Genomic DNA, 56,796 nt, shown 5'->3' with positions numbered 1-56,796 from the left:
GCGGTAGCGGGGCCCCCTCTCACCGTCACCATGCCGGAAGGGGGGGACCAGGTGACCGGCAACGACTTCCTCCTGAACCCGCGCCTGAGCGGCAGCTAAAGGCTCCCCCTCGGTCTCCCCCCTCGTGCAGTGATCCCTCCACTTTTTGTCGACGTGACCATTTTTCATTAAAGCATCTCCTTCCGCGGTCGAAGAGAAGACGACGGGGACCGCGCCGGGGTCCCGCGGAGCGCCGCTCCGGAAAGTAACCTCTTGTACCGGAGCGCCGCGCTGCTCTACACTGTACTGGAACCGGCGGAGAGGGAGATGAGCCACACGGATCCCGCAGCACTCTATGTCGAAACCCTGAAGGAGAGGGCGCGCGCCTTTGTCGGCGAACTGAGCATCTACGCCCGTGTCGCGCGCTCCTACCCCACGTCACACCCCTTTGTCCTCGCCGCGGCGGAAAAGGTCCTCGCCCGGCTCGAGCCTCTCACCTCCCACGAGGAAAACTTCCGCCTAGGGGTGAGCCGCTCCGGCTTCTCCGTCGCCGGAAGCCCCCTGGTCATCAAGCAGCAGGCGGTGGCGAACTACGCCGCCCAGCTCTCGGCAATCGGCATCGTCACCCTTACCTTCGCGCCCGACCTGCAGCCGGATGAACTGTACCGCTTTGCCATTCTCACCGCCCGCCCGCGCCAGGAGATCTGGGACGAGGGGGGGATCACCCAGTCTCTGATCGATGCGGGGATTGCCGGGATCGAGACGCGCGAGATAGACACCTCGGAGCTGCACCTCTCGGAGGTGGTCACCACCACCTCCGGCACCGACACCTCCGGGGTGTGGGAACGGCTCGCTGAGCGCCTTTCCGACCCGAAGTTCCCCGCCACCATAGACATCTTCACCCAGCTCCTTGCCGCCACCCCGGCGGAACTCGCCCAGAACATCAGCCAGGTCGCCGACGGACTGGAGGAGTGGACCCGGGAGGCCCTCCTGCAGGGGCTCACCAGCGCCATCTCCCCCCTCTTCCCCGCGGGGATCCTCACCGCCGCCGGCAGGGACCTCTTTCGCAAGATGATCACCTTCGTCAGGAACCTGAGCCCCGCGCTGCGCCAGGACTTCGTGAAGACCTTCCTGCGCACCTGGGGGGTGGAGGCGGAGTTCAAGGACGATCTCTTCGGTACCGTGGGGGCGGAAACGGTAAGCGGGGTGCTCGATGCGCTCCTGGCGCAGGGGGGGGAGGCGCCCTCCCTCTTCCTGCAGCTCATGCACCGGCTCGCCGACATAAGCAGCGAGAAGGTGGCGCCGGCCCAGGACCTCCAGTCGGCGCAGGACCGGGGGGATCTCCAGACCCTCTTTCGCAAGGCGGAGTTCGAGCGCTACCTCCCGAAGGCGTACCACGGAGCGCTTGCGGCGATAGTAGGGGAGCAGACCCTCCCGGAGGAGGTGAGCCGGGAACTGGCGGAGGAGTGCGTGGCGCTGCAGGAGGACCCGCTCGACGCGAAGATGGTGCAGGTCATCGACCAGATCGTGTCGATCCTGCCGAAAGTGGAGCTCGGCGGCGGAGTCCGGCAGCACCTCGCGGAGCTCGCCTTAAAGTTCATCCGCACAAACGAGTTCGCGGAGCTCCCGAAGCTCTACCCCCTCATCAAGGGTGCTTCGGAGAGCGCCGAGAGCGGGGGGGGAGAGGACCCCTTCGGGGCGCAGTTCGTCATGGAGGTCCTCGATGCCGCCGTCCTCTTCGGGCGGCAGCGCTACCCGCAGCTGCGCGAGCTCGTCGCCGCCGTCGGGCGCCCCTTCGTGGTCCCCCTCATCGAGCGGCTCGCGCTCGCTGAGCGGCGCACCCTGCGGCGCTTCTACTTCGATTGCCTCACCGATCTCGGGGGGCTCGTGCGTGAGCCGGCCCTGGAGCGGCTCACGGACCGGCGCTGGTTTCTGGTGAGAAACCTGATCATCCTCCTGCGCGCCTTCCCGGACCTGGAGGTGCAGCGCGCCGTGCGCAAACTGGTGGACCACCCCCACCCGAAGGTGCACACGGAGGCCTTAAAGAGCCTCGTCCGCTACAACTCCCCCGGCGCGGAGTCCCTCCTGGTGCAGGAGCTGGAAAGCAAGGATCCGGCGCGACTCCTCGCCGCCGTGCAACTGGCGGAACTGAGTCCCACCCCGCCGATCATGCAGAGGCTCCTCGCCTTTTTAAGCGACAGCGGGATAGGCGCCTACAACCTGACGCTGAAACGGGCGGTGGTGACGACGCTGGCGGCGATAGGGGATCTGCGGGTGCTGCCATACCTGGAGAAGCTCCTGCGCTCCCGAAACCTCCTGCACCCGGCAAAGCATCGCGACCTGAAGGCGGAGATCGTGCGCTCCCTTTCCCGCTACCCGGCCGCCGCGGCGCGGCTCCTCGCGGACGAGTTCGGGGGGCAGCGGCTCCCCAGTTCCAGCTCCACCGCCACCATGGACCAGGAGTGGGGAGGGCCGGCATGACCCGGGAACGGAAGGATCCTTTGAACCTTTTCGTGCAGGAGGTGGTGCAGGCGGCAAGCAGCGTCTCGCTCTACTCCGCACAGCACCGCCGGGTGCAGGGGCACCTCGCCCAGGCGGAGAAGCTTGTGGCGCAGGCGATTGCGGACGCAGGAGAGCTCTCCCTCATCGTCGTGCAGGACGAGCTCTTCTACGGCGGGAAGCCGCTGCCGAGGACCCCGCTTCTGGACCGTTTCGTGAAGGGGCTGCAGGGTCGCCAGATCGGTCATCTTACCATCAGGGGGGGGATCGGAACCTCGGAGCTCGAGCACCTCGTCATGGTGGTCGCCGGGAAGGCGGGAGCTCTCTCCTCCGGCGAGAAGCTCCGCTTCGGCTCCGTCGGCCTTCCGGTCGCGCAGAGCTGGGACGACGAGAACACCCCCGGGATCTACAGCTTTGCCGAGATGCCGGAGAACCTGAAGAAGGGGCTCGCCACGACCTACGAGGGTGCCCGCTCCAGGCAGAGACTGGACCTCAATTACATCCTGAGGGTGGTGAACGGCTTCCTCGTTGCACTGCGGCGGGGGGCGAACCCCTTCCTGGCGCTCGTGCCGCTGCGCCAGATGGACGAGTACACCTTCACCCACTCCATAGACGTGTGCATCCTGAACCTCGCCCAAGGGGTCGGGCTCGGCCTCTCGGGGCAGCTCCTGCGCGACGTGGGGGTCGCCGCGATGCTGCACGACATAGGGAAGATGTTCGTACCGCCGGAGGTGCTGAAAAAGCCCGGGAATCTCGATCCGGAGGAGTGGGAGGCGATGCGCCAGCACACGGTGAAGGGTGCGGAATACCTGCTGAACACCCCGGGAGTGCCGCGCCTGGCGGTCCTCAGCGCCTTCGAGCACCACCTGAAGTACGACGTGAGCGGCTACCCGAAGGTGCCGCAGGGGTACCAGATCAACTTCTGCAGCCAGATGACCATGATCTCCGACTGCTTCGACGCCATGAGGACGAGGCGGATCTACAAGGACGCCGTCGACTTCGCCCGCACCGCGGGGCGCATGCTGGAGATCGCGGGGCAGGCGCTGCACCCCGCCCTTACCCTCAACTTTCTGAAGATCCTCCACGAGAAGGGGGAAGGTGCAACTCGTACCTCTTGATCTTTCTCGTCGTCGTCTTCGGAAACTCGTCTTTGCGCACCATAATCTTCTTTACCCTCTTGTAGCTCGCCAGCCCCTGGCACGCTGCGGTCACCTCCCCCTGCAGGAGCGTCTCCAGCTCCTCCGCGGAGAGGGGGGCCCGCTTCTCCCTCTCGCAGTACTCCCCGACCCCCTCCTCGTCCGGAAAGATCATGGCGTGGATCTCCTCCGTGTGGGGGTCGCTTCTGTGGCCGTACACCACGACCTCCGCCACGAGCGGGCTCTTCAGGATCTCGATCTCCACCTCCTCCGGGTAGACGTTTTTCCCGTTCGGGGTGACGATGACGTTCTTCACCCTGCCGCAGATCGTCAGATACCCCTGCGCGTCGACCCTTCCCAGGTCGCCGGTCCGATACCAGCCGTCCTTCAGCGCCTGCTCCGTGGCGGCGGGGTCCTTGTAGTACCCCTGCATGACGTTCGGGCCGCGCACGAGGATCTCCCCTACCATCTCCTCGTTCGGCTCGTCGATGCGGATCTCCACCTCCCCGAGCGGGCGCCCGACCGTTCCCGTCTTTCTCCCGGTGGCGCACTCCGCGGCGATGACCGGCGAGGTCTCGGTGATGCCGTATCCCTGGAAGATGACGAGCCCGAGGCGCTCGAACCCTTCGCTGACGGCGGTGTCGAGCGCGGCCCCCCCGCTTATGAAGGTGGTGGCGCCTCCGAGCCTCTTGCGCAGCCGGCTTTTCACGAGGGGGCGGGTGAGGGGGAAGGAGAAGAGCGCCCGGGAGACGGGGTTCGAACCGATCTGCTTCACGATCCGGTCGAGCATCTTCCGGTACAGCGCCGGGACCCCGAGGAAGAAGGTCGGCCTCACCTCCGCGAGGTTCTCCGCGAACTTCTTCACCGACTCGCAGAAGGAGACGGTGCCGCCGAGGGAAAGGGGGAGGAGGACGCCGCAGACCTGCTCGAAGACGTGGCTGATCGGCAGGAGGGAGAGGGTGTGGATCGTCTGGTCCAGCCCGAGGTGCCTGATCGCCCCGTCGATGTTGGAGACGATGTTCCCGTGGCTGAGCATCGCCCCCTTCGCGCGCCCGGTCGTGCCGGAGGTGTAAATGATGACCGCGGTGTCGGAGGGGGCCCGGGGGGGGAGGGGTGAAGGCTTCTGCACGAGGAGCGCCTCCAGGCTCTTCAGCCTCTCCAGGAGCTTCCCGCTTCTCCCCCGCCAGCGCGCCGGAGCCGCCTCGTCGGAAGGGGTTCTCCCCTCGTCCAGAAGGACGACCTGCTGCAGGCGCGGGAGCTCGTCGGCGATCTGCAGCACGGTGCGCAGGTATGTGCTGTCGGTGAAGAGGACGCGGGACTCCGAGTCCGCGAGCACATGCTTCAGCTCGCCGCTCTTCAGCTCCTTGTCCACCGGAACGACGATCCCCCCCGCCTTCAGGATGCCGAAGTAGGCGTAGAGCCAGCGTGGGGAGGAGGGGGCAAGAAGCGCCGCGTGATCCGCCGCTCCGAAGCCGTCCGCCATGAGACCCGCCGCGACCCCGTCGGAGATCTGTCCGAGGGTGCGGTAGGTGATCTCCTGCCACCCACCCCCTACCTTCTGCCGCAGCGCCGCCTTCTCCGGGTTTCTTTCGACGCTCTTTTCCAGCAACTCCACCACGGTCCCTGTCAACATCGTCCCCCGCCTGCAGTATTTGAAATTACCGCTTTCTCCTTAGCATATACTTGCCGGTGCTGCAACCCCGCCCCTGCGGGGGCGGCGCATTGCCAGCGGCCGCTCCCTTGGATACTATTTCTGGAGCGGGCTCTTTTCCCGGTTACACCAATCCGGCTCCTTTCCCCTCTCCAGGAGAACCGCATCATGCACAACGGCGAGATCCTCGAGGAACTTTTCCGCTCGCGCCGCATAAACCTCCACAAGGGAAAAATTTTTCGCACGTCGCCGCGCCCCCTGCCGACCTTTTTCGAATTCTCCCGCATCGAGGGGATGATGCTCGGCCTGGCAATCGGAGACGCACTCGGCAACACCAACGAGGGGCTCCTGCGCTCGGAGCGGCGCGAGCGCTTCGGGGAGATCCGCGACTTCCTCCCGAACCGGTACGCGCACGGGCGGCGCCTCGGGCTCCCCTCCGACGACACCCAGATTTCCTTCTGGACGATCGAGACCCTGCTGGAGGACCGCGTCTTCATCCCGAGCCACCTCGCGGCGCGCTTTTGCCGGGGGGAGATCTTCGGGATCGGCTCCACCGCGAAGGCGTTCATCTGGAACCTGAAGGCGGGAAAACCGTGGTACGAGTCGGGCCCGGTCTCCGCCGGAAACGGCGCCCTCCTGCAGATCCCCCCGATGCTCCTCCCCCACCTGCACGGGGGGTGCACCGATCTGTGGATCGATACCGCCCTCTCCGCCATGATAACCCACAACGACTCAGCCTCCAATGCCGCGTGCATGGCGTTCGTGGCGATCCTTTGGGACCTCCTCGGGATGGTGAGGCCTCCCCCCCCGCACTGGTGGCCGCAGCGCTACGCGGAGGTCGCCGCCGACCTGGAGGGGGAGAGCCGCTACTCGCCGCGCGGCGGGATGTTTCCCGACTACGTCGGTCCCTGCTGGCGCTACACGGTGGAGAGGGTGACCGAGGCGCTGCATCTGCAGCTCACGACGGGGGAGGCGTGCGACGGGTGGTTTTCCGGGGCTTTTCTCATGGAGACGATGCCGAGCGTACTGTACATCATGATGAGGCACGGCGACGACCCGGAGGAGGCGATCGTGAGGGCGGTGAACGACACGAAGGACAACGACACGATCGCCGCCATAGTCGGAGCGCTGGCGGGGGCCCTGCACGGGAGGGAGGGGCTGCCGAAGAGGTGGCTCGACCGCCTCCCCGGAAGGACCGGTGCCTCGGACGACGGGAAAGCCTACCTGCTCCTGAAGTGCGCCCGGCAGGTCTTCTGGGAGGACGTCCTTTCCGAGCGCGGCGCCATCACCCGCTAGCCTCCCCCCTTTGCAGCTGGACCACCGCGTCGCGCGTCCTGTCCACGATCTCACCGGGCTCCTCGAAGGTGAAGCGCAACGGAGGGGCGAAGCGCACCGTCACCGTCCCCCGTCGCGGCCACCCCGACCCCGGCGGGAGAAGCTCTCTCGTCCCCTCTATCGCCACCGGGACGACCGGTATCCCCACCTCTTTCACCATGATCCCGAGCCCCATCTGGAAGCGCCCGAGCGTCCCGTCCTTCGAGTGCTGCCCCTCCGGGAAGATGAGGATGTGGATGCCGGCGTCGGCGAGTCGCCCCATGAACTTCAGCGACCCGCTGAAGCCGCGGCTCTGGGGGAGGGGGAAGACGTTCAGAAGGAGAGTGGCGAGCTGGTAGGCGGTGAGCTTCCAGATCTTTTCGGCGAGGTTTCGGTACTTCGCGAAGAAGAACTCCTCGTAGGCGGCGGTGGCGCAGCGGTAGCGGATCGGGCGCGGCAGCGCGCACATGACCGAGGGCTGGTCCAGGTAGCTCAGGTGATTCGCCACGAAAAAGACGGGGCCGCTGATCCCCCGGAGGTGCTCCCCCCCCTCGACCTTCAACGTCACAAAGCTGCGCACCACCGGCCAGAGGAGGATCGCGTCCGATACGGCACGTAACCCCCTGATGAAGGAGGAGTTCGTCCAGAACCTGAAGTGCCCCCCCGGGTGCACCTTCTCCCGCTTCGCGATGAGCTCCCGCACGTCCTTCACCCGGGTCTCCGCCCCGATCTGGGAGTCCTCTATGTCGAGGCGAAACTCCTGCTCCAGGTAGTTCACGAGCTCGACCCGGTCGATGGAGGAAAGCCCGAGATCGGTGACGAGCCTTGAATCCTCCGTGATGGAGCCGGGGTCGGTCCCGGTGATGCGGGCAAGGAGCGCGATCAGCCGGTCCCCCGAGACCCCCCCTTTTCCCCCCTGGGCACCCTTTAGAATCTTCTCCTTCACGAGGAACTTCCGCACCTTCAGCGTCGTCGTCTTCGGAAACTCCGGCTCGTCCCACACGGAGAAGGAGGCGATCTGGTGCAGAGGGTCGAGCCGGGCGTTCGCCTCCCGCACGATTTCCTCCGCACTCCTGCCGCTGCCGTCGAGGATGAGGACTGCGTGCACCTCCTCCCCCCCCCCCTTGTCGATTCCCACCACGGTCGACTCGCGAACCCCGCGGCTCCGGTCGAGGATCCCTTCCAAGTCGTCGGGGTAGACGTTGATCCCGGAGCCGGTGACGATGAGCTCCTTTTGCCTCCCCTTGATGGTGAGCCACCCGTCCGGCGCGATTTCCCCGAGGTCGCCGGTTCTGAAGAAGCCGTCCTCGCTGAACGCCTCCTTCGTCGCCTTCTCGTTTTTGTAGTAGCCGGGAAAGACGTTCGCCCCTGCGGCGAGGACCTCCCCGTCGACGACCTTCAGCGTCACCCCGGGGAGAGCGCGTCCCACCGCCCCCGGGACCTGCCGCTCCATGCTGTTGGCGGCAAGTACCGGGGAGCACTCCGTGAGACCGTACCCCTCCATGACGGTAAAGCCGAGCGCCTGCCAGAAGAGGAAGGTGTCGGGGGGGAGTGGAGCCCCTCCGGAGACGAAGAGGACGAAGTTAGCCCCGAACTTCTTGTGCACGGGGTAGAAGAGGAGGCGCCTCCCTTTCCGCGACAGGCGCGGGGAGAGGGCCATCAGGCGGGAGAAGAGCGCCGTGAGCTTCTTCTGGGCGATCTCCTCCTCGATGGAGTGCTTCAGGAGCTGGAGGAGCCTCGGCACCGCGACCACCGCGTAGATGTCCTCCTGCGCGAGCGCCTCCAGTATGGCGGAGGGCTTCAGCGTGCGCAGGTAGACGATGGAGGCGCCGCGGTGCAGCGGTGTCAGGAATCCCCCCATCTGTTCGAACATGTGCGACAGGGGAAGGAGGGAGAGGAAGTGGTAGTCGGCGGAAATGATGGGGATGTGCTCCTGCACCTGGAGGAGATTGGCCACGAGGTTTGCGTGGGTGAGGATGACCCCCTTCGGGTTTCCGGTGGTGCCGGAGGTGTAGATGAGCTGCGCGGTGTCCTCCGGGGTGCGCGGCTCAGGCGCCGGGACGGGGGAAAGTTCGGGGAGGAGGTACTGGAGGTCCTCCAGAAAAACGGTCCCCGGCGCCACGATCCGTTCAGGTTTCATGCGGCTTTGCAGGAGTACCTTCGCCTCGGTGAGGGTGCTGATCGTCTCCGCCCGTTCCCTGTCGGACATGAAGTCGACCGGGACGGCGATCGCTCCGCGCGCCATGATCCCCCAGAAGGCGATACCCCACCAGGGGGAGTTCGGCCCCCAGAGGAGGACCCGGTCCCCCACCCCCACCCCCCGCTCCTGGAGGAGGGCTGCCATCTGCAGGGAGCGCTCGTGCAACTCCCGGTAGGTGAAGAGCTGGCGACGCACCCCGGTGCGGTTCACGAAGACGATCTTCTCCCCCCGGTCGCGGAAGGTTTCGAAAAGGTGGAGCAACGTTTCCATGGCTACTCCCGGTTGCTAGAAGAGGCCGGGGACGAGGGCTGGTCCCTTCCCCGAGGCCGGCGCCTTCCTGATGTCCAGCTCCCGCTTCTGATGGTAGAAGAAGCGTACCATGTAGTACTCGAAGGGGTAGCCGCTGCGGTAGTAGCGGAAGGGGACCTGGTGGCGCTGGTCTACCGCCTCCAGCGTCGTCACTCCGGCTGCGATGGCGGTGGGGCTCCCGGTGCTTCCGAAGGGGTCGAGGTAGCTGTACAGGCCGAAGCGCATGGCGCTGTCCGCCGCGAAGCCGCCGGTGTCGCGGGCAGTGGAAGGACCGAGGATCGGCATGACGAGGTACGGCCCGGAATCCACCCCCCAGTGCCCGAGGGTGAGGCCGAAGTCCTCGTCGCGCCGCAGCAGCCCGAAGCTGGTGGCGGGGTCGAAGAGCCCCCCGATACCGATCGTGCTGTTGGTGACGAAGCGGCCGAGGGTGGTAAGCGATTCCTTCCCCTTCAGCTGGAGGATGCTGTTGGTGAGGTTGCGCACCTCTTTCAGGTTACCGAAGAAGCTGGAGACGCGGTTCTGGAAAAAGACGGGGGTCACCGTCTCGTACCCCTTCACCACCGGTATGAAGAGGAAGCGGTCGAAATAGTAGTTGAACCGGTACATGGAGCGGTTGAAGTGCTCCCACGGATCGGGTACGTAGGCGAGCCTCTCGTCCTGGAACTCGCTGATGGTGTGCCGGGGGGGCTCCTCCGGGGGGAGGTGGGTCGTCTGCGACGCGCACCCGGCAAGGAAGAGCGAGATGAGGAGCACGAGGGGGACGCGCTTTGCCAGGGGCGGTCGGTACATGGAGCTCTCCTCCTTTCAAATTTGCGAAGGGGGGGCGCCTCGGGGAGGGCGGCCGCACCTTCAGTCCTTCGTGAAGAAATCAACCACCCGTGCCATGTTCTCCCGGTACTGCACATTTCCCAGGTGTCCCCCCCGGGGGTAGACGATCGCCCGCTCGCCGAAGAGCTCCTGCAGGTAGAGCAACTCGTCGGGGGCGAGGAGGAAGTCGTTGGCGTTCGTCATGATCCCGAACTTCCGGTTCCCCCTGAGGTACCGGTCCAGAGTTTTCAGGCTGAGAGAGGCGATGAACTCCTCCTTGCTGAGCTCCGGCCTCGTCTTTCGCAGGTGGGGGTAGAGGTATTCGTTGAAGTACTGGAGAAAACTCAGGTGGGTGCACACCAGAAAGTAGTCGGAGAGGGCGTCGTTACTGGAGAGGACCCGGTTCTTCGGCACGACATAGCCGCTGTTTGTCATGACGTCTGAGGTGAAGATCATCCCTGCGGAGTTGATGCGGAAGGAGATGGCGATGAGACCCCCTGCTTCCTCGCGGGAGAAGAGGCGCTCCTGGTACACCGCATAGAGGAAGTCGTCGTTGATCGCCACAAAATTGCCGTAGCTGTAGAAATCGGTGAACTTGTCCAGCATCCGGTTGAAGAAGGCTCCTTCCCGTCCGGGCCCTTCCGGGACCCCATTGAGAAGGGAATCGATTCTGACGACGGCGTTGTAGAGGCTGACCGGGGGGTTGATCATCAGCACCTTCCGGAAGTTGAAGATTCTCCGCTCCTCGTCCAGTCGCGCCACGAACGGGGCCTGCACCCCTCCGAGGCTCGTTCCGATGAGGTAGAAGGCGCTCGCCTCCACGTCCCCCTCCACCTCCTTCCAGGCACTCTCCATGACACGGTAAAGGTCGCTCGCGTCCGTGGCGAGGTCTCCCGGGACATGGCTTTGGGAGCCCGAGATGATGAAGTTCGGATGTGTCGTGGAGGGGATGGTGATGACGTGGCACCCTGCGTGATAGAGGGCCTTCAGCAGCGACATCGCCGTCGAGGACTGGTCACTGGCGCCGGTAGGTCCGATTACGAAGACGAGGGGGGCCTTCTTCTTCTGATAGGCGAAGGTGCAGCGCAAGCCGTTGTCGTAGAAGAAGACCGGCGGCTTCTCTTCGCTGTTCAGTTGCAAAAGAAGGGTTCGGGTGCGCACCTTCGGGGGGAGCTGTGACCTCAGTTCCGTAGGTGTCCCGAGAAGGGTTGCCTCGTAGGCACCGGCGATCGGGTAGCCGTAGGTCTCCTCCCCCCGGCAGGGGAGGGGGGAAAGGAGCAAGGCCGCCAGCAGGAGCGTCGGGATGCGCATGCGGTTCACCTCCAGGAAGGACTGCACAGCAAAAAAAAACCCGCCGGAGCGGGTTTGCATGGAAATGCACTCTCCAACAGTGTCAGCTATTTTACGATAAGGTCGTTTTGCACGTTCTTCACGCCCTCGACCTTCCCGGCCACGCTTGCCGCCTGCCTTGCCTGCTGCTGGTTGTCGACGAACCCGCTCAGCTGCACGGTGCCGTCATGGGTCTTCACATTGACCTGCATACCCTTGAGTGCCTCTTCATTGACTATCGCCGCCTTCACCTTGCTGGTAATGACGGAATCATCGATGTACTCACCTGCAGTCTGGCGTTTCTCCGGGGCCGAGCACCCCAGGAATGCTGTCACCAGTCCGAGGCATGCCAGCATTCTGAACAGTCTTCTCATGGGACCTTCTCCTTTTTCCGTGCGCAGGCACGGTCCTTGTTTCCAATACTGTTTCACGGTCTTTAACAGTCAACCTCGCAATATTAGTGTATAAGGGGGTGAGCCCCTGTCAAGGGAGGCCTCCGCGTAACTGCTGTAATTTCAGGGCTATGGAAGACTCTGTCTCCCTCGCGTGAGCCGCACGCGACTCTACATTCAGTACAGTGACAGTACGACTTACCTGCTGTTATAACTGTCAAAAGGGCTCTGCTCTTGATATGCTAGTGTCAGTGGAGCCGGAGGTGGAGGGTGCCTCCCTTCCCGGTTGCCCCAGAGAGGAGCATCGCATGAAAGTCATACTCTGCTCGTTCCTTTTGCTCGCACTGCACGCCGCCACCGGCTGTACCGCCTCGCGCAGTGCCAGAACGCCGGAGACGGCGAAGGAGAAGCCGGTCCTCGTGCTGCCGGCGGTACAGGTAGGGAAAGACTGGCAGGTGAAGGAAAAGGCACCGGACCTGACGGACGAGCGCGGCCGGGTCTCCTTCCAGTCTGAGCAGTCGGTGCAGCCTCCGGGGGCGGCCCCGACCACCCCGCCGGAACAGAGCATCGCCCCGCGTCAGTGACCCGCCGGAGGGGCTCCCCCCCTCCGCGCTGCACCACATCCTCCCCCCCCCTGCACAATCCTCCGGAGCAGCTCCCCTTCCTGCCGGCGGCCGCGTCAGAAAAGCACCTCCCGTCCCCCCCCCCCGCCGCAGGGCGCTAATCGGTTGCTTTTTCCCTGGCATTGCGTTAATAAGAACCCCTGTTCCCACTCACCCCTCGCGGGTTACGGCAAGAGGTCATCTGCATGAAAAAAAGGAATCTCCCCCTCGAGCTCGAGGGCGATCTCTGGTTTCACCGGGAGGATCGGAAGTATCTCGGTGGCGACAGGATCAGCCTGCTCGAAAGGATCGATGAGCTCGGATCGATCACGAAGGCTGCCAAGGCGGTCGGCATCAGCTACAAGACGGCGTGGGATCTCGTGAACATGATCAACAACATGGCGGAGAAGCCGCTGGTGGAGCGCCTTACCGGCGGGAAAGGGGGGGGCGGAACGACCCTTACCGCGGAGGGGAAGGAGGTCGTCCGGAAGTTCCGCGTGGTACAGGAGGAGCACCGCAGGTTCCTGGAAAATCTGGAGGCGCGGCTCGGCGATACCGACACCCTCTACAAGTTCCTGAGGAGGATCTCCATGAAGGTAAGCGCCCGCAACGTCTTCTCCGGGACTATCACGAAGGTCACCAGGGGGGCGGTGAACAGCGAAGTCTGCCTCACCCTGAAGGGAGGGACTCCCCTCATAGCAGTCATCACCAACGGCGCCGTCGACAACCTGGGGCTGAAGGAGGGGGTGGACGCCTACGCCATAATCAAGTCGAGTTCGGTCATCATCGGGGAGGGGCTGCACGAGGCGAAGCTCAGCGCCCGCAACCTCATGTGCGGCACCGTTACCAACATCATCACCGGAGCGGTGAACACGGAGATCGACCTCGAGGTAGGGGGGGGGAACGTCCTCAGCGCAATCATCACCAACGACAGCGGTGAGAGCCTGCAGCTAAAGGTCGGCGACCACGCCTGCGCCATCTTCAAGGCCTCCAGCGTCATCCTCGGGGTCAGCTGACCCGGCTCCACCGTTTCCTGCCGCCGCACCCGGTCTCCTCCTGAGGGCACCGGGTTTTTTTGCGCCTGCGCCACAGCCGCGCCGGCACTCCCGCATCAGCACCCCCTCCTCCCCGGGCGCGGCAGCGGCTCCCAATCTTGCTTCAAAACGGTATGGTGATACTATTGGATCGTTTTTAACCCGGCATATTTACGCCATTTTCCCCTTTCCCGCAGAGAAACCGCCTCTTGCTTTCCGGGCGCCACGGCATGAACGGCGAGTGTCCGGCAAAGGAGAAACCATGTCTGCCGCAACAGTCGACAGCGACGGCCCCTCCAAGATCCTCGCCGACTTCTCGTGCCTCATGGAGCCTTTCCCCGATGCCATCTTCGGGATGACGGTAGAGGGGATAATCGTCAGCTGGAACAGGGGGGCAGAGAGTATCTTCGGCTACAGCAGCCGCGAGATCTCCGGCTCCCACCTGATACGTCTCGCACCTCCCGAGCGCCACCACGAGGTCCCCATCCTTCTCGAGGGACCGAGCTCCGGCACCCCCTTTCATCCCGCCCCGACGGAAGTCGTCACCAAGGACGGCCGGCGCATCACCGTATGCCTCAGCGCCTCCCCGCTAACCGACTGCGGCGGTGCGGTCGTCGGGATCGCGGCGATCGCCCGAGACATCACGGAAAAGAAGGAAAAGGAGCGGGCCCTGCGGCACAGCGAGGAGCGGTTCAGGGCGATCTTTTCCCTCGCCGCCCTCGGGATCGCGGAGGTGGCGCTCGACGGGCGCTGGCTGCATGCGAACCAGAAGCTCTGCGACATCCTGGGATACAGCTGCGAGGAACTGGCGACGCTGCGCATTCAGGAGGTGAGCCACCCGGAAGACGTTGCGGCGCACCGCCCCCTGCTCGACACCCTCCTTGCCGGGACGATCGAGAGCTTCTCCACCGAAAAGCGCTGCTACCACCGCGACGGCACCCTCCTCTGGGTGCACCTGAACGTCTCCCTGGTAAGAGACGGCTCCGGGGAGCCGGCGCACTTCATAGCGGTGGTGGAGGATATCACCAGCGCGAGAGCTCTGCAGGAGGAACTGAGGCAGTCAATGGACCTTCTGGAGAAGCGGGTCGCGGAGCGCACGCTGGAGCTTACGCAGACGATCGAGACCCTGCAGGGGGAGATCGCGCAACGGGAGAGTCTCTCCCGCTCCCTGGAGACGCGGATGGCGGAGCTCCTGGAGACGCAGAGCGAGCTGCGGGAGAAGGAGGAGCTGCTCCTGCAGCAAAGCCGCCTCGCGGTAATGGGGGAGATGATCGGCAACATCGCGCACCAGTGGCGCCAGCCGCTGAACACCCTCGGGCTCCTCACGCAGGACATCGGGCTCACCTGCAGGACAGGGGGGGGCGATCCCGATACCATCGACGCCACCGTGCGCAAGTCGATGCGGGTCATCGAGCATATGGCCCAGACGATCGACGACTTCCGCAACTTCTTCCGGCCGGACAAGGAAAGGGTCCCCTTCAGGCTATCCCATGTGGTGGAGAAGACCCGCTCCCTCCTGGAGGAGAGCTTCAGCACGCAAAGGATCACCATCGAGGTGCAGGTGACGGACGACCCCGTCGTCACGAGCTACCCGAACGAGTGCTGCCAGGTTCTTCTGAACCTCCTGATCAACGCAAAGGACACTCTCGAGGAACGGAAGGTCAGGGATCCGAAGGTGGTGATCACCGTCGGCAGCGAAGAGGGGAAGGGGGTGCTCACCGTCACGGACAATGCCGGCGGCATCCGCGACGAGATCATCGAGCGGATCTTCGAGCGCAACTTCACCACGAAAGGACCGGAGAAGGGGACCGGCGTCGGCCTTTTCATGTCGAGGATGATGGTGGAAAGAAATATGGAGGGAAAACTCTCCGTCTGCAACGTCGGCACTGGAGCCCGCTTCACGATAGAGTTTCCCGCTACGGGGTAAAAGTGCGAGTATGGAAGGAAAGTAGGGAAGAGGGCTGGCATACTGATAGATAAGGGTAGTGCGGTTTAAGGGGACGAGATGGAGCCGACGCACGAAAAACGCGACATTGCCCTCCTGTACGTGGAGGACGAGACCGAAGCACGGGAGATGGTGGGGCGCCTTATCGGCTCCACATACCCCGACGTGCGTCTTCTGACGGCAGAGCACGGGGAGGCCGGGCTGGAGCTCTTCCGGCAGGAGCGCCCGGAGCTGGTGATCACCGACATACGGATGCCCCTTATGGACGGGATCGCCATGGCGGCGGAGATAAAGAAGCTGAACCCGGAGACGATAGTCATAGCGATGACCGCCTACAACGATGCCGATTACCTCCTGCGGGCGCTGGAGATCGGGATCAGCCACTACATCATGAAGCCGGTGAAGTACGACAGGCTCTTTGCCGTCATAAACGAGGGGATCGATATCGTCTCCCTGAAGCGGCAGGTGCTCAAGAAGGATGAGGCGCTTCGAAAGTCTGAACAGAAGTTCGCCAAGGTCTTCCATGCCGCCCCGGCGCTGATGGCCTTGACCACCCTCTGGGAGGGGCGCTGCATAGACGTGAACCAGGCATTTCTGGAGGTGTGCGCCTTGCGTCACGAAGAGGTGGTGGGGGGGACGACCCTGGAGGGGTGCCTCTGGGGCGCCCCGGAGGAGCGGGGGGCGGTGGTGCGCCAGCTTGTGGAGCAGGGGCCGGTGCGCGATCGGGAGATCACCATTACGACCCCTTCGGGAGAGCCGCTGGTGGGGCTCCTCTCGGCGGAGCTTGTGGAGATCGACACGGAGCAGTGCCTCCTCGTTCTCGTAAAGGAGATCACGGAGAGAAAGAGGCTCGAGGAGGAGATCCGCACCCTGAACCGGGAACTGGAGCAGAAGGTGGCGGAGCGCACCGCGCACCTGGAGGCCTCCATACAGGAGCTGGAGGGGTTCTCCTACGCGGTCTCTCACGATCTGCGGGCGCCTCTGAACCGGCTGGAGGGGCTTTGCACCGCCCTTGAAGAGGATTATGCCGAAAAGCTCGACCCGGACGGCGCCTTCTACGTCTCGAGCATCGCGCGCATGACGCAGGATGTAAAGAGGATCGTCGATGCGCTTCTCAGGCTGAGCAGGGTCACGAAGACGAAGCCGGAGATCGGGGAGGTGGACTTGAGTGCCCTCGTCCTTTCGGTGGTGGAGGAGCTGCAAAGGGAATTGGGGGAGCGCAGCGTGACGTTCACTGTCGCCGAAGGGGTGCGCGCCCTGGGGGACCCGACCCTCCTGCGACAGGCACTGGTAAACCTGCTGGGCAATGCCTGCAAGTTCACCGCGCACACGGAAGGGGCGACGATCGAGTTCGGCGTCGCTCACCTCGAAGGGGAGCAGGTTTTCTACGTGCGGGACAACGGTGCCGGGTTCGACATGAAGTACGCCGGGCAGCTCTTCAAGCCGTTTCATCGCCTGCACACGGAGGGTGAGTTCCCGGGGGAGGGGATCGGGCTTGCGACGGTGCAGCGGATCATCCACTCCCACGGCGGGAAGCTCTGGGCGGAGGGGAACCCCGGCGCGGGTGCCACCTTCTTCTTCACCCTCGGTGCCGGAAAGCTCCCGGGGGGCGGGAGCGCCGATGCCGCTTCCGGGAGAAAGGACTCGGTCGGGTGAAGGGGAGCGGGAGGGAGTCATGAGTGATGCCGCGGTGCTCCTCGTGGAGGACAACCGGTTCGATGAGATCCTGACGCTGCGCCTCCTCGGGAAGTCGAACTACCAAAACGTCGTCGTCGCCCGCGACGGAGCCGAGGCGTTCGACTATCTCCTCGGCACCGGGCGTTTCGAGGGGCGGGACAGCAGTGCCCTGCCGAAGTTCGTCCTCCTGGACCTGAAGATGCCGAAGATCGACGGCATAGCTCTTCTGAAGATGATGCGCTCGCAGGAGAGGTTGAAGAACGTGCCGGTGATCGTCATCACCTCCTCCATAGAGGACAGCGACCTGAAGCTCTGCAGCGATTTGAACGTGCTCGCCTATCTCAACAAGCCTCTGACGAGGGAGGATCTGGAAAAGACGCTTCGGGAGCACGGCATAGCCTGAAACTACCCGGGGCGGTGCGTTGGTATAAAGGAGGGGTTGGAGCCGGAAGGCAAAAGGTACGACGCCCGGTGCAGGCGGGGCGATGCTGGATCGGAGGGCTCATGGAACGGCCGAGCCTCAGAAACACCCCCCTTTACAACAGCAGGATCATGAACTCCTACCTGCAGGTAATCAAGCGCAAGTACAGCTACGTCGACCTGAAGGAGCTCTTAAGCTACGCCGGCATCAAGGAGTACGAGGTCGCGGACCAGTCGCACTGGTTCACCCAGAACCAGGTAGACCGCTTCCACGAGAAGCTGGTGCAGCTGACCGGCAACCCGCACATCGCCAGGGAGGCGGGGCGCTTCGCCGCATCCCCCGTGGCGCTCGGGGCGATGAGGCACTACATACTGGGGCTCATCGACGCGGCGAGCACCTTCAAGATGATCAACAGCGCCAGCGCGAACATCACCAGGTCCTCCCGCTACGAGTCGCGAAAGATCTCTTCCAACAAGGTGGAGGTCGTGGTCACCCCCGTCGCGCCGGGGCTGGAGCGCCCGTTCCAGTGCGAGAACCGCATCGGCTTCTTCGAGGCGATCGTTCTCATCTTCAACAGAAAGATCCCCGATGTCCTGCGGCTCCCCCAGGATATCCACCTCCCCCAGGTCCAGCATCCGGAGTGCATGTTCCGCGGCGACCCGGTCTGCCGCTATGTGGTGACCTGGGAGAAGACCTTTTTCGGCTACCTGCGCAAATTCAGGGACTATGCCTTCATCGTCCTTCTTCTCGCAAACCTGATCACCGTCCTCTTCGGGACCTGGGTGCTTTTGCGCGAGGTGCTCCTCGCATCGTTCTGCCTTGCCCTCATCATCGCCATCTTCACGGAACGGAGCGAGAAGAAGGCCCTCAGAGCGAGTGTGAACAGTACCAGGGAGTCGATCGACGAGCTCCTGACCCAGATCGACCTGAACTACAACAACGCGCTCCTCCTGAACGAGATCGGGCGCGGCCTCGGGAGCTACAGCAGCACCCGCGAGGTCCTCTCGGGGGTCATCGAGGCGATGGCGCGGCGCCTCGATTACGACCGCGGCATGATCCTCCTCTCGGACCGGGGCCGGGAGAGACTGCAGGTGCAGGGGAGTTTCGGCTACAGCGCGGCACAGCTGCACCGGATCAGCCGCCTCCCGTTCCGCGTGGACCGGCCACGCGCCCTCACCATCCTCGCCAGAACCTTCCGCGAGCAGCGCCCCTTCCTGGTGAACAGCCTGGAGAACGGGGACGAGGGTATCTCCCGCCGCAGTTTCGCATTGCAGAGGGGGCTTGGTGCTTCCTCCTTCATCTGCGCTCCGATCATCATCGAAGAGGAGTCGGTAGGGGTACTGGCGGTCGACAACGTGAAGAGGAAGAAGCCGCTCATGGAGAGCGACATAAGCCTCATCATGGGGATCGCCTCCGTCATCGGGATCAGCATCCGCAACACGGAGCTCATGGCGGATCTCAAGAAGGGGAAGGAGGAACTGGAGATGCGGGTGGCGCAGCGGACCGAGGAGCTGCTGCGCAGCCAGAAGGAGCTGAGCCTGCAAAACCAGGAATTGCAGGAGGCGTACCGGGCGGTCGCGGTGGAGACCGAGGGGCGCATCGAGGCGCTGGAAAGGCTGAGGGAGCAGGAAAGGATGCTGATCCTGCAGAGCCGCCAGGCAGCCCTCGGGGAGATGCTCAGCAACATCGCCCACCAGTGGCGCCAGCCTCTGAACGTCCTCGGGCTGATGGTGCAGGAGCTTCCGGTCATGTACGACATCGGAACCTTCACCTCCGAGTACCTGGACGAGACGGTGGCAAAGGCGATGGAGGTGATCACCTACATGTCGCGCACCATCGACGACTTCAGAAACCTCGTGCGGCCGGACAAGGAGAAGATCCCCTTCCACGTCCGGGAGGTGCTGGAGAGGACGCTGTCGCTGGTGCGGGAGAGCTTCGCCGCGCTGGAGATCGAGCTGCAGGTCGATCTCCGGGGTGACCCCGTCATTACCGGATACCAGAACGAGTTCTCGCAGGTCCTTTTCAACCTCCTCTTCAATGCGAGGGACGCCCTCCTGGAGAGGAACGCGGGGCGGGAGAAGAGGGTGACGGTAGCGGTGGAGACCGAGGAGAGCAGCGCCGTCGTCCGCGTCTCCGACAACGCCGGCGGCATTCCGGAGGAGATCCTCGAGAAGATTTTCGATCCGTACTTCACCACGAAGGGGCCGGACAAGGGGACCGGTATAGGGCTGTACATGGCGAAGAACATCATCGAGAAGAACCTGAAGGGGAAGGTAACCGCCCGCAACGTGGGGGAGGGGGCCGAATTCACGATACAGGTGAAGGTCGCCGGATCGGCGACCATCGATGCGGAGGGACCATGACTCTTTTGACAGAGAAGGGGGAACGGAAGAGGATGGCGCTTCTGCTTCTCCTCACCGGCGTCACCGCCCTCATGCACTTCATGCTCCCCACGGAGCCCCTCTACTACCACGAGATGCATATCGTGCTGCGCAAGCTCTTTTACCTCCCGCCGCTCATTGCCGCGGCGTGGTTCGGGGTGCGCGGGGCAATATCCTTTGCCTTCCTCGTAAGCGCCATCTTTTGCGTCCACAGCGCCCTCAACTGGCCGGGGAGCCTCATGGAGCAGGCGACCCTGATAGGGGAGCTGGCGAGTTTCTGGGTGGTGGGGCTCGTTCCCGCGTGGCTCCTGGAGCGTCAGCGCCTCCTTCTCGGGGAGGTCGCCAACGCCAACGAAGAGACCCTTCTCTCCCTCGTTTCCGCTCTCGATCTCCGGGAGCACAGCACGCGGATGCACTCGCAGCGGGTGCGTGAGTACACCCAGCTTCTCACCGGCACCTTTGATCTTCCGGAAAAGGAGGTGCGCGACATCGGCTTCGGCGCCCTCCTGCACGACGTGGGGAAGATCGCCGTCCCCGATCATGTTCTACTGAAGAGGGAGGGGCTCTCCGGCGAGGAGTGGGCGGTAATGCGCCGGCACCCGGAGGTCGGGTACGGTATCGTGAAGAGGATCACCTTCCTCAGGGAGGCGGCGGAGCTCGTGTACGCGCACCACGAGTGCTGGGACGGGAGCGGCTATCCCCGTGGCCTGCGCGGCGACGCCATCCCGCTCGGGGCGCGCCTCTTCATGGTGGCTGACGTCTACGATGCCGTCACCTCCGACCGCCCCTACCACAGCGCCGTCACCCACCGGGAAGCCTCCCGGCTGATCCGGGAGAAAAGCGGCAGCCACTTCGATCCGGCAGCGGTGGAGGCGTTTCTGAACGTCGGCGAGAAGGAGTTCGAGGCGGTGCGCCAGCGCTACAGGGACGAGGTGGCATAGACCACGACCGGACTGCTGCGGCGCTCTCCCCGCCGCTGCAATCGCTGTACAAAATTCCACACGACCTGCGGAATATTCCTCACTCTCCAGCTGCACAACCTTTCCCTGTTCCGTCACGCCCCCTCTGGTGCGGCTCCACGCCATACCCACCCCATGGCACGCAACTTGTATTGCCAAGGGAGTTTTTTCAAAGGCACACGCTAGTGCCGACTCGGCACGAGAACTTACGGAGGTAACATGAAAAGGACGTCGAATAACCTGAAATGGGGAGGTCTCACCGTGGGACTCCTCCTTGTCTGCGCCACCGCTTTCGCCTTCACCCTCCCCGGCCTCGGGAAGCATGAGAAGGTGCAGCCGGTAAGGGGTGAGGTCATCATCCCCGTTGCGAAGGTCTCCGACGGGAAGGCGCACTTCTACTCCTGGTCGGAGAAAGGGAAGGACCTCAAGTTCTTCATCGTGAAGGGGACGGACGGGGTGCTGCACACCGCCTTTGACGCCTGCGACGTCTGCTTCCATGAGAAGAAAGGGTACGTACAGGACGGCACCGCCATGACCTGCAAGAACTGCAACAAGAAGTTCGAAATCACCCGCATCGGCGCCGAGTCCGGGGGGGGGTGCAACCCCTCCCCCCTCCCTGCCAGGGTGGACGCGAAAAACGTGACGGTGAAGGTGACCGACTTGAGAACCGGAGAGCGCTTCTTCTAGAGAGGACGGGAAAAAACCGCATGAAACTGCACAACATATCGGTAAACAACCTGAAGCGGCGCAAGGGGAAGATGGCGTTCCTCACTATCGGCCTTATGGTGGGGATAGCCACCATCGTGACCCTCGTTACCCTGACACGCTCCATGTCCGGCGACATCGAACGGAAGATGGAGGAGTTCGGGGCAAACATCCTGCTCACTCCGCAAAGCAGCGGGCTCTCCATGAGTTACGGCGGCATCAGCCTCGGCGCGGTCACCTTCGACCAGAAGGAGATCCGGGAGGAGGACCTGGCGCAGATCGCCACCATCAAGAACAGCAAGAACATCTCCGCCATCGCTCCTAAGGTCCTCGGGAGCGTGCGGGTGGGGACCCACGACGCCATGCTGGTGGGGGTCCTTTTCGAGAAGGAACTGCGCCTGAAGCAGTGGTGGAAGGTCTTCGGGGAGTCGCCGAAGGGGGCGCACGATCTTCTTCTGGGGAGCGACGCCGCGAAGGTCTTCAACGTCATGCCCGGTGACACCCTGGAGATAAAAGGTCAGAGCTTCAAGGTCGCCGGGGTCCTTGACCAGACCGGCTCACAGGACGACGCCCTCGTCTTTGCCCAGCTCGGGAAGGCGCAGGAGCTTCTCGGCAAGAAGGGGAAGATCACCCTCGTGGAGGTCGCCGCGCTCTGCTCGGGGTGCCCGATTTCCGACATGGTGAATCAGATCGCCGAGAAGCTGCCGGAGGTGAAGGTCAGCGCCATCCAGCAGGTCGTCGAGGGGAGGCTGCGTGCGCTCGACCAGTTCAAGCGCTTCTCCTACGCCATGGCCGGTGTGGTTGTCCTCATCGGCTCGCTGATCGTTTTCGTCACCATGATGGGAAGCGTCAATGAGCGCACGGTGGAGATCGGCGTCTTCCGGGCGATCGGCTTCAGGAAGAGCCACATCATGCGCATCATCCTTCTGGAAGCGGCGCTGATAAGCCTGCTGGCGGGGGTGCTGGGGTACGGAGCGGGAATGGCCGGTGCGAAGCTTGCCCTCCCCTTCATGGCGGAGAGCAAGGGGGCGCTCCTGGTATGGGATACGACGGTGGCCTATGGCGCGGTCGGTCTCAGTCTCCTCCTCGGGATGCTCGCGAGCCTTTACCCCGCACTGCACGCCTCCAACATGGACCCCACCGAAGCGCTGCGGGCGCTCTAGATACGGGAGTTATTTCAATGGCTTTGATAGAAGTGCACGATGTGAAAAAAGAGTACCTGAGCGGGGCGGACACGGTGCAGGCGCTAAACGGCATCAACGTCGCCATAGAGAGCGGAGAGTTCGTCACCATCATGGGGCAGTCCGGCTCCGGGAAGAGCACGCTGCTGTCGGTGCTGGGGGGGATGAACCACCCCTCCAGCGGAAAGGTGGAGATCGCCGGAGTGAAGCTGTACGACCTCCCGGGGGAGAAGCTGGCCGATTTCCGCGCCACGAAGCTTGGCTTCGTCTTCCAGTCCTTTCACCTCATCCCGTACCTCACTGCGCTGGAGAACGTCATGCTCCCCTTGGTGATCGCGGAGATGAAGCCTGCGGAGAAGAAGGCTGCCGCCAAAGCGGCGCTGGAGCGGGTAGGTCTCGGGAAGAAGACGGACAGGCTGCCGAGCCAGCTCTCAGGCGGCGAGCAGGAGAGGGTTGCGATAGCGCGCTCCGTGGTTAACTCGCCGCACATCCTCTTTGCTGATGAGCCGACCGGGAACCTCGACTCGAAGACCAGCGACGAGATGATGGCGCTTTTCCGGGAGCTGAACGACTCGGGGCAGACCGTGGTCATGGTGACGCACAATCCTGATAACTGCCGCTACTCGGACCGCACGATCTACCTGAAAGACGGCGTGGTTGTAGCAGGTCTGTAAGGAGCACTCCCTCTCCCTTTGTACCCAACCCCTCCTTGAAAACGCCCCCCCTTCGCGAAGGATCATCCGGGAATTCCTGGGAGCCAGCGTCTTGAAGATCCCCCCTCCCTTGACGGGAGGGGGGCAGGGGGTGGGTGAAGCTGCCATATGGTGGGCTGGTGGCACCTTCCCCCCCACCCTGTCCCTCCCCCGCCAAGGGGGAGGGGACGGTCTGGTCGAGTTTCCCCTGAATTTGCGGATGAAACTTCGCAAAGGGGGGGACGGGAGGGCTCGTGCACTGCTTCGTGGCAACAACGTACTTGTTCCTGGTCCACTCTCCCCCTTACAATCCGCAGTGCGGGCAGGCTCTGCTGAGGACGCGCCAGAGTGCGGCGCTGCCCATAAGTGCCACCGCGACCCCCGCGCAGCGCGCCATCGCCCCGCGCACGGCGCCGGAGGCGGCAAAAGACGCGCCGCCGCAAAGAAGAAGAGCGGGGGTGGTGCCGAGCCCGAGGGCACCCATGATCGCGGCTCCCATGAGCGGAGTCCCCGCCGCCGCTGCGGCGGGAAGTGGTGCGTAGACGAGGCCGCAGGGGAGAAAACCGAGGATCGCCCCCAGGGGAAAAGCCGCCAGAGGGGAGGTGCTCGTCATGACTCGCCGCAGGGGACGGGCCAGGAGGCGCCCTCCGGCACCTTCGAGTGCGGAGAGGTTCAGGCGGTCCAGTTTCAGCGCGGTGCCGAGGCCTGCGGCGATGACGCAGAGGTTGGCGGCGATGAAGAGCCAGGAGGAGGCGGAGTTGAGGACGGAGGCGTTGAGGGAGCCTCCGATCCATCCGGCAGCGGCGCCAAGTACGGTGTAGGTGGTGACTCGCCCCGAGTGGTAGCAGATCTGGCGGTGAAGGGTGTGCCGGAGGGACGAGTCTTCCCCTCTGAGGGAGAGCGCGGCAACGATGCCGCCGCACATCCCGATACAGTGGAAACTGCCGGCGAGCCCTGCAAGAAGTGAAAGCCAGATGACGGTCATTGAAGGATCCTTTCTCGCGGTGCTCGGTTTTTTGCCGGGAACGCGGGGTGGAATGTGGGCCGAATAAGCGCAGCGTTTCCGGCAGGTGCCGGAGATATGCCGGGAACGCCTACGGCTTATCCCGGCCTACAGGTAACGGCCGGGTAGTGCAGCCGCTTACTCATCATCGTCGAGCATCCGATGCTTCGGCCGCTCGATGTCGTCGAACTCCCCTTTTTTCACCGCCCACAGAAAGACGAGCCAGCAGGCCGAGCCAAGGAGAAGCGAAAGGAGCATCAATAGCAAGAGCGATTCATCCATTCCTTCCCCCCAATAGCCTCAGAGAATTTCCGACCACGCAAAGCGAGCTCAGAGCCATTGCTGCCGCGGCATAGACGGGGGTCAGACGCCCGCTCATGGCAAGCGGTATCCCCACCATGTTGTACACGAAGGCCCACAGAAGATTCTGACGCACTACGCTCATCGTCCGCCGCGCCAGGCGGTGCGCCCTCGCCAGCCGTTCAAGGTCCGGGCGCGCCAGCACGAGGTCGGAAGTCTCGATCGCTATGTCTGTCCCTCCGGCCACGGCGCACCCGACCGCTGCGGCACCAAGGGCGGGAGCGTCGTTTATGCCGTCCCCCACCATGAGGACCGTCTCCCCCGCCGCGTGAAGTTCCTCCAGGTGGCGCGCCTTGGCCGCCGGGGAAAACTCCCCCAGCACCTCCTCTATCCCCACCTGTCTCGCCACCCCCGCAGCCGTCTGACAACTGTCCCCGCTCAGAAGCAGCGTCCGGATGCCGTGACCCTTGAAGTACGAAACGAGCGCCTGCGCCTCGCGACGTACCGGGTCGCTGACGCTGATCGCTCCGGCATAGCGCTGATTGAAGGCGACGTGCACTGTCGTTATCCCGGGGGCGGCGGCACTCTTCTCCGGAGATCCCTCCACTCCGTTGCTGATGAGAAAGGGGAGGCTCCCCACCAGCACCTTCTCCGGACCGACCCTCCCCAGCACCCCACCTCCCGGCACCGTGAATAGCTGCTCCCCCACGGGGTGCATCAGTCCCTGCCGCCGCGCATGGTCGCAGATGGCGCGCCCTATGGGGTGCAACGACCCCTCCTCGACGGCTGCGGCAAGGGTAACCACCCTCTCCGGAGCGACTGCCGCGACAGGGGCCACACCCTCGACAGTCGCTTTGCCGGAGGTAACCGTGCCGGTCTTGTCAAAGGCAACCGCGGTGACGGCGCTCAGGCGCTCCAGCACATCTCCCCCCTTGATGATGATGCCGAAGGCGGCTCCCGCGGCTGTCCCTGCCGCGATCGCTGTCGGGGTGGCAAGCCCCACGGCACAGGGACAGGCGATAACGAGGACGGCAAGGGCGGCCATGAGGGACTCGGGGAAGGTACTGCCGCCGGCGGCGTAGTGCCAGCAGAAGGTGGCGCCGCCGAGGATAAGAACGAGCGGCACAAAGTGGGCAGCCACCCTGTCGGCACTCCCCTGGATCGGCGCCTTCCGGCTCTGGGCCTCTTCCACGAGACGGGCAGCACGGGCCAGAAAGCTGTCCTCCGCACTCTTTTCGCAGCGCACCCGTACCGCCGCCGTCAGGTTACTGCTGCCGCCCCAGACGGTGTCGCCGCGCTTCTTCAGGACCGGGAGCGGCTCCCCGGTCGTCGGGGACTGGTCGACCTCGGTGGCTCCTTCCTCGACAGTTCCGTCGACTGCGAATCGCTCTCCGGGGGAGACGAGGATCAGGTCGCCCGGGTGCAGCTCCGCTACGGGAACGGTTTCCAGCCGGTCGTCTCGCAACCTTTTCACCCGGTCCGGGGCGAGGCGCAGGAGGCGCTCTATCCCCCCCGCCGCCCGGCTACGCGCTGCGTTTTCCAGAAGCCTTCCGGCGAGAATGAGGGTGATGATCATCGCCGCGGTCTCGAAGTACACCTCCTCCCCGGCGAGAGTCGCGTATATGCTGTAACCGTAGGAGGAGAGGGCGCCGACGGCGACCAGGAGCTCCATGTCCGGCGCCCTGTTGCGGACGCTTCGCCACGCCCCGGCGAGGAAGGGGGAGCCGCAGTAAAAGATCACGGGGGTGGTGACGATAAGGGAGAAGATCTGCATCCAGCGCTTCATGTCCGGGGTCATTCCCTGAAAATATCCGGCATAGAGGGCGAAAGAATAGGCCATGAGCTGCATGGTGAGAAAGAAGGCGGTGCCGAACCTGAAGAGGAGTTCGGTGCGCTCGCGCCGTGTGCTCTCGCTTCTTTCCGAGTCGAGGCAGGGGCGGGGGGGGTAGCCGAGTTCGGCCGCCCGCGTGACGATCTCGCGCACGGTCACCTCGGCGGGATCGAAGAGGACCGAGGCGCGCGCCGTCGCATAATTTACGCGCACCTGCGCCACTCCCGGAAGGCGGCCGATCATCTTTTCCAGCAGCCAGACACAGCCGGCGCAGCGCACCCCGTCGAGCCTCGCCTCCAGCGAGAGGAGCCCCTCCCTCGGACGCAGCGACGAGGCAAAGGCGCTCTCGTCGTAATCTGCCGGGGCGGGGGGAGATACGGGCCCTGCGTCGGCACGGTCGCGACGGGCGTAGAAGGAGTCAAGCCCGGCGCCGCTGATGAGAAGGTAGGCGCCGTGGCACCCCCGGCAGCAGAAGGAGAGTACCCTTTCAGCTACCCGCTCCTCCAGCTTCAACCCTGCCGGTATCCCGGCACCGCAATGGAAACAGGTCTCCGTCACGGGATTAGCACCATCCTTCTGGTGCTGTGCTCCTTCCCCTTGGTAAAGCGCACGACTGCGCGCACTTCCCCTGTCGGAAGGAGCGCCTTGGGAGCGGAGTACACTCCGGGGCTTTTTTCGGTGAAGGTCACGGCCCCTGCATCCGCAACCTGGCACGCCACCACCCCGCCGGTCACCGGCGCGTCGGCTTCATCCGTCACCCGGATCTCCAGAGCATCCGGCGTCACGACTGCGTCGAGGAGCCAGCGGGCCTCGCCGCCCTCCCTGCCGTACTCCAGCCCGTGGCTGTAGTAGTGCGGGTCGACCACCTTTGCCGGATGCCGTACCGCCACAATGAAGCTGCCGGCGCTGACGACAAGGAGGCTCCCCATCATAAGCCCCATGGTGAAACGCCAGAACGGCGGGATCGTGGACTCTTTCATTTCTTCTCCTTACAGCTATTCCGTGAGGAGCGGAAGTCGCGACCTGGCGATGTCAGCTCCCCCGCGCATGAGGTGCAATTCGAGTTCTTTCCCCTCAGGTGGAGTCGGGGAGACCTGCACCGCGAAATCGACCCTCCTGTTGTCGTTCGCGCCGACGACGAGGTCCTGCACCGGGCCGAGGAGTTCGCAACGGATTCCGGGCACCGGCGTCAGGGCCAGTCTGTATCGCTCCTGCTGCGTCCCCCGGTTCTCCAGGTAGGCGATATAGAAGTTCACCACGCTCCCCGGAAGCTTTTTCACCGCCGCCCCCGGTGCGTGTTGCACCTTCAGCGTTCCTTCCGGCCGCGTGATGATCCCCGCCACAAGGGTCAGGGAGAGGGCTGTTACCGCCGCGGCCAGAAGGGACCTGCGCCCCCAGACGCTCCCCGCTTCTCTCCCGTTCCCGAAACGGTAGCTGATCAGCCCCTGGCGCCCCTTCTTTCCCATGACCCCCCGGCAGGCGTCGAGGCACCTGCCGCAGTTTATGCAGGCGACCTGGGTCCCCTCCCTGATGTCTATCCCCATGGGGCAGACGCCCCGGCAGCTCCCGCACCTGATGCACGAGCCCTCCGGGTCTTCGAAGAGAAGGGTAAGGGTCCCTCGGTCCATGGTAAAGAACTGCAGACGGCCGTAGGGACAGACGATCTTGCAGAAGTGGCGGCGCATGAGGGCGAGGTTCAAATAGGTGACGCTGCCGAGGAGGAGGAAGGAATACCCTGCTACCCGCGGAAGGGTCCCGGACCATACCCCTTTCAGGAACTCTCCCGCCGGGATGATGTACCAGAGGAGGACTGCGGCAATGAAAAAGGAGAGGGCGGCATGGCACCCTTCCCGCAGCGCCCCCCGCACCCACCGGCTGTGCACCGTCCGGGAAAGCTTCTTCTCCAGCCATTCGGAGAGGTCCGAGAGCGCGCTCTGGGGGCAGAACCAGCCGCACCAGACCCTGCCGAGCACCATCGTCATGAGAAGGAATGCGAAGAGCAGGAGGAGGACCGCCACGAGGAGGAGCCTGAACTCCACGATGCGAAGGGTGGCGCCGAAGACATGGAGGGTGCGCGTGCCGATGTCGAGACGCAGCAGGGAGTCGCCATTGAGCGGCACCACCGGGAGCGCGAGGAAAAGGAGGGCGCACAGAAGTTGAACCCCTCTCCTCTTCGGTGCCAGCAGGGAGCATCCCTTCTTCCGACCTGTCACAGGTGGAGCAGATAGGCGGCCAGCCCGGCGATCTTTTCGGGCGCAAGGTCACCAAAACCGGGCATGCCGCCGGGGCGTCCCTTGGAGATGCTTTCCGTTATGGCTGCCTCCGACTTGCCGTACTTGTAATCCTTTCTGGTGAGGTCGGGGCCGATCTTTCCCTTCGCGTCCGCCCCGTGACAGGCCGCGCACCGTTCCGCGAATACGGCTGCGCCGACCTGCGGGTCCCCTGGCGCGACCTTCACCGGCGCCGCCGCCGCGCTTGCGGCCTTTAGCGCGTCATTTGCCTTCTTTTCCTGCACGTACTCCCCGACGGAGGACCAGTCGCTGAAGAGGAAGTACCCCATGAAGCCGAGCGCCCAGAGCACCAGACCGGAGAAAAGGATCGTGAAGACGAGAGGGGGCCTGCTCTCTATGCGGTACTTGATGCCGTCGTAGTCGAAGCTGTGGTGATCTGACATGCAACCGTCTCCTTTCTCCATTTTGCCGTCGCCGGTCCGGACTCCACTTCGTCACTCGTCTTCCATCATCCGGTACTTCGGCCCTTCGAGCCGTTCCTTCTCGCTTCGTTTGTAGGTCCTTCTCACGATCGCCGCAAAGATCACGAAGAGGAGGATGGTGGTTCCCAGGTAGTACACGCTCGCCCAGATCATATCAGTGCCTGTGGGTGGACTTTATAAAGGTGACGATCTTCCAGATGCGGTCCTTCCCGAGTGTCTCTCCAAAGGGGGGCATCCCACTTTGCGTCCCTGCGAAGATGGTCTGGAAGACGCGGCTGTCCGGCTGGTCCATGTCTACAAGGCTCGGGCCGACTCCCCCTTTCAGTTCTGCTCCGTGGCACTGCGCGCAGTTTTTGGCGTACAGCTCCTTTCCTTCGGGGAGCACCGTCACCTTGTCGAGGTAGGGGTTGTGCAACTCCCCTGTTACCATGGTCTGGGCAGCCTTGCGCCAGGGGATGTCGTTGCCGAGCTTTTGCAGGTAGGCGACCATGGCGTCCATCTCCGTTTTCCCCTTCAGCGATTCGAGATCGGTGCTGCTGTACGGGAAGTGCAGCGCCCGCATCTTCTTCTCCGTGAGGCTCGTGTCGAGCGGCCTCTTCATGAATGCGTACCCGGGCATGTTCGACCGGGGCACCATCGCCTGGGGGGTCGCCATGTGCGTGTAGTGCCAGGCGTCCGGGTACTTCCCGCCGATCCGCGCCAGATCAGGGCCGGTGCGCCGGGATCCCCAGAGAAACGGCTGGTCGTACACGAACTCCCCCGCCTTCGAATACTCGCCGTAGCGCTCGGTGTCGGAGAGGAGCGGCCGCACCGTCTGGGTATGGCAGTTGTTGCAACCCTCGCGGATGTAGATGTCACGCCCCTCCAGCTGGAGCGGCGTGTATGGCTTCACCTCCGCGATCCTCAGTTTCGGGTCGTTGATCCAGCGAAAGGGGACGATCATGGTGACGACCGTTCCGACCATCACGGTGGCGGCGGCGACAAGGAGAAATACTATCGGATTCTTGTAGAGCATCGGTCCGTCCCCCTCCTTTAGGCTTTCTGCACGGCAGGCGCAGCGCCGGTAATGGTCTTCGTTATGTTGTAGATGAAGACGAGGAGCCCCAGGAGGTAGATGATCCCTCCCAGCACCCGGATGTGCCAGTAGGGGTAGAGCTCGACCAGTGTTTCCATGAAGCTGTAGTGGAGGCTGCCGTCGGGATTGGTCGCTTCGAGCATGCTCGCCTGCTGCACCCCCCCGATCCACAGGGTGATGGAGAAAATGAGCTGACCCGTCACCGCGAGCCAGAAGTGGAGGTTTGCCAGGGGGATGCTGTAGATCTCCCTGTCGTAGAGCCGCGGCAGCGTGTAGTAGATCGCGGCGAAGAGAACGAGCGAGACCCACCCCAGCGCACCCATGTGCACGTGCCCGGGGACCCAGTCTGTATAGTGGATGAAGGCGGAAAAGGTGCGGATCGATTGCGACGGACCCTGCAGCGTTTGCAGCCCGTAGAAACTTACTCCGAAGATCAGGAACTTCACCAGGTAGTTGTCGCGCATCTGGTGCCACTGCCCGTTCATGGAGAAGTAGGCGTTGAAGACAGCGGCCCAGGAGGGGGCGATCAGCATGACCGAAAAGGCCATCGCCAGCGTCTGGACCCAGTCCGGAACCGGCGTCCACAAAAGGTGGTGCGCCCCGGTCCACAGGTACATGAAGATGAGGCTCCAGAAGGCAATGACGCTCATGCGGTGACTGTAGATCGGCTCGCCGGTCGTTTTGGGGAGAAAGTAGTAGAAGATGGCCAGCGGCGGCGCGGTGAGGACCATTGCCACCGCGTTGTGTCCGTACCACCACTGCACGTTTGCGTCGTTGGCCCCGGCAAAGGCAGAGTACGACTTTCCGAGGGACACCGGAATCCCGGCATTGTTGACGATATAGAGGACGGCGACACCGACGAGAGCGGCGAGAATGTACCAGAGCGATATGTACATCTGGTCTTCCCGTCGCTTCATCATGGTCATGAAGATGTTCACCGCAAAGATGACCCACAGCACCACCACGAGGAGCGCCACCGGCCACTCCAGCTCGGCGTACTCCTTCGACCTGTTCATCCCGATGAGGAGGGTCACCGCCGCCAGCGCGATCACGATGTTGAAGAGCCAAAGCTGCACCCGGGCGAGCCCTGGGCTCCACAGCCTCTTCTTTGCCAGGCGCTGGGTGATGTACAGGAAGAACGCCATGAAGCTCCCGACCCCCCAGCCGAAGATCCCCGCGTTGGTGTGTATCGGGCGCAGCCTGCCGTAGGAGAAGTAGGGGGGGATGTTGAACTGGGGGTGTGAAAGCTGGAGGGCGATCAGCACGCCGAGAAGAACCGTGACGGCACCCCAGACGATACTGGAGATGATGAATCCTTTTACCACGTCGTCCGCGTAGACCTCTTTTTGCAGCATGACCACCTCCTGACATTGCAAAACACCTTGAGTCATAGCCGTAGGGACCCACTGGCAAGGCAGAGAACCGATACGATTATAGCCGCTACTTTGTAGTTTTCTTCTCAACAGCAGAGTTGGGGCAAATTTTTTATGCCTATCATCGGAGAGCAGGTATCAACACGTTGCCTCCATTTCCTTTGACTGCATCTGGTGGCAGACAGAGTGGGGAAAGTGCTGTGACAGAAGAAGGTTTACGGTGGGGGAGGGGGCTCTGCGTCAGGAGGGGTGCAACTCCGTTTACGGGATGATTAAAAAATAGGCAAAATGCTAAACTATCATGAAAATATTGCAGATAAAGGGGGCCTTCCCGGAGATATCAACAGAGTTATCCACAGCACTGTTGATTGCGGAAGCTTGCTAGTAAAGGATCTAGCAGGAGGGCGTCAAAATTATCCACCTTTATCGGCATGTTACCCGCTCAGGCATTTGAAGAGCGTGCGTCGTCACAATTCTGACGCTTTGGGAACTGGTGGGACGGCTATTCGAAGTCCAGGATTTCCCTGCTCCCCGAGATGTCGCCATCCCGGTTCTGCACGATGGCAAGAGCCTGGTAGGTACCGGCGGGGAGCTCGGTCAGGTCGATCCGGTGGCGAACTGAATTCCCGGGCGCAATGTCCTGAAGACCTGCTCTAAACTGCCCCACGGCCTCTCCCTTCTGGATCAGGTCGACCATGAGCTCGGAGGAGAGGGCGCGTTCGCCACTGTTGCGCACTTCCAGTTCGAGGAGCCGTTTTCCAGCTTCAGCCACGACCCCTCTGGTCACAAGGGTCATCGTCTTGCACTGGCTGGCGCCGCGCTCCCCGTCGCTCAAAGGTACCGGGGGGACAGCCGCAGGGGGGGCAACTTCCTGTAGAGGGGGGGGTAAGGGGGTGGCGGTTGCGGGATCTGTAGCAGATGCTGCAGCTGCGGCGACCATGAAGAGGAAGCAGTACCTGGCGGTAGTCATAACGCCCTCCCGGACAGCCGGATGATTACATGTGATTCTATTAATGTTTCGCTACGATTTTACAGCAGTGCGCCCCACACTCAAGGTAGGGGAGCGGATGGGCAGGTAATGGAGGTTTCGACACTGAAAAGTTAAAGGAATGGAGGGGGCACTGCGGAGGCGCGAGTCCGCTGCAACTGCTCCGTGGTCGGGTTGCAGTTGCAGCGGTGTCTCGCGGTACGTCAGAGTACGTCAGAACGGTATGGAAATATCATCTATCTGGCGGAAGAGCTTCCCGCCGCTTCGCTCGATAAAGTGCAGCACCTGCAGGTTCACCGGGATGCCGGCGAAATCTCCGGAGTCGCGCAGGTCGGTGCGCAGCCCGTAGCATTTTTTCCCGAGGGCGCAGCCGAAGCCGATCTCGCTCGCGGTGCCGGAGTCCACTTCCGCGCCGTCAAGAACCGCGAGGACGACGTCAGCCCCCCTGATCCCCGCCTCGTTGCACGAGCCGATCCTGGAGGAGATTTCCCTGAAGGCGGCGATCCGTGCTGCGAAGTCAGGCTCGCTCAGAGCCGCCGAAATTTTTGATGCGAAGTGCTTCTGTTCCCACGGATCGAAGATCTCGAACCCCTGGCTCGCCACCTTTACCTTTATGCGGTTCAGGTATGGCGCGTTTTCGGGGGAGAATCCAAGTGGCGACGCAAGGTACATCCTCTTCATTGCTGCTACTCCTTTAGTGATGCCGCCGGTGCCCCGTGCATCCGGTAGCGAGATTTATAGCGCACCCCTTACCTTTGCGCAAGGGGGGAGGAGCCCCCTCCGCCACGGAGTTGTGCCGCAAGGTTTCGGGGGTCGACGGTCGGCGCGAGGCAGCGGCCGGTACGGCAGAGATAGGCGACGGGACGCTCCCCCTCCGCCTGTTTCCCGGCCACCAGGGGGGCGAGTTTTGCCAGATCCTCCAGCTCTTCCCCTTCGGTCACCGAAATGAGGACCGTGTCGGGAAGGAATGCTCGCCGCACTTCGTCCAGCAGCGGCTTTGCCGCGCGCCGGTTCCCTGCAGGGGCTACCACCACCAGCTGAGCTTTTTCCCTGTGGTGGAAGTCGAGGGCCAGGAGCATCTCCGTGGCCGCCGCGGGGCTCCCTGCCATGATCGGGGAGAATGCGGCGAGCGCCGCCTCCCCCTTTTTCTGCAACGACTCATCCCCAGTGAGGGCGGCAAGCCTCAGGAGGTTCATGGTCATCACCGCGTTTCCGGAGGGAACCGCGCCGTCGTAGGCGGGCTTCTCCCGGGCGATGAGCTTCTCGTGATCCTTTCCGGTCAGAAAGAATCCGCCGGAGCTGTCCGCGAAATCGTCATGGACAACCTTTTCCAGCTCCAGGGCGTGCCTCAGCCAGACCGCCTCGCCGGTACTCTGGAAGAGATCGATGAGGCCGGCGACGAAGAAGGCGTAATCGTCGAGGAAGGCGTCTCCCCTCGGCTCCCCTTCCTGGTAGCTGTGGGTCATCCTGCCGCGGAGAGTCAGCCGCTCGAGGAGAAAGGAAGCGGTGCGGCGTGCCTGGGCGAGGGAGTCGTCATCGTCGAGCACGAATCCCCCCCGGGCAAATGCGGAGAGGGCGAGCCCGTTCCAGGAAAGGAGAATCTTTTCATCGCGCAGCGGCCGCGGACGGCGGTTTCGCTCCTGGTAGAGGACTTCCTTCCCCTCCGTGAGGGTGCGGCGCAACTCCTCCTCCCTCTTCCCCACCTGCGCCGCGACCTCTGGCAGCGGCTTCGGGAGGTGCAGGATAGAGCGCCCCTCGAAGTTTCCCCTCTCAGTCACACCGAAGGAGGCGCTGAAAAGATCCGCCTCCTCGCGCCCGAGGATCCGCAGCAACTCCTCCCTCGTCCAGGTGAAGAAATACCCCTCTTCCCTCTTGCCGCCGGGAGTCGGGCTGTCCGCATCGGTGGCGCAGTAGAAGGCCCCTTCGGGGGAGGCGAGGTCGCGCTGCAGGTAGCGCAGGATCTCCCGTGAGACGCGTGCAAATTCCTCGTCGCCGCTCAGCTGGTACCCCTCCAGGTAGGCGACGGCTAAAAGGGCGTTGTCGTAAAGCATCTTCTCGAAGTGGGGGATTAGCCAACCCTCGTCGGTGGCGTAGCGGTGGAACCCTCCTCCGACCTGGTCGTAGATCCCCCCGGCGCCCATCCGGCGCAGCGTGTGGGTCGCCATCTCCAGGAGTTCTCGGTCTCCGCTCGCCAGATACTGGCGAAAGAGAAGCCGCACCGGCAGAGTGCTCGGGAACTTCGGCGCGCCGCGCTGGCTGCCGTGCACCGGGTCGAAGGTCTCCTTGTAGTGCTTCATCGTGCTCGCCAGCAGTGCAGGGGAGGGGACTCCTTCCCCTTGGGGAGGAGCGAGGATACGTCCCACCGCCTCGGTGAGCTGCCGCCCCGCCTCCTCCACCTGCCCCGGTTCGCGCAGGTATGCATCCTTCAGGAGCTTCAGCAGAGAGAGGAAGCCGATGCCGCGGGTATGGTTCCTCGGGGGGAAGTAGGTCCCGCCGTAGAAAGGCTTCCGGTCGGGGGTGAGAAAGACGTTCAGGGGCCACCCCCCCTGGTGCCCCATGGCGTGGAGGGCGTTCATGTAGATGGAGTCGAGGTCCGGACGCTCCTCCCGGTCGATCTTGATCGCGATGAACTCCTGGTTCAGGTAGCTCGCGATCTCCTCGCTCTCGAACGACTCCTCCTCCATGACGTGGCACCAGTGGCAGGTCGCGTACCCGATGCTCACCAGTACCGGACGGTTCAGCTGCCGCGCCAGCTCGAACGGCTCGTCCCCCCACGGGAACCAGTTCACCGGGTTGTGCGCGTGCTGCAAAAGATAGGGACTCTTCTCCAGGAAGAGCCTGTTTGTGTATCGTGCCCAGCCGTCCTCCATGAGGTGTCTGGTCCGCGGCTCGTACGCTTCGCCGCGCTTCAGGCGCAGCGCCTCCAATTCCTCGGCCGGAGGGGCGGGTGTCCCCTCTGTCCCTGGCAGGGGAGGGTAGCGCCTTTTCATTTCACTTTCCATGATCCATCTCCACGGTTGCAGACTCTCTGTGCACGGGGATTTACCAGCTACGGCTCTACCAGAAATTGTAGCAGCATTGGGTAGCGTGGTGCATGCGGTGGTGAAAGAGCACGCCGGAGGGCGTTGTGCCTGTGCAAAGGGGAGTTGAACAACTTTTGGCGGTGCGGTAGACTGTGTCGGACGCTTGAAACGGGAGGCCGGCGGCTTCCCGCGCGGTGCCGGAAAGGAGAGTGGTGATGGGAGAGCGCTGTACCGTCCTTGTCATTGACGACGATTCCCTCGTTCGGATGACGCTGGTGGCGTACCTTGAAGATAGCGGCTACACGGTCATCGAGGCCGCCGACGGTGAAGAGGGTGTCGAGCTCTTCCGCAAGCTCCTTCCGGACGTCGTCCTCACGGACCTGAGGATGCCGAAGCTCGACGGCTTCGGCGTCATCGCTGCCCTGCAGACCCTCAGTCCAAAGACCCCCGTCGTGGCGATCACCGGCACCGGCGACCCCGCCGCGGCGACGGAGGCTCTCCGTCTCGGGGCACGCGGCTTCCTCACAAAGCCGATCATCGACTTCAACGAGCTTGAGGCGTCCATCGAGCGCGCCCTCGCCGCTGCCGGGCAGTAGTCCCCACTTTTCCCCCCTTTTTTCAAAGCCCCCGCCGTGACAGTACCGGGGGCTTTTTCTTTATCTCGAGTCCCCATCCTCTTTGCGAAAAGAATTTCCTTTTGCGATAGAATACTTGGTGAGTGTTAATCTTTCGACCTTCCAGGCAGCTACTGAAGGAGAAGCTCATTGGCTACCAAGCGCAAAGACGGCACCGAGGAGTTCTCCAGCAGCCACACGAGGCTGCTCAAGTCCATCTCACCTTTTTCCTGTCTCGATTCCCGGGAATTCGAAGAGTTACTGCACCTGATCATCGACAAACGCTTCCACAAGAACCAGGTTGTCCTTCTTGAGGAAGAGACGACCCGCTACATGTACATCGTCTACAGCGGCAGGGTCAGGGTCGTGCATCAGGGGACCGAGGGGAGCGAGCGGATCCTCGCGGTACACAAGCGCGGGGACGTCTTCGGGGAGATGGCGCTGCTGGACGGCAAGACCGCTCCCGCGACGGTCATCGCCATGGAAGAGTGCGAGATCGGTCTCCTTTCCCGCAACGATTTCCAGAAATACCTCTTGAAAAACGAGAAGGTTTTGCGTCAGCTGATCGATCTCCTCTGCCGGCGCCTGCGCGACTCTTTGCTGGTGCTGAAGGCGATCACCCTCACCGACGCGGAGCAGCGGGTCCGCTCCATCCTCAACCACTTGAGTCTTCTGCACGGGGTGCGGGACGACCGCGGCGTCGTCATTGCGCTGCGCCTCACTCACAGAGAGCTCGCGGCGTACGCATCGGTTTCGCGAGAAACAGTCACTCGACTGCTGCACAGGATGGCACAGCAGGGTGACCTCGAGATGCTGGAAAACAGAAACATCCTTCTGAAACCGGGCTTCGCCGACAAGGTGGATCTACTCTGAGAGTAGAGAAGATTTCCCTCAAAGCGACTCTCCCTACCTCTTTGTCCTATCTCGTTCTTCCTTTGCCTTTTCATGTGTAACTCATGGAATTCCCGGAGCTCTTGACAGGTGAGCTCCTCTGTATATAATAGCTTTTAATTAATACACTGTTATTTCAACCTCAGAAGCAAAGCTCCCGTTTTTCGACAAAATGATCCAGGAAGTACTGGCTCCTCTGAGTCTGTGAGGGGGCGCTTTGGACGAGGTAAAATAGATGTCACCGAACGCGTTGAAGAAACAATCCTGGTTCAGACAGCTTCTTTCGAAGAGTGCTTCTGCTCCAGTTTTATTCCAGCCGGAGAACGGACTTTATCCTGAACCGTATTTCAGAAAGAAGCTCGTCCAGGAGAGAAAGAGAGCGGAACGCTCCAACAAGCCGCTCATCGTGATGCTCGTCGATGCAACGAAGGTGCAGGATTCCGAAGCCGTGGAAGACGCCGAAAACCCGGCCCACTTCCTGGCGCAGGTACTGAACGCCACGGTCAGGGACACCGACATATGCGGCCAGATGGACGGCGACCGTGTCACCGGGGTCATCCTCACGGAGGTTGAGCCGGAGATGGTGGAGAAGGCAAAGGAGGCGGTCACGAGGAAGATCAGGGAGCGGCTGGTGGCCCTTCTTCCCCCCGAGGTCGTCGAACGGATCGTCATCTCCTTCAGGACCTTCCCGGAGAGCGAAGGGGGCAAAGGGGTAAACGATGTGACGTGGTACCCCGATGCCGCGGAGACGGGGAGCCGGGGGTGGGACATCGCGAAGCGCTCCATGGACGTGCTCGGCAGCATCGTCGGCCTTATCCTCTTCTCCCCCTTTTTCATCACCGTTCCGATCCTCATAAAGCTCACCTCGAAGGGGCCCGTCTTTTTCCGGCAGGAAAGGGTCGGCCGCAACGGGAAGCCCTTCCAGCTCCTCAAGTTCCGCTCGATGTATCTCAACAACGACGACCTCATGCACCGGAAATTCGTGGAGTCCCTCATACGGGACAAGTCCTCCGGGGCTTCCTCCGGCGCCGTCACCGTGTACAAGATCCAGGGCGACCCGCGCGTGACCCCGCTCGGGAGGTTCCTGCGCAAGTACAGCATCGACGAGTTCCCGCAGTTCTTCAACGTGCTGAAGGGGGAGATGTCCCTCGTCGGCCCGCGCCCCCCCATATTGTACGAGGTGGAGAACTACTTCCCCTGGCAGCGCAGGCGGGTCATGGGGAGGAAACCGGGGATCACCGGGCTTTGGCAAGTTACCGGCAGGAGCACGACGAGCTTTGACGAGATGGTGCGGCTGGACCTGCGCTACATAAAGGGATGGTCGGTCCTGGTCGATGTGAAGATTCTCCTGAAGACCCCGGTGGCGGTGATCCGCTGCAAAGGGGCGTACTGACAGGTGCACTCAAAAGAGGGAAGCGCTCATGATCAAGATTGGCATAATCGGATACGGTTACTGGGGCCCGAACGTCGCCCGAAACTTCAACGAAACCCCCGGTGCCAGAGTCGTCGCCATCTCTGACGTGGACCAGCGGGTACTGCAGCGCGCGGAGAAGCTTTACCCGCACGTGCGGACCTGCACCGACTGCCGCGAAATCCTCTCCTCCCCGGAGATCGACGTGGTGGCGATCGTCACCCCCGTCTCCTCCCACTTTCCCCTCGCCAAAGAGGCCCTTTTGAACGGGAAGCACATATTCATCGAGAAGCCTTTCACCTCCTGCGTCTCGGAGGCGGAGGAGCTTATCGAACTGGCCGAGCGAAGGGGTCTGAAGATCATGGTGGACCACACCTTTCTCTTCACCGGCGCGGTGCGCAAGATAAAGGAGCTCATCGAGGGGGACGTTCTCGGGGACCTCTACTACTTCGACTCCATAAGGATCAACCTCGGTCTCTTCCAAAAGGACGTGAACGTGGTGTGGGACCTCGCCCCCCACGACCTCTCCATCATGGACTATCTCTTCAACAGGGATCCCAGCGCGGTCATGGCGACAGGGATCGCCCACTTCAACAACGGGCTGGAGGATCTCGCCTACATCACCGTCTACTACCCCGGCAACGTCATCGCGCACCTGAACGTGAACTGGCTTTCGCCGGTGAAGATCCGCACGACCCTCATCGGAGGGCAGAAGAAGATGCTTGTGTGGAACGACCTCGTGCCGGACGAGAAGATCAGGGTCTACGACAAGGGGGTGGAGGGGCTCGACGGCGACTCCCGGGAGAAATCGTACGGGCTCAGGGTGAGCTATCGAAGCGGCGACATGTGGGCCCCCCGTGTCGACGTGGTGGAGGCGCTGAAGTGCGAGGCGGCGTACTTCATCGAGTGCATCAACTGCAACGTCAACCCGCAAAACGACGGCGTGGCAGGGCTGAGGGTCGTGCGCATGCTGGAGGCTATTGTGAAATCGATGAGGATGGGAGGGGCGCTCGTTCCTCTCTCCACCCCCTGGAAGGGGATACCGGGAGGTACGGCATGGAACAGTATCGATGCGTCTCTGACGACGTGAAGCTCGGGGAGAACGTCCGCCTCGGGAAATTCATAAACCTGTACGGCTGCACCATAGGCGACAACACGAAGATCGGCGCCTTCGTGGAGGTGCAAAAGAACGCCATCATCGGGAATAACTGCAAGATATCGAGCCACACCTTCATCTGCGAGGGGGTGACGATCGAGGACGGCGCCTTCATCGGGCACAACGTCACCTTCATAAACGACCGTTACCCCCGTGCCACCACGAGCGGCGGCGATCTGCAGACCGAGGAGGACTGGAGCGTAACGGGGACGCTGGTATGCAGGGGGGCTTCGATCGGATCGAGTTCGACCCTCCTTTGCGGGGTGACGGTGGGTGAAGGGGCGATCGTCGGCGCGGGGAGCGTGGTGACGAAGGACGTACCACCCTACAGCATCGTCGCCGGGAACCCGGCGCGCATCCTGCGCACCATCAAAAAGGAGGACGTCGATGAAAGTTCCGTTTCTCAATCTCCAGGCGCAGTATAACGCCATCGCGGAAGAGGTGGCACACTCCCTCCACGAGGTGCTCGCCAGTTGCGCCTTTTCCGGAGGCCCCTTCGTGGAGAAGTTTGAAGAGGAGTTCGCCAGGTTCTGCGGGTGCCGCGAGGCGATCGGAGTCGGAAACGGAACGGACGCCCTCTGGCTCGCCCTTGCCGCGCTCGGCGTGGGGGGGGGGGACGAGGTCGTGACGGTGCCGAACTCCTTCATAGCCACGGCAGAGGCCATCTCCCTTTGCGGGGCGACCCCGGTCTTTGTGGATGTCGACGAGGTGAGCTACACCATGGATCCGGCCCTGCTGGAAGGGGCGATCACCCCGCGGACGAAGGCGATCATCCCGGTGCACCTCTTCGGCCAGATGGCGGACATGGACCCGATCATGGAGATCGCTGCAAGGCACGGGATACCGGTGGTGGAAGATGCCTGCCAGGCCCACGGCGCGCAGTACAAGGGGCGGCGCGCCGGCTCCATCGGTGCCGCCGGGTGCTTCAGCTTCTATCCCGGGAAGAACCTCGGCGCCTACGGCGAGGCCGGCTGCGTCACCACGAGCGACCCGCTCCTTGCCGCGAAGATCCGCATGATCCGCGATCACGGGCAGTCGCGCAAGTACCACCACGAGCTTGTGGGGGTTAACGCCCGCATGGACGGCATACAGGGGGCGGTTCTCAGCGTGAAGCTGAAGTATCTTCCGGCGTGGAACGAGGCACGCGCCCGGCACGCAGCGAGCTACCGGGAGCTTCTGGGGAGGGTCAGTTCCCTCCTCCTGCCGACCGAGATGCCGTATGCCCGGCACGTCTACCACGTTTATGCCGTGCGGCACCCCGGAAGGGACCCCCTCCTCGAGGCCCTGGGCGTGCAGGGGATCTCCTGCGGCGTGCACTACCCGGTCCCGATCCATCTCCAGACGGCCTACGCTTCCCTGGGGCTCGGTGAGGGATCGTTCCCCGTTGCCGAGAGGTGCGCACGGGAGTATCTCTCCCTGCCGATGTTTCCCGAACTGACCCCGGAGCAGATCGCCCACGTCGCGGAGGCGCTGACGATCCTCGCCGGTGGTGGCACTGGTGCCGCATGAGCAATTCAGCAGCCGGTGAGGTCGTGGTGGTAAACCCCCTGTCCATGCCGCAGTGGAACCCCCTCGTGGCCGCCTTCCCGGAGGCCACCGTCTTCCACTCGGCAAACTGGGCGCGGGTTCTTGTGGAGAGCTACGGCTTCACCCCGAGCTACCTTGCCCTCTTCCAGGGGGAGGCACTGAAAGGGTGCCTCCCCCTGGTCGCCACCGGGAGCCCCCTCACCGGCCGCCGCGGTGTCAGTCTGAGCTTCGCCGACAGCTGCTGTGCCCTTGCCCCCAGCCGCTCCGACTTCCAGCGCCTTTTCAAGGCCGCGGTGGCGTACGGGAGGGAAAAGGGGTGGAAGGGGGTGGAGTTCCGGGCGGAGCCGTTCCTGAAGGGGGAGGCGGCGTCGGAGAAGTACATGCAGCACCTGATCGAGCTCTCGCCGGACGAGGGAGCGATGCACCGGCGCCTGAGGGAGAGCACCGCACGCAACATCCGCAAGGCGGTCCGGGAGGGGGTCGAGGTCGAATTCAGCGAGTCACTGCAGGGGGTCATGGAGTACTACCGCCTGCACTGCCTGACCCGGAAGCGCCACGGGGTGCCGCCGCAACCGTCCCGTTTCTTCAGGAAGATCCACGAAGAGGTCATCGCCAGGGGACTCGGCTTCACCGCCCTTGCCAGGTACCGCGGCGGCACGGTCGCCGGCATCATCTGTCTCGGCTTCGGCAGGAACGCCATGTACAAGTACGGCGCCTCCGACGAGACGTTTCAGCAGGTGCGGGCAAACAATCTCCTTCTCTGGGAGACGATAAAACGCTGTGCACACGACGGCTATACCTCATTCAGTCTCGGGCGCACCGACCTCGACAACGAAGGACTCCTGGTCTTCAAGAACGGGTGGGGCGCCGAAGCCGAGCCGATCAGCTACTACCGTTACGACCTGCGCCATGACTTGTTCTGCTCTGAGGAAAAGAGGGATCTTGGCTGCATGAAAAAGATGCTGAGGAGGATGCCGGTAGCGATCCTGCGCGGCATCGGAACGCTCCTCTACAAGTACGCGGGGTAATATGGGATCTATCTACGAGGAGGCGCTGGCCCGCGCCTATTACCACATCAAGCCGTTCCTGCCGCGCAGGGTGCAGATTGGCATCCGCAGCACAGTGGCCCGGGCGAAGAGGAAAATGTATCAGGAAACGTGGCCGATCGACCGCTGCGCCGCAGTCCGGCCGGACGGCTGGCGGGGGTGGCCCGACGGGAAGGAGTTTGCCTTCGTCCTCACTCACGACGTCGACACCGCCCGGGGGGTGCAACGGTGCGGGGAGCTCATGGATCTGGAGAGGGAGCTCGGCTTTGTCTCCTCCTTCAACTTCGTGGCCCAGGACTACAACACCCCGGCGGAACTGCGCAAGACCCTCGAGGGGAACGGCTTCGAGGTCGGGGTGCACGGCATCGAGCACAGCAGGAAGCTGTACGAATCGGAGGCGACCTTTGCCGGACAGGCGGCACAGATCAACGCCTACCTGCGGAAGTGGGGGGTGGTCGGTTTCCGCTCACCGTGCATGTACCACAACTTCCAGTGGCTGCGCGACCTGGAGATCGTGTACGACGCCTCCTCCTTCGATACCGACCCGTTCGAGCCGCAGTCCGACGGGGTGCGGACGATCTTCCCGATCACCATGCCGGGGAAGGACGGCTTCGTGGAGCTCCCCTACACCCTCCCCCAGGACTTCACCCTCTTCGTCCTTCTGAAGGAGACGGGGATCGGGGTGTGGAAGGAAAAGTTGCGCTGGGTCGCAGAGCACGGCGGGATGGCGCTGGTAATCACGCATCCGGACTACATCTGCTTCTCCGGTACTCCCCGCTTCGAGGAGTACCCGGCCGAGTACTACCGCGAGCTGCTGCTGCACCTGAAGGAGGAGTACGCCGGGAGGTATTGGCAGGCGCTTCCCAGGGAAGTGGCACACTTCTGGAGTGAGCGGGAGACGGCAGCGGCCGGCACCACGGAGAGGGAGGAGGCGACCGTGGAGGTTACCGCGGAGGTGGCGGGGACAGAGGAGCTCCTCCAGCCGGGGGGGACGGTATAACCGGGGGGGCGGGATGAAAAAGGCGATCATCATAGGGGCCTCCTCCGGTATCGGCAGGGAACTCGCCACAGTCATGTCTCGGCACGGCTACGTGGTCGGCATTGCCGCGAGACGGCTGGAGCTGCTGCGCGAGCTGCAAAAGGAGTTACCGACGGAGTCGCACGTGAAGATTATCGACGTGACGAGACCCGCGGAGGCGATGGCGGGGGTGCGGGAGCTCATTTCGGAGATGGGGGGCACAGACGCCGTCGTCGTCTCTTCGGGGATCAGCATTCACAATCCGCCGCTGCGCTGGGAGAGCGAGAAGGAGACCCTCGAGGTGAACGTCGTCGGCTTTACGGCGATGATGAATGTGGCCTTCAACTACTTCTGCGAGAGGGGAGGTGGCCACATCGTCGGTATCTCCTCCTTCCGGGGGCTCAGGGGGGGGGGGAGCTCTCCAGCCTACAACGCATCGAAGGCATACCAGTCAAACTACCTGGAGGGGTTGCGGGTGAAGTCGCGCAAGCTCGGAAAGATGATCGACGTCACGGACATACGCCCCGGACTGGTGGTCACCCCCATGACCGCGGGTAGGAGTGAGAATCTGCTGGTGGCGCCGGTGGCGAAGGCGGCGCGGCAGATTTTCCAGGCGATAGAGAGACATGACACGACCTGCTATGTGACGAAGAGGTACCGCCTGGTGGCATGCCTGCTGCGCGCGGCGCCATACTCCCTGTACAGCAGGATCTAGGGAAGCCGCTGCGGCGGGTAACGGTCGCGGCCGGATGGAAGAGCACCGGAGGCAAAGGGAGAAAGGTATGGGGGAGGAGCCGGGAGTTCTCGTACATGCGTTCCTTGAGCGTCAGGCCCTCTTGAGGCCGGAAAAGGTCGCCTACGTGCAAGACGGCGCCCGTTACAGCTACGGGCGGCTCAACTGCATGGCAAACGAGGTGGCGCGCTTTCTCCTTGCGCGCGGTGTCCTTCCCGGCGACAGGATCGCCATCATCTGGGAAAACAGCGTCGAGTACGTGGCCAGCTACTATGGTGGGCTAAAGAGCGGAGCCGTCGTCGCCCCCCTGAACTTCTCCCTCGCCCCCGAGCAACTCGAAGTCGTCCTGCAGGAACTGCAGCCGAGGGTTGTGGTAGCCTCGGCGCGGCTGGAGGTGCCCCTGCACTCCCTGGACCTCGGCGCCTTCGGGGTGGAGACGGTACTCCTGCAGGCCCCGACGCTGCCGTGGCGGCGCTCCGGGTGTACCGTTTTTCCGTGGGACGACGCGGTAACCGGGGGTGCGGTGAGTGACCCGGCGCTGCGGATTGCCCAGACCTCCCTTGCCAGCATCGTCTATACTTCCGGGTCGACCGGAACCCCGAAAGGGGTCATGCTCTCCCACAGGAACATCGTCGCCAACACCGCCTCCATCGTCGAGTATCTCGCTCTTGCCGAGACCGACATCCAGATGGTTGTCCTCCCCTTCTTCTACGTCATGGGGAAGTCCCTGTTGAACACCCACTTTGCCGTCGGCGGGACCGTGGTGGTAAACAACCGCTTCGCCTTTCCCGCCTCGGTCGTCGAGCAGATGGCGAGCGAAGGGGCCACCGGTTTCTCCGGGGTACCTTCCACCTACGCTCACCTCCTGCACCGCTCCCCGCTCGTCGCCTACCGGCAGAGGCTCGCCTCGCTGCGCTACTGCACCCAGGCGGGGGGGCATATGTCCCGGGACATAAAGGTGAAGCTTCTGGAGGCGCTCCCCCCCCACACGGAGCTCTTCGTCATGTACGGCGCGACTGAAGCGTCGGCGAGATTGACGTACGTGGCCCCCCAGCAGCTGCGCCGCAAGATCGACTCCATCGGGACGCCGATCCCGAAGGTCATCATGAGGGTGCTCGATGAGCAGGGAGCCGAGGTGCCGACCGGCCAGATCGGCGAACTGGTCGCCCAGGGGCCGAACATCATGCTGGGGTACTGGAGGGACCCGGACGGGACCGCCGCAGTACTCGACCAGAACGGGTACCATACCGGCGACCTCGGGTACATGGACGCCGACGGCTACTTCTATGTCGCCGGGCGGAAGGACTCCCTCCTGAAGGTCGGCGGACACCGGGTGAGCCCCCAGGAGATCGAGGACGTCATGATGGCCACGGAGCTTCTCCTCGAGGTCGTGGTACTCGGCGTCCACGATGAACTCCTCGGGCAGAGACTGGTGGCGTTGGCGGTGCCGCTGCGCGACGAGGCCGACTGCAACGAGATCTACGCCTACTGCCTGAAGCGCCTGCCGAGGTACAAGCTCCCTGCCTCCATACGGTTCGTGCCGCTGCTGCCAAAGAACACCAGCGGAAAGATCGACAGGAAGCGCTGCCTGGAGATGCTCAGCAAAACAGTCGATGACGCGGGGGGGCCGGCTCTCTTCGCGATCTAGCGGTGAATACACTTTCGGAAAGGAGAGATGCAATGAGAGCGGAGGAGCATATCCGGGATTTTCTGGTGGAGAACTTTCTCTTCGGGACCGACGGGGGGCTCGACTACGACACCTCCTTTCTCGAACACGGCCTCATGGATTCCACCGGGGTCCTTCAGCTTGTCGAGTACATCGGCGAGGAATTTTCCATAGTGGTGGAAGATGAAGAGATTGTGCCGGAGAACCTCGACACCATCAACAGGATCGTGACCTTCATCAACAGGAAAAGAGAGCGGGTCCCCGTGGGCATCACCATCTGACGCCCTCCCCGGAGGCGCGTCGCCAGAAAAGATCCCTTCGCCATGCCTATTCCGAAAGATACCATCTCCCGTACCTTCTACGCCCTGCGCTCCCTCGGCCCCTCCGCCTTTTGCAGCGTGCTCCTCTCCATGCTCTTTTCGGTGAACCACTATTACCTCATGGGGAAGAACATAGCTCCTCCCGAAGAGGAGACGCCTGCCACTCCTCCCGTACCGCTGGCGAAGATGACGGCAGAGGATCTCGCCGTGCTGCAGGAGAGCGTTCAGTCCCTCGGCCCAGTCGACAGGAGAGAGGTCCTCGCCAGGCTCTTATTCTACGAGGACGGCTTCGAGAACTGCTATGTCATCAAGAAGGGGGGGGAGATCGTCTACCTGCAGTGGGTCATCTTCCCGACGGAAAACAGAACTATCGAGAAGCACTATGCCGGGAAATTCTACCCCCTCTCCGACCGCCAGGTCATGGTGGAGAACGCCTTCACCTTCCCGCGCCACCGCGGCAAGGGGCATCTCCTGCACGGGACGCAGCACCTCCTGCAGCTGGCCAGGGAGCGCGGGTACAGCTCCGCCATCTGCTACATCAGGAAAGACAGGATCGCCTCCCTGAACGAGTTCGCCCGCATGGGGTTCCGAATCGTGAAGATGCTCACGGAGTACAAGGTCCTGGGGCGGGCCTGGCGTACGCTCTGACCCATTCCGCTGGCAGCGCACCTGCCGTCAACCCCCTCCGAAAAACCCTCCCTTTATTGCATTGACTACAGATAATGATAATATCTTAACATCTTATGTGCACTGAACTTTATGTCTGTTCTCACTATCAAATCCCTTTGCAGGACCAGATGGACCCACTAGATAGAATCAAAGAGCAGGGTAACTGTCACGTTGAGGAGATGACCATGAAAATAGTTCCTTTCTCTATCGTATCTCTCTTTCTGCTAGCACTCTCGGCATGCTCGAGTACTCCCCCACCGCGTCCCGTGACAGAGTCGTTCACAACGGCGCAGAAAGAAACAGCACGTGAATACAAGATACAGAGGGGAGATCTGCTGGACGTGAAGTTCTTCTACAATCCGGAGCTGAACGACCAGGTAACGGTGCGCCCGGACGGGAAGATCTCCCTGCAGCTTGCAAAGGAGATCAATGCCGAGGGGATGACCCCCGCACAGCTGACCGACGCCCTTACCTCCCACTACGCCCCGCTGATCAAGAATCCGGAGATCACCATCATCGTCCGCTCATTCATGGCGCAGCGAGTCTTTGTGGACGGTGAGGTGACCAGGGCGGGTGTGGTGGTGCTGAACGACCCAATGACCGTGTTGCAGGCGATCTCGCAGGCGGGGGGGCTGAAAGAGACAGCGCAGCCGGCGGCCGTGATGATAATCAGGCGCACGGACGACAACCGCTACGTGACGGCGAAGGTCGATCTCTCTTCCGCCATGGAAGGGAAGGGGCTGTCAAACGACGTCACGCTCCTGCCAAACGACATCGTGCTGGTGCCGCGATCCGGCATCGCCAACGTAGATCTCTGGGTCGACCAGTACATCCGCAAACTCATCCCCGTTCCGATCGGCGTCGGGCTCGGTTACTGAACGTGCAGAGGTACTCCATGGATAGCAGACACGCAAAAAACAGCTCTTACAGTGTGAGGGACATCCTCACGGTCCTTTTCAAGAACAGGTGGCAAATCATAGGCATCTTCGCGACAATCGTCCTCATCGTCGGGGTCGTCACCTTCCAGCTCACCCCCCTGTACGAGGCGAAGTCGACCCTGCTACTGAAGATCGGCCGTGAATATCTGAACAAGTCCGATCTCAATTCCAACAGTCCGCTCATGTCTCTGAGTCAGGGGGAACTGACGAACTCGGAGATACAGATATTGACCAACCGAAACTCGATCAAGAAGGTCATCGAGGCGGTTACCCTGGAGCGGATGTACCCCGATCTGGCCGGGAAAGGGCGCAGCGGCGTCGACCCTCTTGAGGCTGCCGCGACGAGGTTCGAGGAAGGTCTCACGGTGGAGGCGGTGAAGCAGTCGAACGTCATCGAGGTTTCGTTCAAGCACAAGGATCCGAAGGTCTCCGCACAGGCGGTGAATCTTCTGGTGGACGTCTTCAAGGAGAAGCACCTCCAGGTCTTCTCCGGCCCTAAACCAGCCCTTGTAGAGTCGCAGCTCGCGGCGTACGAGCGGAAGCTGAAGGATTCCGAGGAGAATTTGCAGTCGTACAAGCAGAAAAACAAGGTCTTTTCCATCGACGAGCAGCGCTCACTCCTCCTCGAGCAGCGCGCGGAACTGGACGGGGCGCTGAAGAGCACCGAGAGTTCCATGCGGGAGCTGCAGAACAAGATCCCGGCGCTGAAGAGCCAGCTGCGCACCATAGGGAGCAGCAAGACCCCCTACGCGCAACCGGACCGCGAGCGCCTCATCGACGAGGCGAGGTCGAGGCTTCTCACCATGCAGATCGAGGAGCAGCAGTTGCTGAAGAAGTACACGGAAGAGAACCCGCTGGTGGTGAACTTCCGCAAGGAGATGCAGGTGGTGAAGCATTACCTGCATGATCAGGAGGCGGCGCTGAACCGCAAGACAAACCTCGGGAACTCCATGTACCAGACGGTGGAGATGGACCTCCTCCGGGCCCAGACGGACCTCGACTCGCTGAAAGGAAAGGCCGCAGCCCTCCACGAGCAGCTCAGGCGGACCGATGCCGAGGTGCAGTCTCTCGATCTCACGGAGAGAAACGTCCAGGAGCTGAAGCGGGAGCAGGCCATAAACCAGAAGAACTACGAGACGCTCCTCAGCAAGGCGGAAGAGGCCCGCATATCCGACTACATGGACCGGATGAAGCTCGCAAACATCAGCGTCATTCAGGAGGCGATCCCGCCGGCGGAGCCGGTCGAGCCGAAGAAATCGGAATACATGCTCAGAGGAGTCATCTTCGGGCTCCTGGTCAGCCTGGGGTTTGCCTTCCTCTCTGAGGGAATGGGACGCACCCTCACCACCCCGGAAGCAGTCGAGCGCAGACTCGGGCTGAAGGTTCTTGCGAGCATCTCGCACAAAGAGGGTTAGGCTATGTACCTAAACTTTTTTGACCTGAAAAAGGAGCCCTTCAACATCACCCCGGACCCGGAGATGCTCTTCCTGAGCCCCAGCCATAAGGAGGCCCTTGCCGCGGCGATTTACGGAGTGACGCAGAGGAAAGGCTTTATCGCCATTGTCGGCGAGGTCGGGGTCGGCAAAACGACGATCGTGCGCTCCTTCCTTGAGAAGATGAGCGGGCAGGACCTCAAGGTGATCTACCTTTTCAACGCGGTGATCTCCTTCCCCGCGCTCCTGAAGACGATTTACGAGAGCCTCGGCGTGGAGGCACCGCAGTCCGATGATGTGTTCGAGACGGTGAGCCGCCTGCACCGCATCCTCATCGATCTTTACAGCCGCGGTACCAACCTCGTCGTCATCATAGACGAGGCGCAAAACCTCCCGCTCGACACGCTGAAGAGCCTCCATATGCTTTCCAACCTTGAGACCTCCACGGTGAAACTGATCCAGGTCGTACTGACCGGCCAGCCGGAACTGGAGGAGAAGCTCGCGAACGACCTGCTGCGGCAGATCAGGCAGCGGGTGGTGATAAAGGTGAGGATACTCCCCCTTTCGAAGAAGGACAGCTTCGCCTACATCGAGCACCGCCTGGCAAAGGCAAAGGGGAACCCGGAACTCTTTTCCCACCGCGCCTTGCAGCTGATCGTGAGCGCCGCCCGCGGCGTCCCGAGGATCATCAACACCCTGTGCGACAACTGCCTCATAACAGCGTACGGGAGGCAGCAGGAGAGGGTAACGGCACGAATCGCCACGGAGGCGGTTTTCGATGTGGTCGGCAAAGCCGCCTTCCCCCTCAAATGGCGTCACGGCTTTGCCGCCGCCGGGGTCGTCGCCTGCGCCGGGATCGTCATCGCCCTGGGCCAGGGGCGAACAATACAGCGCAGTACGGCAGTGCAGGGGCCAACGGTGCAGGTACCGGCTGTGCCTGTGCCGCCCCTTCCCGCCCCGACGGTGCCCGAGGTGACGCCATCGCACCCCGCAAAGGAGACGGCTGTAAAGGCCCGGCTGCTGGAGGAACCCCACCCTGCTGCACCGGTTGCTGCACCGGCCGCAGCACCGGCCGCCGAGCAGCAAAACGGGGGGGGGCGGAAGGTAGTGAAGCGTGGGGACACCTTGGCACGCCTCATCATGCAGCGGTATGGCTATGTAAACCGCCGGCTCATGAAGATGGTGAAGCGGAGCAACCCGCAGATAGCTGACGAGAACCTCATCCAGGAGGGATCGGTCGTGTACTTCCCGCCGATGGAGGAAGGTTCTTAAGCGTGCCGCCGGCACAGCTACAGGAGAAAAGCGGTGAGCAATATCTACGACGCACTCATGCAGGCGCAAGCCGAACAGAAGATAGCGCAGGTTCCTCCGCCCCCCCCGGAACAGGAAGGGGGGGAGCGGGAAGAGCAACACCTGCCGATCAGGCTCGACCCCTCGCCGACTCGGCAGAGCATGGAACTCGAGGTTTCCGGCCTCTACCGCAGCGTCGAGTCGGCGGTTCAGGACCAGTTCCCCGCCGTACTGCAGTTCATAGGTGCCCGCGGCGGAGAGGGGGTCTCCACCGTCGTGCGGGAGTTCGCGCGCATCGCGGCGCTGCACTGCGGCAAGAAGGTCCTCATCCTCGATGCGGCGCATCATCACCCGACGCAGCACATCCACTTCAAGAGCCAGTCGGGGTACGGGTGGCTCGACGCCCTCCGGGAGAAGGAGCCGATCGCGAAGGCGTGCTACCAGGTCGGGAAGACGAGCCTCTTCCTCTCGCCGATCTCGGTGCAGCCCTCCCTGTCGCTGTGGAACAAGGACAAGGCCTCCGCAGTCGCCTTCTTCAAGGAGCTGAAGGGAGCCTTCGACCTCGTCCTCATCGACTCCGCCCCGGCGACCTCCTCTCCCGAGAGCGTGGCCATGTCCCGTTACGTGGACGGTGTCATCATGGTCGTCGAAGCGGAGAGGACGAACTGGAGGGTCGCCGCCAGCATGAAGGAAAGCATCATGAAAAACGGCGGGAAGATCCTGGGCGTGACCTTCAACAAGAGGCGCTACTATGTCCCTCAGTGCATCTACCGCTATCTGCAGTGATGAAGAGGTGCCGGGGGGGAAAAGGTTTATGCAAAATACGAAGACGAAAGTATGGATCGATCTTGACAACGCGCCCCACGTCCCCTTTTTCGCCCCGATCATCCGGGAGCTGAAGGCCCGGGGGCACGGGATATGGGTGACCGCCCGCGGCCGCTACCAGGTGAGCGAACTCGCCACCATGCACGGCATCGAGCACACCCTCATCGGGAAGAAGCACTATGGCAAGAACAAGGTCGTGAAGGCGCTCGGCATCGTTTATCGTGCCGTTCGCCTCGCGGTGAGGCTGAGGCGGGAAAAGCCCGACATCGCCCTGTCGCACGGATCGCGCTCGCAGATTCTCGCGGCGAAGCTCTCCGGGATCCCGGTGGTGGTGATCATCGACTACGAGCACGCGCGGAAGATCCCATTCATAAAGTACGATGTCCTTATCATACCGGAGGTCATACCCGATTCCGCGATCTCCGCCTCCTGCTTCACCAGCCTGTGCAAATACCAGGGGATAAAGGAGGACGTGTACATACCAGGCTTTCAGCCGTCGGGGCAGATACTGCAGGAATTGGGGATAGACATGAAGAAGGTCGTCGTCACCGTGCGCCCCCCTGCCACCGATGCCCACTACCACAACGTCGAGAGCGAGAAGCTCTTCGCCCATGTCGTGGAGTGGATCTCGGGGCACCCGGGAGCGGTCATGGTGGTGCTGCCGCGCAACAAAAAGCAGGAGAAGGCGGTGCAGGAGCGGTGGCCGGAGCTCATCGACGGCGGGAAGCTCGTTATCCCGAAGAGCGCGCTCCTTGGGCTCAACCTGATCTGGCACTCCGACCTCGTTATCAGCGGCGGCGGGACGATGAACAGGGAGGCTGCCGCCCTCGGCGTGCCGGTGTACAGCATCTTCAGAGGGGAGACCGGCTCCGTCGACCGCTACCTTGCGCAGGAGAGGAGGATGATCCTCATTCAGAACACCGATGACGTGGAGCGCCTGATAACCCTCGCGAAGCGCGAACGACGGGAGCACTCCCAGTTGCAGCCAAATGGCACGCTCCACACGATTGTGGACCACCTGGAAAAGGCATTGCTGCAACAGTGAGGGGGACCGCCATGGAAGGAGCAGCGCTGGCACCGACCGTCCCGACGCTGGAGCTGCGCAGCTCGGTGACGACTCTTTTGGCATACTGCAGGATGCACCGCTGGGGGGGATACGACCCCTATGACGCGCTAAACAGCGAGCTGTATCAGAAGACCCCCCTTTGCCGCAGCCGCCTTTGCAACATCGCTTTCACCCAGATCATGAAGAGGCTCCCGGTCAACCTGCGTCCCGCCCTGCAGATCGCCCCGCAGCAGAACGCGAAGGGGGTCGCCCTTTTTCTCTCCGCCGTGGTGAAACTCGCCCGAGTCGGGGTCACCACCCCCGATGACTGCGCTCCCCTGGTGGCGCTCCTCGAGTCGCTCAGGTCGACGGAGGAGAGGTACTGGTGCTGGGGGTACAGCTTCCCCTGGCAAACCCGCAGCCACCTCGTCCCCCGCGGCGCACCGAACCTCGTCTGCACCTCCTTCGTGGCGAACTCCCTCCTCGATGCCTACCAATTTTCAGGCGACGTGCGTTATCTGGAGATGGCCGCAAGCGCGGCCGATTACCTCCGGGAGAAGCTCTTCTGGCGCGCCGGGGACGGGACCGTCGGCTTCAGCTACCCCCTGCCGGGGATACGGGTGCAGGTGCACAACGCGAACTTCCTCGGCGCGGCACTCCTTTGCCGGGTGTACCGGCACACGGGACAGGAGAGGTACCTAGAGCCGGCACTGAGCGCGGCATGCTACTCGGCCCGGAGGCAGCACGAGGACGGCTCCTGGGACTACGGCGAGCTTTCGACGCAGCGCTGGGTCGACAACTTCCACACCGGCTACAATCTCTGCGCCCTGCGCTCCATCGGAGAGGACGCAGGGACCGACGAATTCGAGCCGGCACTGCGCCGCGGGTACCGTTTCTACCGCGAGCACTTCTTCCGCCCCGACGGGGCTCCGAAGTATTTCCACAACAAATGCTACCCGATAGACGCCCACTGCGTGGCGCAAAGCCTCATCACCCTCGTCACGCTGCAGGATCTCTCCGACGATGGCGGCAGGCTCTCCGGTGAGGTCTGCCGCTGGAGCATGAAGCACCTCCGGGACAGGGATGGGTACTTTCACTATCGTATCGGCCCCCTCTTCCGGAACAGGATCTCCTACATGAGGTGGACCCAGGCCTGGATGCTCCTCGCCCTCGCCGTCGTGCTGGAGGGGAGCACCAGGGGAGATGATGCCGCCGCGAGCCCCGCGGCGGCCTGTGCGAGGTAACGATCATGACCATTTCGCAGGGAGAAAGGGGGGAGTGTGCGGCGGCCGCGAAAGCGCCCTTCCCCTCCTTTGTGTTGATAACCCCGGCCCGCAACGAGGGGCAGTTCATGGAGACGATAATCGGGTGCATGGTGCGCCAGACGGTCCGTCCCCTGAAGTGGGTCATCGTGAGCGACGGTTCCACCGACGCCACCGACGAGATAGCGCAAAGGTACGCCGCGCTGCACGACTGGATCGAGTTCCTGCGCATGCCCGAGCGCGCCGAGCGCCACTTCGCCGGAAAGGTCCTCGCCTTCAACGCGGGGCTTGAGCGGGTGAAGGATCTGCCGTACGAAGTCATCGGGAACCTCGACGCGGACATATCGTTCGAAGACGACTACTTTTCCTTCATCCTCCCCAAATTCACGGAAAACCCCTCCCTCGGCATGGCCGGCACACCCTTCACCGAGGGGGATGCCCACTACGACTACCGCTTCACCTCAATAGAGCATGTCTCGGGACAGTGCCAGCTCTTCCGGCGGGAATGCTTCGAATCGATCGGTGGCTACCGGCCGCGCAAGGTGGGGGGGATCGATCTGGTCGCGGTTCTCACCGCTCAGATGCAGGGGTGGCAGACGAGGACCTTCCCCGGGAAGAGCTTTGTGCACCACAGGAAGATGGGGACGGGGATGCACGGGAGCCTCTCCACCCACCTGAAGTGGGGGGAGGTCGACTACGTGCTCGGGATGCACCCGTTGTGGGAGTTTTGCCGCTGCCTGTACCAGATGACGAAGAAGCCGTACGTGGTCGCCGGCACCCTTCGTCTCTCCGGGTACTGCTGGGCATTTCTGAGCGGAAAGGAGAAGGATCTCTCCCCCGAACTGGAGCGCTTCCGCAGGAAGAGCCAGATGGCGCGGCTCAGGAAATTCTGTTGCGACCTCGTCTCCTACCCCTTTGCAGCGGGGGAGAGAAGACGCGGCTAAAGAGACCGGGGGAAGAGATGGAAAGACGGACGCAGGCAGTACAGAAGGAAGAGCCGCAGGAGAGAGGGGAGTCGGGCGCAGCGCTCGATGTCGTGGTGCACGGCAGGTGGATCAGGATCGCGGAGGTACGCGACGACGTATGGCTGCCGGGACAAGCGGTAGAAGATCCCGAAAGCGCCATAGAGAAGCTGAAGGAGGGGAAGCCGCGAGCGGACATCTTCACCTTCGTGCAGAAGCTCCCGGAAACGAAGCCGAAGTATGGCTACCCCATGCAGTGGGACAATGTCGCTGCCATTCCAGTGACCACGTACCAGGAGTGGTGGGAAAAGCGCCTGCCGCAGGTGGCCAGAAAGAACGTGAAGCGCGCGGCGAAGCGCGGAGTGGTGGCCCGGGTAGCCCAGTACGACGACGAACTTGTCCGGGGGATCGTGGAGATCCACAACGACACCCCGACGCGGCAGGGTCGCCCCTTTTCCCACTACGGAAAAGATTTCCAGGCGGTGAAAGACGACTACGGCTCCTACCCGGAGAGAAGCGAATTCATCGGCAGCTACCTGGAAAAAGAACTGATCGGCATCATCAAGCTCATCTACCTCGGAAGCGAGACGGCGAGCATCATGCAACTGGTCGCGAAAACAGCCCATTACGACAAGAGGCCGACGAGCGCACTCATCGCGAAGGCGGTGGAGGTCTGCGCCCAGAAGGGAGTCCCCTACCTCACCTACGGGAAGTACACCTACGGCAACAAGACCCAGAACACGCTGACGGAATTCAAGGCGCGAAACGGCTTCGAGAAGATCGACCTCCCCAGGTACTACATCCCTCTCACTGCAAGGGGTGTGATCGCCATGAAGCTGAAACTCCACCTCACCCTCATTGAAGTCCTCCCCGGCCCTGTCATCAACCTCCTGAGAGCGGTGCGCAGCGCCTATGTGAAGGTGAAGGCCTCCGCCGCACCCCCCCCATCGCAGGGCGCGGGGCTCGAAGAGGAGTGAGCACCATTCCGGGGGCGGCTACTGCACGCTGGCCGGTGAAGGAGGAAAGGCATGCCTGGCATCGTAGGAATAGTTGGAAAGGGGGGGAGCGCAGAGAGGGGAGCCCAGCTCGAGCGGATGCTGAGCTCGATGCTCCACGAGCCGTTCTATACCTCCGCGAGCTACCTCGACGACAAAATCGGCATCTACCTTGGGTGGGTGAACAGGGCCGGTGCCTTTTCCGACACGCCGATCGTGTGGAATGAAACGGCGCAGTCCGGGCTCGTCTTCTACGGCGAGAACTTCCCCGAGGAGGGGGTGCCGGGAAGGCTGCGCGGTGAGGGGCACCGCTTTCAGGCGCACGATCGCGCCGAGTACCTGATACACCTCGCCGAGGAGTGCGGGGACGACTTCCTCACCGCTCTGAACGGCTGGTTCAACGGCGTCCTCATAGACAAGGGGCGCGGCGAGGCGATCCTCTTCAACGACCGCTACGCCATGCAGCGGATCTACTACTACGAATCTCCTGACGCGCTCTATTTCGCCTCGGAGGCGAAAGCGCTCCTGAAGGTCCATCCGAGACTTCGGGCATTCGATCTGCGCAGCCTCGGAGAGTACTTCAGCTTCGGCTGCGTCCTCGAGAACCGCTCCCTCTTCTCCAATGTCCATCTCCTCCCCCCCGCGTCGGCATGGCACATCGCCGCCGGCGAGGTGACCCGCAAGACGTGCTACTTTTCCCCGAAGACGTGGGAGGGGCAGGAGTCGCTGCAAAAGGAAGAGTTTTACCGCCGCTTCGAGGAGAAGTTCCGGGATGTGCTGCCGAAGTACCTCCAGAACGGCAAGGTCGCCCTCTCCCTGACCGGAGGGCTCGACACCAGGATGATCATGGCGTGGCTCAGGCCCGCACACGGGGAGCTGCCGTGCTACACCTTCGGCGGCATGTACAACGACTGCTACGACGTGAAGATATCGCGCGAGCTCGCAGCGCTGCGCCACCAGAGTCACCGGGTCTTGCCGCTCGGGCGCGACTTCTTCGGCGACTTCCCGCGTCTTGCGGAGAGGACCGTCTACCTTACCGACGGCAACCTCGATGTCACCGGTGCTCCGGAGCTCTATGTGAACCGGCTGGCGAGGGAGGTGGCGCCGGTGCGCCTGACCGGCAACTACGGGAGCGAGATCCTCCGCGGGGCGCGTCACTTGAAGGCGCAGCCACCCCGCCCGGGGCTCTTCACGGAGGAACTGGAAGGGGAGATCGATCTTGCGGGGGAGACGCTGCGGATGCATTACCAGGACCACCCCGTCTCCTTCGCCGCCTTCAAGCAGGCCCCTTGGCTGCACCACAACCGTCTCTCCCTGGAGCAGTCCCAGATCACCCTGCGCTCCCCCTACCTCGACAACGACCTGGTGCAGCTCATGTACCGCGCCCCGCAGGAGGTCATGCAAAGCAGCGACCTCTCCCTTCACCTGATCCGCCAAGGGGACCCGGAGCTGTCGAGGATAATGACCGACCGAGGC

52 protein-coding genes (2 of these 52 only partly in view) are annotated in these 56,796 nt (G+C 62.9%); 35 read left to right on the top strand and 17 right to left on the bottom strand.

The window, feature by feature from the left end; all coding sequences use genetic code 11:
- The 3 genes from LPW11_RS02850 to LPW11_RS02840 form a co-directional block, all read left to right on the top strand.
- Window positions 1-99: the 3' portion of a hypothetical protein gene (locus tag LPW11_RS02850; RefSeq protein ID WP_230996620.1), read on the top strand. The gene continues 2,577 nt to the left of window position 1, outside the view; only the last 99 of its 2,676 coding nucleotides appear in the window; the start codon falls outside the window, past its left edge; its stop codon occupies window positions 97-99.
- 207 nt (window positions 100-306) lie between these two features.
- Window positions 307-2,460 carry a HEAT repeat domain-containing protein gene (locus tag LPW11_RS02845; protein WP_230996619.1) on the top strand — a complete coding sequence of 718 codons (2,154 nt, stop codon included), beginning with the start codon at window positions 307-309 and terminating at the stop codon, window positions 2,458-2,460.
- On the top strand, window positions 2,457-3,596 hold the full coding sequence (locus LPW11_RS02840; RefSeq protein ID WP_230996618.1) for an HD-GYP domain-containing protein: 1,140 nt from the start codon (window positions 2,457-2,459) through the stop codon (window positions 3,594-3,596). The genes LPW11_RS02845 and LPW11_RS02840 overlap by 4 nt, the downstream gene beginning before the upstream one ends.
- Here the strand turns inward: LPW11_RS02840 and LPW11_RS02835 are convergent.
- Entirely contained in the window at window positions 3,541-5,247 is a 1,707-nt protein-coding gene (locus LPW11_RS02835; protein ID WP_230996617.1) for an AMP-dependent synthetase/ligase, read from the bottom strand. The two genes, LPW11_RS02840 and LPW11_RS02835, sit on opposite strands and share 56 nt — an antisense overlap.
- A 186-nt stretch (window positions 5,248-5,433) precedes the next feature.
- Between LPW11_RS02835 and LPW11_RS02830 the strand changes: the two genes are divergently transcribed.
- Window positions 5,434-6,561 (top strand): ADP-ribosylglycohydrolase family protein, encoded by a 1,128-nt coding sequence (locus LPW11_RS02830; RefSeq protein WP_230996616.1) that lies wholly within the window; start codon window positions 5,434-5,436, stop codon window positions 6,559-6,561.
- Here LPW11_RS02830 and LPW11_RS02825 read toward each other — a convergent pair.
- From LPW11_RS02825 to LPW11_RS02810, 4 genes are read right to left on the bottom strand one after another with little or no spacing between them, the layout of a single operon-like run.
- Entirely contained in the window at window positions 6,551-9,049 is a 2,499-nt protein-coding gene (locus LPW11_RS02825) for an AMP-binding protein (RefSeq protein WP_230996615.1), read from the bottom strand. The two genes, LPW11_RS02830 and LPW11_RS02825, sit on opposite strands and share 11 nt — an antisense overlap.
- A gap of 15 nt (window positions 9,050-9,064) precedes the next feature.
- Window positions 9,065-9,877, bottom strand: a complete 813-nt coding sequence (locus LPW11_RS02820) for an MlaA family lipoprotein (protein WP_230996614.1) — start codon at window positions 9,875-9,877, stop codon at window positions 9,065-9,067.
- 60 nt (window positions 9,878-9,937) lie between these two features.
- Window positions 9,938-11,266: an alpha/beta fold hydrolase gene (locus LPW11_RS02815; RefSeq protein WP_230996613.1), complete on the bottom strand. Its 1,329-nt coding sequence runs from the start codon at window positions 11,264-11,266 to the stop codon at window positions 9,938-9,940.
- 26 nt (window positions 11,267-11,292) lie between these two features.
- Window positions 11,293-11,598 (bottom strand): BON domain-containing protein, encoded by a 306-nt coding sequence (locus LPW11_RS02810; protein ID WP_230996612.1) that lies wholly within the window; start codon window positions 11,596-11,598, stop codon window positions 11,293-11,295.
- A 326-nt stretch (window positions 11,599-11,924) separates the two neighbouring features.
- On the opposite strand from LPW11_RS02810, the gene LPW11_RS02805 reads away from it, so the two are divergent.
- The 10 genes from LPW11_RS02805 (at window position 11,925) to LPW11_RS02760 (ending at window position 23,195) form a co-directional block, all read left to right on the top strand.
- On the top strand, window positions 11,925-12,200 hold the full coding sequence (locus LPW11_RS02805) for a hypothetical protein (RefSeq protein WP_230996611.1): 276 nt from the start codon (window positions 11,925-11,927) through the stop codon (window positions 12,198-12,200).
- A gap of 224 nt (window positions 12,201-12,424) precedes the next feature.
- On the top strand, window positions 12,425-13,234 hold the full coding sequence (locus tag LPW11_RS02800) for a TOBE domain-containing protein (RefSeq protein ID WP_230996610.1): 810 nt from the start codon (window positions 12,425-12,427) through the stop codon (window positions 13,232-13,234).
- A 280-nt stretch (window positions 13,235-13,514) separates the two neighbouring features.
- Window positions 13,515-15,179, top strand: coding sequence for a PAS domain S-box protein (locus LPW11_RS02795; protein ID WP_230996609.1), 1,665 nt, complete (start codon window positions 13,515-13,517; stop codon window positions 15,177-15,179).
- A gap of 78 nt (window positions 15,180-15,257) precedes the next feature.
- Window positions 15,258-16,853, top strand: a complete 1,596-nt coding sequence (locus LPW11_RS02790) for a sensor histidine kinase (RefSeq protein ID WP_230996608.1) — start codon at window positions 15,258-15,260, stop codon at window positions 16,851-16,853.
- Between the two features lie 19 nt (window positions 16,854-16,872).
- Window positions 16,873-17,277 (top strand): response regulator, encoded by a 405-nt coding sequence (locus LPW11_RS02785; RefSeq protein WP_230996607.1) that lies wholly within the window; start codon window positions 16,873-16,875, stop codon window positions 17,275-17,277.
- Window positions 17,278-17,378: 101 nt separating this feature from the next.
- A complete protein-coding gene (locus LPW11_RS02780; RefSeq protein ID WP_230996606.1) occupies window positions 17,379-19,658 on the top strand; it encodes a GAF domain-containing sensor histidine kinase in 2,280 nt (759 codons plus the stop codon).
- Window positions 19,655-20,617: an HD-GYP domain-containing protein gene (locus LPW11_RS02775; protein WP_230996605.1), complete on the top strand. Its 963-nt coding sequence runs from the start codon at window positions 19,655-19,657 to the stop codon at window positions 20,615-20,617. The genes LPW11_RS02780 and LPW11_RS02775 overlap by 4 nt, the downstream gene beginning before the upstream one ends.
- A gap of 237 nt (window positions 20,618-20,854) precedes the next feature.
- Window positions 20,855-21,322, top strand: coding sequence for a DUF2318 domain-containing protein (locus LPW11_RS02770; RefSeq protein WP_230996604.1), 468 nt, complete (start codon window positions 20,855-20,857; stop codon window positions 21,320-21,322).
- 20 nt (window positions 21,323-21,342) lie between these two features.
- A complete protein-coding gene (locus LPW11_RS02765) occupies window positions 21,343-22,503 on the top strand; it encodes an ABC transporter permease (RefSeq protein WP_230996603.1) in 1,161 nt (386 codons plus the stop codon).
- A 17-nt stretch (window positions 22,504-22,520) separates the two neighbouring features.
- Window positions 22,521-23,195 carry an ABC transporter ATP-binding protein gene (locus LPW11_RS02760; protein ID WP_230996602.1) on the top strand — a complete coding sequence of 225 codons (675 nt, stop codon included), beginning with the start codon at window positions 22,521-22,523 and terminating at the stop codon, window positions 23,193-23,195.
- A 322-nt stretch (window positions 23,196-23,517) separates the two neighbouring features.
- Here LPW11_RS02760 and LPW11_RS02755 read toward each other — a convergent pair whose 3' ends face one another.
- The 12 genes from LPW11_RS02755 to LPW11_RS02700 all read right to left on the bottom strand — a co-directional run bounded on the left by LPW11_RS02755 (window position 23,518) and on the right by LPW11_RS02700 (window position 35,498).
- Window positions 23,518-24,198, bottom strand: coding sequence for a sulfite exporter TauE/SafE family protein (locus LPW11_RS02755; protein ID WP_230996601.1), 681 nt, complete (start codon window positions 24,196-24,198; stop codon window positions 23,518-23,520).
- A gap of 156 nt (window positions 24,199-24,354) precedes the next feature.
- Window positions 24,355-24,498, bottom strand: a complete 144-nt coding sequence (gene ccoS, locus LPW11_RS02750) for a cbb3-type cytochrome oxidase assembly protein CcoS (protein WP_230996600.1) — start codon at window positions 24,496-24,498, stop codon at window positions 24,355-24,357.
- Window positions 24,491-26,905 (bottom strand): heavy metal translocating P-type ATPase, encoded by a 2,415-nt coding sequence (locus LPW11_RS02745; protein ID WP_230996599.1) that lies wholly within the window; start codon window positions 26,903-26,905, stop codon window positions 24,491-24,493. Before LPW11_RS02745 ends, ccoS begins: the two co-directional genes overlap by 8 nt.
- Complete coding sequence (locus LPW11_RS02740; protein WP_230996598.1) at window positions 26,902-27,327, bottom strand: FixH family protein; 426 nt, start codon at window positions 27,325-27,327, stop codon at window positions 26,902-26,904. Before LPW11_RS02740 ends, LPW11_RS02745 begins: the two co-directional genes overlap by 4 nt.
- 15 nt (window positions 27,328-27,342) lie before the next feature.
- Complete coding sequence (locus tag LPW11_RS02735; protein ID WP_230996597.1) at window positions 27,343-28,560, bottom strand: 4Fe-4S dicluster domain-containing protein; 1,218 nt, start codon at window positions 28,558-28,560, stop codon at window positions 27,343-27,345.
- Complete coding sequence (locus tag LPW11_RS02730) at window positions 28,557-29,021, bottom strand: c-type cytochrome (protein ID WP_230996596.1); 465 nt, start codon at window positions 29,019-29,021, stop codon at window positions 28,557-28,559. The genes LPW11_RS02735 and LPW11_RS02730 overlap by 4 nt, the downstream gene beginning before the upstream one ends.
- A 51-nt stretch (window positions 29,022-29,072) precedes the next feature.
- The gene (locus tag LPW11_RS02725) at window positions 29,073-29,213 is read right to left on the bottom strand and encodes a hypothetical protein (RefSeq protein ID WP_230996595.1); all 141 of its coding nucleotides are present in this window, start codon (window positions 29,211-29,213) and stop codon (window positions 29,073-29,075) included.
- A 1-nt stretch (window position 29,214) separates the two neighbouring features.
- Entirely contained in the window at window positions 29,215-30,075 is an 861-nt protein-coding gene (locus tag LPW11_RS02720; RefSeq protein ID WP_230996594.1) for a cbb3-type cytochrome c oxidase subunit II, read from the bottom strand.
- Window positions 30,076-30,092: 17 nt separating this feature from the next.
- A complete protein-coding gene (locus LPW11_RS02715; protein WP_230996593.1) occupies window positions 30,093-31,490 on the bottom strand; it encodes a cbb3-type cytochrome c oxidase subunit I in 1,398 nt (465 codons plus the stop codon).
- 520 nt (window positions 31,491-32,010) lie between these two features.
- The gene (locus LPW11_RS02710; protein WP_230996592.1) at window positions 32,011-32,478 is read right to left on the bottom strand and encodes a hypothetical protein; all 468 of its coding nucleotides are present in this window, start codon (window positions 32,476-32,478) and stop codon (window positions 32,011-32,013) included.
- Window positions 32,479-32,709: 231 nt separating this feature from the next.
- Window positions 32,710-33,177, bottom strand: coding sequence for a nucleoside 2-deoxyribosyltransferase (locus tag LPW11_RS02705; RefSeq protein ID WP_230996591.1), 468 nt, complete (start codon window positions 33,175-33,177; stop codon window positions 32,710-32,712).
- Window positions 33,178-33,245: 68 nt separating this feature from the next.
- Complete coding sequence (locus LPW11_RS02700; protein ID WP_230996590.1) at window positions 33,246-35,498, bottom strand: thioredoxin domain-containing protein; 2,253 nt, start codon at window positions 35,496-35,498, stop codon at window positions 33,246-33,248.
- Window positions 35,499-35,734: 236 nt separating this feature from the next.
- On the opposite strand from LPW11_RS02700, the gene LPW11_RS02695 reads away from it, so the two are divergent.
- The 21 genes from LPW11_RS02695 to LPW11_RS02595 form a co-directional block, all read left to right on the top strand.
- A complete protein-coding gene (locus LPW11_RS02695; protein ID WP_230996589.1) occupies window positions 35,735-36,115 on the top strand; it encodes a response regulator in 381 nt (126 codons plus the stop codon).
- Between the two features lie 168 nt (window positions 36,116-36,283).
- On the top strand, window positions 36,284-37,006 hold the full coding sequence (locus LPW11_RS02690; protein ID WP_230996588.1) for a Crp/Fnr family transcriptional regulator: 723 nt from the start codon (window positions 36,284-36,286) through the stop codon (window positions 37,004-37,006).
- 253 nt (window positions 37,007-37,259) lie between these two features.
- The gene (locus LPW11_RS02685; protein WP_230996587.1) at window positions 37,260-38,417 is read left to right on the top strand and encodes a sugar transferase; all 1,158 of its coding nucleotides are present in this window, start codon (window positions 37,260-37,262) and stop codon (window positions 38,415-38,417) included.
- A gap of 28 nt (window positions 38,418-38,445) precedes the next feature.
- On the top strand, window positions 38,446-39,525 hold the full coding sequence (locus LPW11_RS02680) for a Gfo/Idh/MocA family protein (protein ID WP_230996586.1): 1,080 nt from the start codon (window positions 38,446-38,448) through the stop codon (window positions 39,523-39,525).
- A complete protein-coding gene (locus LPW11_RS02675) occupies window positions 39,492-40,016 on the top strand; it encodes an acyltransferase (RefSeq protein WP_230996585.1) in 525 nt (174 codons plus the stop codon). The genes LPW11_RS02680 and LPW11_RS02675 overlap by 34 nt, the downstream gene beginning before the upstream one ends.
- Window positions 39,979-41,100, top strand: coding sequence for a DegT/DnrJ/EryC1/StrS family aminotransferase (locus tag LPW11_RS02670; RefSeq protein ID WP_230996584.1), 1,122 nt, complete (start codon window positions 39,979-39,981; stop codon window positions 41,098-41,100). The genes LPW11_RS02675 and LPW11_RS02670 overlap by 38 nt, the downstream gene beginning before the upstream one ends.
- On the top strand, window positions 41,097-42,146 hold the full coding sequence (locus LPW11_RS02665; protein WP_230996583.1) for a lipid II:glycine glycyltransferase FemX: 1,050 nt from the start codon (window positions 41,097-41,099) through the stop codon (window positions 42,144-42,146). The genes LPW11_RS02670 and LPW11_RS02665 overlap by 4 nt, the downstream gene beginning before the upstream one ends.
- A gap of 1 nt (window position 42,147) precedes the next feature.
- Window positions 42,148-43,164 (top strand): hypothetical protein, encoded by a 1,017-nt coding sequence (locus LPW11_RS02660; protein ID WP_230996582.1) that lies wholly within the window; start codon window positions 42,148-42,150, stop codon window positions 43,162-43,164.
- A 13-nt stretch (window positions 43,165-43,177) separates the two neighbouring features.
- Window positions 43,178-43,897 (top strand): SDR family NAD(P)-dependent oxidoreductase, encoded by a 720-nt coding sequence (locus LPW11_RS02655; RefSeq protein ID WP_230996581.1) that lies wholly within the window; start codon window positions 43,178-43,180, stop codon window positions 43,895-43,897.
- Window positions 43,898-43,964: 67 nt separating this feature from the next.
- Window positions 43,965-45,563: a class I adenylate-forming enzyme family protein gene (locus tag LPW11_RS02650; protein WP_230996580.1), complete on the top strand. Its 1,599-nt coding sequence runs from the start codon at window positions 43,965-43,967 to the stop codon at window positions 45,561-45,563.
- A gap of 32 nt (window positions 45,564-45,595) precedes the next feature.
- On the top strand, window positions 45,596-45,862 hold the full coding sequence (locus LPW11_RS02645) for an acyl carrier protein (RefSeq protein ID WP_230996579.1): 267 nt from the start codon (window positions 45,596-45,598) through the stop codon (window positions 45,860-45,862).
- A 42-nt stretch (window positions 45,863-45,904) separates the two neighbouring features.
- Window positions 45,905-46,549: a GNAT family N-acetyltransferase gene (locus tag LPW11_RS02640; RefSeq protein WP_230996578.1), complete on the top strand. Its 645-nt coding sequence runs from the start codon at window positions 45,905-45,907 to the stop codon at window positions 46,547-46,549.
- A 95-nt stretch (window positions 46,550-46,644) separates the two neighbouring features.
- A complete protein-coding gene (locus tag LPW11_RS02635; RefSeq protein ID WP_331001594.1) occupies window positions 46,645-47,448 on the top strand; it encodes a polysaccharide biosynthesis/export family protein in 804 nt (267 codons plus the stop codon).
- Window positions 47,449-47,465: 17 nt separating this feature from the next.
- Entirely contained in the window at window positions 47,466-48,923 is a 1,458-nt protein-coding gene (locus tag LPW11_RS02630; RefSeq protein ID WP_230996576.1) for a GumC family protein, read from the top strand.
- Window positions 48,924-48,926: 3 nt separating this feature from the next.
- A complete protein-coding gene (locus LPW11_RS02625) occupies window positions 48,927-50,213 on the top strand; it encodes an AAA family ATPase (RefSeq protein WP_230996575.1) in 1,287 nt (428 codons plus the stop codon).
- A gap of 33 nt (window positions 50,214-50,246) precedes the next feature.
- The gene (locus tag LPW11_RS02620; protein ID WP_230996574.1) at window positions 50,247-51,017 is read left to right on the top strand and encodes a CpsD/CapB family tyrosine-protein kinase; all 771 of its coding nucleotides are present in this window, start codon (window positions 50,247-50,249) and stop codon (window positions 51,015-51,017) included.
- Window positions 51,018-51,045: 28 nt separating this feature from the next.
- Complete coding sequence (locus LPW11_RS02615; RefSeq protein WP_230996573.1) at window positions 51,046-52,101, top strand: DUF354 domain-containing protein; 1,056 nt, start codon at window positions 51,046-51,048, stop codon at window positions 52,099-52,101.
- Between the two features lie 11 nt (window positions 52,102-52,112).
- On the top strand, window positions 52,113-53,345 hold the full coding sequence (locus LPW11_RS02610; RefSeq protein WP_230996572.1) for a hypothetical protein: 1,233 nt from the start codon (window positions 52,113-52,115) through the stop codon (window positions 53,343-53,345).
- 5 nt (window positions 53,346-53,350) lie between these two features.
- The gene (locus LPW11_RS02605) at window positions 53,351-54,307 is read left to right on the top strand and encodes a glycosyltransferase (protein WP_230996571.1); all 957 of its coding nucleotides are present in this window, start codon (window positions 53,351-53,353) and stop codon (window positions 54,305-54,307) included.
- A 17-nt stretch (window positions 54,308-54,324) separates the two neighbouring features.
- Window positions 54,325-55,302, top strand: a complete 978-nt coding sequence (locus LPW11_RS02600; RefSeq protein WP_230996570.1) for a hypothetical protein — start codon at window positions 54,325-54,327, stop codon at window positions 55,300-55,302.
- Between the two features lie 51 nt (window positions 55,303-55,353).
- Window positions 55,354-56,796, top strand: the 5' portion of a protein-coding gene (locus tag LPW11_RS02595) for an asparagine synthase-related protein (RefSeq protein WP_230996569.1). 381 nt of this gene lie beyond the right edge of the window; the window shows 1,443 of its 1,824 coding nt (coding positions 1-1,443); its start codon is at window positions 55,354-55,356; the stop codon falls past the right edge of the window.

Source organism: Geomonas sp. RF6, assembly GCF_021044625.1.
Lineage (GTDB): Bacteria > Desulfobacterota > Desulfuromonadia > Geobacterales > Geobacteraceae > RF6.
The sequence above is the reverse complement of the archived record's forward strand: the minus strand, read 5'-3'. Positions and strand labels throughout refer to the sequence as shown.

What these genes read in the sequence shown, in the direction of transcription:
- LPW11_RS02770 (WP_230996604.1), top strand. Translation starts at nt 20,855, where the DNA reads ATGAAAAGGACGTCGAATAACCTGAAATGGGGAGGTCTCACCGTGGGA.
- LPW11_RS02805 (WP_230996611.1), top strand. Translation starts at nt 11,925, where the DNA reads ATGAAAGTCATACTCTGCTCGTTCCTTTTGCTCGCACTGCACGCCGCC.
- LPW11_RS02695 (WP_230996589.1), top strand. Translation starts at nt 35,735, where the DNA reads ATGGGAGAGCGCTGTACCGTCCTTGTCATTGACGACGATTCCCTCGTT.
- LPW11_RS02705 (WP_230996591.1), bottom strand. Translation starts at nt 33,177, where the DNA reads ATGAAGAGGATGTACCTTGCGTCGCCACTTGGATTCTCCCCCGAAAAC.
- LPW11_RS02730 (WP_230996596.1), bottom strand. Translation starts at nt 29,021, where the DNA reads ATGTCAGATCACCACAGCTTCGACTACGACGGCATCAAGTACCGCATA.
- LPW11_RS02815 (WP_230996613.1), bottom strand. Translation starts at nt 11,266, where the DNA reads ATGCAAACCCGCTCCGGCGGGTTTTTTTTTGCTGTGCAGTCCTTCCTG.
- LPW11_RS02845 (WP_230996619.1), top strand. Translation starts at nt 307, where the DNA reads ATGAGCCACACGGATCCCGCAGCACTCTATGTCGAAACCCTGAAGGAG.
- LPW11_RS02630 (WP_230996576.1), top strand. Translation starts at nt 47,466, where the DNA reads ATGGATAGCAGACACGCAAAAAACAGCTCTTACAGTGTGAGGGACATC.
- LPW11_RS02795 (WP_230996609.1), top strand. Translation starts at nt 13,515, where the DNA reads ATGTCTGCCGCAACAGTCGACAGCGACGGCCCCTCCAAGATCCTCGCC.
- LPW11_RS02615 (WP_230996573.1), top strand. Translation starts at nt 51,046, where the DNA reads ATGCAAAATACGAAGACGAAAGTATGGATCGATCTTGACAACGCGCCC.
- LPW11_RS02640 (WP_230996578.1), top strand. Translation starts at nt 45,905, where the DNA reads ATGCCTATTCCGAAAGATACCATCTCCCGTACCTTCTACGCCCTGCGC.
- LPW11_RS02685 (WP_230996587.1), top strand. Translation starts at nt 37,260, where the DNA reads ATGTCACCGAACGCGTTGAAGAAACAATCCTGGTTCAGACAGCTTCTT.
- LPW11_RS02740 (WP_230996598.1), bottom strand. Translation starts at nt 27,327, where the DNA reads ATGAAAGAGTCCACGATCCCGCCGTTCTGGCGTTTCACCATGGGGCTT.
- LPW11_RS02790 (WP_230996608.1), top strand. Translation starts at nt 15,258, where the DNA reads ATGGAGCCGACGCACGAAAAACGCGACATTGCCCTCCTGTACGTGGAG.
- LPW11_RS02810 (WP_230996612.1), bottom strand. Translation starts at nt 11,598, where the DNA reads ATGAGAAGACTGTTCAGAATGCTGGCATGCCTCGGACTGGTGACAGCA.
- LPW11_RS02650 (WP_230996580.1), top strand. Translation starts at nt 43,965, where the DNA reads ATGGGGGAGGAGCCGGGAGTTCTCGTACATGCGTTCCTTGAGCGTCAG.
- LPW11_RS02755 (WP_230996601.1), bottom strand. Translation starts at nt 24,198, where the DNA reads ATGACCGTCATCTGGCTTTCACTTCTTGCAGGGCTCGCCGGCAGTTTC.
- LPW11_RS02670 (WP_230996584.1), top strand. Translation starts at nt 39,979, where the DNA reads ATGAAAGTTCCGTTTCTCAATCTCCAGGCGCAGTATAACGCCATCGCG.
- LPW11_RS02840 (WP_230996618.1), top strand. Translation starts at nt 2,457, where the DNA reads ATGACCCGGGAACGGAAGGATCCTTTGAACCTTTTCGTGCAGGAGGTG.
- LPW11_RS02775 (WP_230996605.1), top strand. Translation starts at nt 19,655, where the DNA reads ATGACTCTTTTGACAGAGAAGGGGGAACGGAAGAGGATGGCGCTTCTG.
- LPW11_RS02645 (WP_230996579.1), top strand. Translation starts at nt 45,596, where the DNA reads ATGAGAGCGGAGGAGCATATCCGGGATTTTCTGGTGGAGAACTTTCTC.
- LPW11_RS02680 (WP_230996586.1), top strand. Translation starts at nt 38,446, where the DNA reads ATGATCAAGATTGGCATAATCGGATACGGTTACTGGGGCCCGAACGTC.
- LPW11_RS02780 (WP_230996606.1), top strand. Translation starts at nt 17,379, where the DNA reads ATGGAACGGCCGAGCCTCAGAAACACCCCCCTTTACAACAGCAGGATC.
- LPW11_RS02825 (WP_230996615.1), bottom strand. Translation starts at nt 9,049, where the DNA reads ATGGAAACGTTGCTCCACCTTTTCGAAACCTTCCGCGACCGGGGGGAG.
- LPW11_RS02785 (WP_230996607.1), top strand. Translation starts at nt 16,873, where the DNA reads ATGAGTGATGCCGCGGTGCTCCTCGTGGAGGACAACCGGTTCGATGAG.
- LPW11_RS02655 (WP_230996581.1), top strand. Translation starts at nt 43,178, where the DNA reads ATGAAAAAGGCGATCATCATAGGGGCCTCCTCCGGTATCGGCAGGGAA.
- LPW11_RS02760 (WP_230996602.1), top strand. Translation starts at nt 22,521, where the DNA reads ATGGCTTTGATAGAAGTGCACGATGTGAAAAAAGAGTACCTGAGCGGG.
- ccoS (WP_230996600.1), bottom strand. Translation starts at nt 24,498, where the DNA reads ATGGATGAATCGCTCTTGCTATTGATGCTCCTTTCGCTTCTCCTTGGC.
- LPW11_RS02800 (WP_230996610.1), top strand. Translation starts at nt 12,425, where the DNA reads ATGAAAAAAAGGAATCTCCCCCTCGAGCTCGAGGGCGATCTCTGGTTT.
- LPW11_RS02605 (WP_230996571.1), top strand. Translation starts at nt 53,351, where the DNA reads ATGACCATTTCGCAGGGAGAAAGGGGGGAGTGTGCGGCGGCCGCGAAA.
- LPW11_RS02720 (WP_230996594.1), bottom strand. Translation starts at nt 30,075, where the DNA reads ATGCTCTACAAGAATCCGATAGTATTTCTCCTTGTCGCCGCCGCCACC.
- LPW11_RS02675 (WP_230996585.1), top strand. Translation starts at nt 39,492, where the DNA reads ATGGAACAGTATCGATGCGTCTCTGACGACGTGAAGCTCGGGGAGAAC.
- LPW11_RS02715 (WP_230996593.1), bottom strand. Translation starts at nt 31,490, where the DNA reads ATGCTGCAAAAAGAGGTCTACGCGGACGACGTGGTAAAAGGATTCATC.
- LPW11_RS02820 (WP_230996614.1), bottom strand. Translation starts at nt 9,877, where the DNA reads ATGTACCGACCGCCCCTGGCAAAGCGCGTCCCCCTCGTGCTCCTCATC.
- LPW11_RS02660 (WP_230996582.1), top strand. Translation starts at nt 42,148, where the DNA reads ATGGGATCTATCTACGAGGAGGCGCTGGCCCGCGCCTATTACCACATC.
- LPW11_RS02625 (WP_230996575.1), top strand. Translation starts at nt 48,927, where the DNA reads ATGTACCTAAACTTTTTTGACCTGAAAAAGGAGCCCTTCAACATCACC.
- LPW11_RS02700 (WP_230996590.1), bottom strand. Translation starts at nt 35,498, where the DNA reads ATGGAAAGTGAAATGAAAAGGCGCTACCCTCCCCTGCCAGGGACAGAG.
- LPW11_RS02610 (WP_230996572.1), top strand. Translation starts at nt 52,113, where the DNA reads ATGGAAGGAGCAGCGCTGGCACCGACCGTCCCGACGCTGGAGCTGCGC.
- LPW11_RS02765 (WP_230996603.1), top strand. Translation starts at nt 21,343, where the DNA reads ATGAAACTGCACAACATATCGGTAAACAACCTGAAGCGGCGCAAGGGG.
- LPW11_RS02830 (WP_230996616.1), top strand. Translation starts at nt 5,434, where the DNA reads ATGCACAACGGCGAGATCCTCGAGGAACTTTTCCGCTCGCGCCGCATA.
- LPW11_RS02835 (WP_230996617.1), bottom strand. Translation starts at nt 5,247, where the DNA reads ATGTTGACAGGGACCGTGGTGGAGTTGCTGGAAAAGAGCGTCGAAAGA.
- LPW11_RS02710 (WP_230996592.1), bottom strand. Translation starts at nt 32,478, where the DNA reads ATGACTACCGCCAGGTACTGCTTCCTCTTCATGGTCGCCGCAGCTGCA.
- LPW11_RS02725 (WP_230996595.1), bottom strand. Translation starts at nt 29,213, where the DNA reads ATGATCTGGGCGAGCGTGTACTACCTGGGAACCACCATCCTCCTCTTC.
- LPW11_RS02635 (WP_331001594.1), top strand. Translation starts at nt 46,645, where the DNA reads ATGTGCACTGAACTTTATGTCTGTTCTCACTATCAAATCCCTTTGCAG.
- LPW11_RS02665 (WP_230996583.1), top strand. Translation starts at nt 41,097, where the DNA reads ATGAGCAATTCAGCAGCCGGTGAGGTCGTGGTGGTAAACCCCCTGTCC.
- LPW11_RS02600 (WP_230996570.1), top strand. Translation starts at nt 54,325, where the DNA reads ATGGAAAGACGGACGCAGGCAGTACAGAAGGAAGAGCCGCAGGAGAGA.